The following is a 57463-nucleotide window of genomic DNA, read 5'->3' on the forward strand; positions in this document are numbered from 1 at the left end:
AGTTCGCCTCTCGGCCGGCGCGGGCTTCGTCGTGGCCATCTGCGGCGAGATCATGACCATGCCCGGCCTCCCCTCAAAGCCATCATCCGAGAACATCTATCTCAACGACAATGGCGATATCGAAGGGCTCAGCTGAGAGCGGAGAAGCAGGAAACGGCACGGAGGATTCGCCTGCCAGTAAAATAAATTGCATAAGAGTATTGCATCGTCAGAGCAATGTGGTTCAATGCTCGGAAGCGGCGGAGACCGCTGCCGAGGGACTGCCGGACAGTCGGGAAAACCCGCAACGGCATCAGAATGTGGAGGAATCGAATGACGGCATCTTGGCGCTTTTCTACTGTGGCCGACCGGCACCGGGCTCTCGGTTCACAGCTTGAGGACTGGAGCGGCATGGGCACCGCCTGGAGTTATGACGGCGACCCTGATGCGGAATATACGGCAATCCGCACCAAAGCCGGCATCATGGACGTTTCCGGCCTCAAGAAGGTGCATATCACCGGTGCCCACGCTGCTCATGTGATCGACCTCGCAACTACGCGAAACGTCGAGAAAATCCAGCCGGGCCGGTCCGTCTATGCCTGTATGCTCAACGATGCCGGCAAGTTCACCGACGACTGCGTGATCTACCGTCTGGCGCCGAATTCCTGGATGGTGGTGCATGGCGCGGGAACGGGCCATGAGGAGCTGACGCGCGCCTCCATCGGTCGTGACGTGTCCGTGCGCTTCGACGACAATCTGCACAATCTTTCATTGCAGGGGCCCATCGCGGTCGACTATCTGGCCAAGCACGTTCCGGGCATCCGCGACCTCAATTACTTCCACCATACGCAGACACAGCTGTTCGGTTTTCCGGTCATGATCTCGCGCACCGGCTATACCGGCGAGCGCGGTTATGAAATCTTCTGCCGCGGGCAGGATGCGCCCGCGATCTGGGATCGCATCGTGGAGGAAGGCAAGGAAATGGGGATCATCCCCTGCCGCTTCACCACGCTCGACATGCTGCGCGTGGAAAGCTATCTGCTCTTCTATCCCTACGACAATTCGCAGAAATATCCCTTCGAGAACGAAGGTCCCGGCGATACGCTGTGGGAGCTTGGCCTCGACTTCACCGTCAGCCCCGGCAAGACCGGCTTCCGCGGTGCGGAGGAGCACTACCGGCTGAAGGGCAAGGAGCGCTTCAAGATCTTCGGGCTTGAGGTCGCCAGCGACAAGGCGGCGGACGAAGGGGCGGAAATCTACCGCAACGGCAAGAAGGTCGGCGTTGTCACCTGCGCCATGTATTCGCCGCTGGTGAAGAAATCCATGGCGATCGCGCGCCTCGATGTGGACTGCGCCGTTGCCGGGACCGATCTTGAGGTTCACAATGCTTCCGGCACAGTGAAGGCGCAGGCTCAGCCCCTGCCGTTCGATGATCCGAAGAAGCTGAAGCGGACCGCGAAGGGATAGGACGTTGGACAGCGTACCGGTCATGACTCTTCTCAGTCGCCCGGTCTACGGAAAACTTTCAGCGCAGGCCGGAACACATCATCTCTTCATTGCGGACGCCGAAGGTGCGTCCGCGATCCTCGACATGGCGAAGCAGGCGAGCCCGGATTTTTTCGCCTCCGCCGAAATCATGTACATACCCGGCGCCGCCGGAGACAAATATGTGGCCGGCCTGGAAGCACTGGTTCCGGGCCGTCTCTATCGCGGGCCGTCTGTCGCGGCGGCCACGCAGCGCCTTCGGCACATCTTCGAGAACGCTCATATGGGCCTGCGGCTCTACCTGACCGGGACTGAAAGCCTGATCGGGCAGGTCAGCCGGATCGCAGCCGAGGCCGGGATCGAGCACAGCTCGATCCAGACGGAGTTGCGCGGCTCCATGGCGCGCCGCGTGCAATGCGTTCATTGCAAGGGCATCACCGAGAATGTGACCACCCAGCCGGTCAGATGTTCTCACTGTGACCTGCTCCTGCTCGTGCGCGATCATTATTCACGACGCCTCGCCGCCTTTCAGGGCGTGTGCATCAATGCGGAGGACCCGAGCGAGATCCCACCGGCAGAGGAGGTGTTCCGTTGAAAGCAGGTGCCAACAGAATAGAAGCCGTGGTGACGGACATCGTCACCGTCAACGAACTGGTGAAGCGCTTCCATTTCCGGCGGACCGATGGCGGCCTTCTGCCGACATTTTCCGGCGGAGCCCATATCGTCGTCGAAATGCGGGACGAGGAGCGTACCCGGCTGAACCCCTACTCGCTGATGAGTTCGCCGCTCGACACACGCGACTATACGATCAGCGTGCGGCGTGACGATGCCGGGCGCGGAGGTTCGCTGTTCATGCACAGCCGGGTCGAACCCGGCCAGCGCATGGTCATCAGCAGTCCTGTCAACCTGTTCTCGCTTGATCTGCGGGCGCGCAAGCATCTCATGATCGCCGGCGGCATCGGCATCACGCCGTTTCTGGCCCAGACGGCGCAGCTTGCGGCCGAAGGCGGGAATTTCGAGCTGCACTATTGCTTCCGCAACGAGGGGGTCGGCAGCTATGCCGATTTCCTGCGCCAACGCTATGACCGGAAGGTCAACCTCTACCGCAGCGATCTGCAGGAAACCTTCGAGCTGGAGCGGGTTCTGGCCACCCAGCCGCTGGGGACGCATCTTTATGTGTGCGGACCGGAAGGGATGATCGATTGGGTGCGAGCCACGGCAGCGGGGCTGGGATGGCCCGGGGAGACGGTGCATTACGAGCATTTCGCTGCACCCCAGCCCGGCAAGCCGTTCGATGTCACGCTGGCGCTCAGCGGCATCGACATTCGTGTCGGGGAACACGAAAGCCTGCTGGAAGCGATCGAGGCTGCCGGCATCGATCCACCTTATCTGTGCCGGGGCGGTGTCTGCGGCCAGTGCGAGACCAATGTGATTTCGCATGACGGCAAGTTCCTGCACAACGATCACTGGCTGAGCGAGGAAGACCGCCGCTCGGGCTGCAAGATCATGCCGTGCGTGTCACGTTTCGAAGGCAGGTCGCTCGTTCTCGAACGGTAGGCGACATACCCGCAGGAGGAGACCATGGGTATTAACTTCAGACAGGAAACCTTTCGCAACGATTTTTCTTTCAAGAACAGCCCTGAGCAGATCAGGCGTTTTCCGTTCCCCTTCCACGAGGACGGTTACATGTATTCGGTCAACATCGAGCCGCATGTGCCGGGGCCGAAAAACACGGTGTTCGAGCATCTCTTCGATGTCGACGAACACTATATTTCCGAGATGCGGGACCGTGCCATGGTGCTGGCGGAAGATCCGCTGCGCTGTCAGTCCCTGCCCCACATGACCCTCGCCGGATGGGATACGCTCGAACTTCTCATGACCGAGAAGGCAAAGAGCTATCCTGATCTCTTCACGCTGACCCGGGATGGCGACAAATGGCACTGGATCAACCGGCCCCTCGGCATCGATGACCGCTTCACCTTCGGCGATACCTCAACCCTGCCCTACGGTCCGCTGGAATACATAACGCGGCAGAGTCAGGGTGACTTTGCCGTGCTCGACCAGCGTGACGGCAATCTGTGGATGGATGCCGGCATGGTGACGACGCAGGCCGACTGGTCGCTCGATTTCGACATCGGCATGAATTTCTTCGAATGGCATGCGCCGGTTCCGCTTGCGCATGAGATGGGCGTCTTCAACCGGGCGCTGAAATTCCTGATGGCCATCCAGCAGGGCCAGCCCGCGCGCCGCTTCAACTGGACGATGACCATCAATCCGCGGCTCGATACCAGCCCGGAAAACTATCACAAATGGGGCACCGACCGCACCACTGTTACCCCGGGCAATGTCGGGCACAAGGTCCATCTGCGCGTCGAGGTGCAGATGTTCTTCCGCCTGCCGCGCTCCAATGCGCTCCTGTTCCCGATCCGCTGCTATCTCATCAAGATGGAGGAGCTGGTCAGCTCGCCGAAATGGGCGCGCCGTTTCCACCGCGTGCTGCGCGATCTGCCGGATGAGCTGGCTGAATACAAGGGCCTCGTCCGCTATCGCCCGACGACCGTGGAATGGCTGTCGCAATATGACGACGGGCAGCCGACCTCTCCGGGTTTCGGTCCCGACTGACGGCTACGGCGAGCGGAACACCGCTGGCGGGATCGCAACGCATTCCGGCACATGATCTGTGCCGGAGCGCCGTTCGATGCCCGCCTGCAGCACCGAAAGGAGTTGCATCGATGCACGACGCGACAGCGAAACTGCACACGCTCTACAGGGAGCTTGGCGAGGAAGAGGGTGTGCGGGCCCTCGTGGAAACCTTCTACGACATCATCGAGCAGGACAAGGACGCCCGGGAACTGCACCTTCTGCATCTGAGGGGACACGGGGTGTCCCACTCCCGCGAAGAGCAGTTCAACTATCTTTCCGGTTTCTTCGGCGGGCCGAGCCGCTATGTGCAGAAGCACGGGCATTCGCGCCTGAAGGAAATTCACGAGCATGTGCCGATCGGCCCGGACATGCGCGACCTGTGGCTGCGCTGCATGGAGCGGGCAATCGACAAGGTGGGGATCGGCAGCGGGCTGAAAGCCCGGCTCATGATCCACTTCGGACGCGCCGCAGAGACGTCGCGAAACATGGACTGATTGTTCCGCAGGCAGGCAGGCGGTTCGGGGCTTCCCCATAGCCGGACAATGCTTGTGGATACGGTCTCAGTCGAAGCCTGCCTCTGGGCCTGCCGCGATTTCGGAGATCAGGTTTCGCAGCCAGCGGTTCGCGGGGTCGGGATCGGCATTCTCATGCCAGTACAGATAGACCGCGACAGGCGGTACAGCGACCGGAAACGGCACGATGCGGGTCGGCAGGCCGCGATTGACGATCCGCGCATAGCGCTCTGGCATGGTCAGCAACAGGTCCGTTTCGGCGACCAGCATCGAAGCCGCGAAATATTGCTGGCAGCGCAGGGCTATCCGGCGCTGGTGACCGATGCGGGCGAGCTCGACATCCTCAAGGCTCATGCCCCGCCGCCGTGACGACACCACGATGTGCTCCTGCCCGAGATAGGCGGGCAGATCAGGCTCCGCCGCCAGAACGGGATGATCCTTCCGGCCCACCACGACCAGACTGTCATGGATGATGGCGGTGCGATGGACCCTGTCGGAAACGCGCGCCAGCATCTCGACTGCCAGATCCAGCTCGCCCTTGGCAAGGCTCGTCTCAAGATCGCTGCGATCCACCCGCACCGAGGAAATGCTGACACCCGGCGCTTCGCTGGCGATCCTGCGCATCAGTGGTTGCAACAGGTGCGCCTCCAGAACGTCGCGGCAGCCGATGGTGAAGGTGCGCTGCGTTGCCGCCGGATCGAAAGAGCGAGCCGCCTGCACGCTACCGCTCAGTGTCCGTACGGACTGACGGATGGGCGCGATGACGGATTGGGTCAGCGCTGTCGGCACCATTATGTTGCCCTGCCTGATGAAAAGCGGGTCATCGAAGGTCAGCCGGAGCCGGCGCAGGGCATGGCTGATCGCCGGCTGGGTGAGGTTCAGACGCGCGGCAGCCCTGGTGATGCTGCCCTCCGAATAGATGGCTTCGAGGATGACGAACAGGTTGAGATCGAGGCGGCTCATATGCACCACATTCATGAAAGCGGATAAAGAACAATCATTTGATTTATTGGCTCACGTTGACGCACAGTTTGCAAGGCTGGTTCTGGCCGAGCGGATCGTGGAGGGTGAGCGCGTCATGGATTTTGGTTTTTCCGACAGGGCGAAAGGCTATATCGAGCGCCTGACAGCGTTCATGGACAAGCATGTGCTGTCGTCCGAGGGCGAATATTATCGCACTCTGACGACCGGCGCGCAGCCATGGAACGTTCCGCCGGTCATGCAGGATCTGAAGAACCGCGCGAAGGCAGAGGGTCTGTGGAACCTGTTCATGCCGGAACCCGAATATGGACCGGGCCTTTCCAATGCCGAATATGCGCCGCTGGCTGAAATCACCGGCCGGGTCCCGTTCGCGCCGGAGATTTTCAATTGCAATGCGCCCGACACCGGCAATATGGAGGTGCTGGCCAAATACGGGTCGCCGATGCAGAAGGAACGTTGGCTGAAGCCGCTTCTCGACGGTTCGATCCGTTCCGCCTTCTGCATGACGGAGCCGGACGTTGCCTCTTCCGACGCCACCAATATGGAGGCGACGGCGGTCGTGAAGGGCGACCGCGTCGTGCTCAACGGCCGCAAGTGGTGGAGCACCGGCATCGGCCATCCGGACTGCCGCATTCTGATCTTCATGGGCCTGACCGATCCGGAAGCGCCGCGCCATGCGCGGCACTCGATGGTTCTGGTGCCGGTTGACACGCAAGGCGTCGAGATTGGCCGCATGCTGCCGGTTTTCGGTACGCTCGACGAGCCATATGGCCACGGCGAAGTCAGCTTCATCGATGTCGAGGTGCCGCTGGAAAACGTCATCGCCGGCCCCGGCAAGGGGTTCGAGATCGCGCAGGGCCGGCTTGGGCCGGGGCGCATCCACCATTGCATGCGCGCCATCGGGGCTGCCGAATATGCGCTTGAGCTGCTGTGCAGGCGGGCGCTGACACGCACCGCCTTCGGCAAGCCATTGTCGTCTCTGGGCGGCAATGTCGATGTCATCGCCAACGCCCGCATCGCCATCGAGCAGGCGCGCCTGCTTACCCTCAAGGCCGCCTGGCTCATGGATACGGTTGGCGTAAAAGGCGCGATGAGCGAGATCTCGCAGATCAAGGTCGTGGCCCCTGCCGTGGCGCAGTCCGTGGTCGATGCCGCGATCCAGATCCATGGCGCGGCCGGCGTATGCGACGATTACGGCCTGACCGGGCTGTTCGCCTATGCCCGTGCGCTGCGCATTGCCGATGGACCCGACGAGGTGCACCGCGCGTTGATCGCCAAGCTCGAACTCAGGGCACAGGCTGCTGCCGCCGGCATTGAAATCGGCAAAGGGCGGTGACGATGAGCGATGCTTCGCAAAAAGCCAGCGATGCGCTGCTCGACAAGGCAGGGCGTGTGCGTGAAGGCGAGGAACTGGACGTCGCGCGCATCGACGCCTTTCTCAAAGGCACTGCGGCTGGTGCAGCGCTGAGTGGCGAACCGCTGGTCAGACAGTTTGCCGGTGGTGCGTCCAACCTGACCTATCTGCTGAGCTATCCGGAGCGCGACCTGATCCTGCGTCGCCCCCCTTCCGGGCACAAGGCCAAGAGCGCGCATGACATGATGCGCGAGGCGCGCGTCATGCAGGCGCTGCGCCCGGTCTACCCTTATGTGCCGGAAGTGCTGGCGATCTGTGACGATCAAGAGGTGATGGGCTGCGATTTCTTCGTGATGGAGCGCATCCACGGCATCATTCCACGGCAGGATCTGCCTGCCGGCCTGTCGCTTTCCCCGGAGGAGACGCGCCGCCTTTGCCTTTCGGTGGTGGATCGCCTGATCGAGTTGCACAGCATCGATCCGTCAGCTTCCGGACTGGAAAGCCTCGGACGCGGCGAAGGTTATGTCCGGCGCCAGATCGAGGGCTGGAGCGATCGCTATCGCAAGGTGCGCACGCCGGATTCTGCGGATTTTGAAACGGTGATGCAGTGGCTGGCCGCCAACATGCCGGCGGGCGAGACGGCTATCCGTGTCGTGCACAATGATTTCCGTTTCGATAATGTCGTGCTCGATCAGAGAGACCCTCGAAAGTCATCGGCGTGCTGGACTGGGAGATGGCGACGCTCGGCGATCCGCTGATGGATCTCGGCAACAGCCTCGCCTACTGGGTGCAGGCGGATGACGATCCCACCTTTCTGGCGCTGCGCCGCCAGCCAACGCATCTGCCGGGCATGCTGACGCGCGCCGAGGTGATCGCTTATTATAGCGAGCGCACGGGACTTCGTGCGCAGGACATGCGTTTCTACCTCGTCTATGGCCTGTTCCGGCTCGCCGTGATCGTCCAGCAGATCTATTATCGCTATGCGCAGGGACAGACGAAGAACGAGCAGTTCGCCGGATTCGGCAAGGTTGCCCGCTATCTGGAAAAGCGCTGTCTCGCCGCTTTGGCGGCTGACGGGCATGCCGGATGAACGCTGGCCGCGTCATTCTCGTGCGGCACGGACAGGCGAGCTTCGGGTCGAAGAATTACGACCGGCTCTCCCCGGTCGGGGTTCGCCAGTCGCAGCTTCTGGGTCAATGGTGGGCGCGGTATGGGCAGCCACCGGGCACGGTGGTCTGCGGTACCCTCAAGCGTCACCGTGAAACGGCGCGTGCCTGTCTGGAGGCATGGGGGCTCGCCAGCCTGCCGTTGCAGGAGGGTGCAGCGCTCAATGAGTTCGATCATCATGACGTGCTCACCCGTTATGCGCCCAATCTCGCAGATCCGGAGGAACTGGCAAATCTGCTGGCCGGCAGGGTGGACGCGCACAGGGTTTTCCAGAGATTGTTCGCGGATGCCGTAACGGCATGGATCAATGACGAACAGGCAGGCCTCTACAAGGAAAGCTGGCAGGCTTTCAATGCGCGGTGCGCCGATGTTCTGACCCGGATCGCAAACCGTTGCGATGCGGATGGTTCGGTGATCGTGTTCACCTCCGGCGGGCCGATCGGCTCGGCTCTCCAGTCTGCGCTCTCCATACCAGACAGCCGAATCCTCGACATCTACTGGGCCATTCGCAATGCGAGCATCACCACACTGGAGAGCCGCCGCGGGCGTCTGACGGCGTCTGCCTTCAATGTCGTTTCACATCTGGAAGCGGTCAACGACGCTTCCCTCATCACCTATCGCTGAGCGCAAGCAGGGAGGACTGGCATGGCACAGAACAACACATTCGATCTCGACGGAAAAATTGCGCTGGTAACGGGCGCCAGCCGCGGCATCGGTGCTGCCGCTGCCGCCATCCTTGCGGCGCATGGCGCGCATGTCATCCTTTCAAGCCGCAAGAATGGGGCCTGCGAGGAAGTGGCCGAAGCGATCCGGGCCAAGGGTGGCAAGGCAAGCGCCCTCGCCTGCCACATCGGCGAGATGGACGACATCACGGCAGCCTTCGAGGCGATCGAAAAAGCGCATGGCCGCCTCGACATCCTCGTCAACAACGCCGCGACCAATCCCTATTTCGGGCCGATCGTCGACACCGATTTGGGGGCCTTCCAGAAGACGGTGGACGTCAATATTCGCGGCTATTTCTTCATGTGCGCGCTGGGCGCAAAGCTGATGGCGAAGAATGGCGGCGGCTCCATCATCAACGTCGCCTCGGTCAACGGGGCGATTCCGGCCGCCATGCAGGGCATCTACTCAATCACCAAGGCCGCGGTTTTGTCGATGACCAGGGCTTTCGCCAGGGAGTGCGCGCCGCAGGGCGTGCGCGTCAACGCCATATTGCCGGGAGCGACCGATACGAAGTTTGCCGCCGCTCTCGTCCAGAACCCGGCCATACTCCAGATGGCCCTTCAGCACATTCCGATGAACCGGGTTGCCCAGCCCGAAGAGATCGTCGGCGCGATCCTCTATCTGGCCTCTCCCGCTGCCAGCTACACCACTGGCGCGGAAATCAATGTCGACGGCGGCTATCTGACGGTTTGACGGCACTTTGGAATATAGCGGGTGACGGCCGGGGAGTTTGCGCCTGTCGTCACCTGCACAGCATGAGCTGATCTAAAAAAGACCGGCAGCGCATTCGGGAGTGAAACGCCGAATGCGCTGCCGGTCTTTTGCTGTTTGGCTCAGAAGAAAGCCTGAAGGCCGGTCTGCGCGCGCCCGAGGATGAGGGCGTGAACGTCATGCGCGCCCTCATAGGTGTTGACCGTCTCAAGGTTCTGCGCGTGGCGCATCACGTGGTAGCCGATCTGGATGCCGTTGCCGCCATGCATGTCGCGTGCGAGACGGGCGATGTCGAGGGCCTTACCGCAATTGTTGCGCTTGACGATGGAGATCATCTCCGGCGTGAAGCGGTGCTCGTCCATCAGCCGGCCAACCCGCAGCGAGGCCTGAAGGCCGAGCGCGATCTCGGTCTGCATGTCGGCGAGCTTCTTCTGATAGAGCTGCATGCCGGCCAGCGGCTTGCCGAACTGCTTGCGGTCGAGCCCGTACTGACGCGCCCGGTGCCAGCAATCTTCCGCCGCACCCATCGCGCCCCAGGAGATGCCGTAGCGCGCCCGGTTGAGGCAGCCGAACGGGCCCTTCAGGCCGGAGACGTTGGGCAGCAGCGCGTCGTCGCCGACTTCCACGCCTTCCATGACGATCTCGCCGGTGATCGAGGCGCGCAGCGAAAGCTTGCCGCCGATCTTCGGTGCCGAAAGGCCCTTCAGCCCCTTGTCCAGCACGAAGCCGCGGATGACGTCCTTGCCGTCGTCACCCTTCACCTTGGCCCACACCACGAACACATCGGCGATAGGCGCGTTCGAGATCCACATCTTGGAGCCGGAAATGCGCCAGCCGCCGTCGATCTTCTCGGCACGTGTTTTCATGCCGCCGGGATCGGAACCGGCATCCGGCTCGGTCAGGCCGAAGCAGCCGATCCATTCGCCCGAAGCCAGCTTCGGCAGGTATTTTTTGCGCTGCTCTTCGGAGCCATAGGCGTCGATCGGGAACATGACCAGCGACGACTGCACGCTCATCATCGAGCGGTAGCCGGAATCGATGCGCTCGACCTCGCGTGCGATCAGGCCGTAAGTGACGTAGTTGGCGCCGAGCCCGCCATATTCCTCCGGCACGGTGACGCCGAGCAGGCCCGCCTCGCCCATCTCGCGGAAGATCGCGGGATCGGTGGTTTCGTCCATATAGGCTGCCTCGATGCGTGGGGCGAGCTTGTCGGCGGCGAAGGCCGCCGCCCCGTCGCGCACCAGACGCTCCTCTTCCGTCAGCTGATCTTCAAGAAGAAACGGATCGTCCCAGACGAAGGCCGACTTGCTCATATGCACTCCCGATTTTTTCATGGATTCGATTGTGCCGGAGACATTCGCTTTGGAGGCGCAAGGATGCAAGCCATATTTACTCAAGCTCCTTTGAGTTCTATGCAAAGCAGATGAGCAATCTGCAGCGCCGCCTCATCCCCTCGACCGCTTCGCTGACGGCGTTCGATGCGGTGGCGCGGCTGGGCAGTTTTTCGGCCGCCGCCGAGGCGCTGAACCTGACGCCAGGCGCCATCAGCCGCCAGATCAGTGCGCTGGAAAGCCAGCTTGGCGCGGTGCTTTTCGTCCGCAACAACAAGGGCGTGTCGCTGACCTCTGGTGGTGAGCGCTACGCAAAGGGCGTTGCCGAAATCATCGAGCGCCTGCGTGTGCTCTCGCTGGAGGTGATGGCTCACACGCCGTCCAGCGCGCTCAGGCTGGCGATCCCGCCCACATTCGGCACAAGGTGGCTGCTGCCGCGGATACCGGACTACGTGAAAAGCCATCCGGAAATGACGCTCAGCTTCTCCACCCGCATCGGCCGCTTCGATTTCGACAAGGAACAACTCGACGCCGCCATTCATGTGGGCACAGGCGACTGGCCGGGATGCGATTGCCAGCTTCTGCTGAAGGAAGAAGTCGTTCCGGTCTGCAGTCCCGACTTCCTGAGGCGCAACCAGATCCGGGACCCGGCCAGCCTGTTGCAGGTGCCGCTTCTGGAAATGGCGTCGCGGCCGCATGCGTGGAAATTGTGGTTTTTACATTTTGGCATAGCCGACGATTACCGCGAAGGCATGCGGTTCGAGCAGTTCATGAATGTCTCGCAGGCCTGCCGGGCCGGGCTCGGCGTGGCACTGATGCCGGCCTTTCTTATCGCCAGCGAGCTTTCGGGCGGTCAGCTCGTCAAGGCGCTTGATCTTCCGGTCGAAAGCGCCAGCGCCTATTACTTCGTCTCGCCTCATGACAAGGCTGCCGAGCCCGGTGTGCAGGCGTTTCGTGCATGGCTTACGGGGCAGATTTCCCTCTTTCTGAAACAGGCAAGATAGACCTTCGTCGAAGTTCAGCACTCGTCCTGATGCTGGAAGAACAGATATCGACTGCCTGTTTTTGTTCTTCTCCCCCTTGGTCAACAGAAACGGCTGTCGTGGGGTATTGTCTTTACCAGTGATAACATGATTGAATTTGGAAAATCGTGTCCGATACATTCTGGCTGATGTCATTCTGTAGCGGCTTTTGAAGCAAAAGCGTGTCATGAAGGGGAAAATCATATGGCCATGGCAAGATTGAATATGCGCTTCCGCCCGCTGCTTGCAGGCGCGGCTCTCTCGCTGCTGCTCGTTTCCGGCGGTGCCGCTCCTGCGTTCGCGGCTACACCCGCCGATACGCTGGTCCAGGCATGGGCGTTCGATGACACCATCACGCTCGATCCGGCCGAATCTTTCGAGCTGAGCCCGGCCGAATTCATCGGCAACACCTATGACATGCTGGTGCGTCTCGATATCGACGACACCACCAAGGTGAAGCCCGGCATCGCCGAGAGCTGGGAAATTTCCGACGACGGCCTCACCTACACCTTCAAGCTGAAGCCGGGCATCAAGTTCGCCTCCGGCAATCCGATCACCGCCGAGGATGTGGCATGGTCGTTCGAGCGTGTGGTGAAGCTCGACAAGAGCCCGGCCTTCATCCTGACCCAGTTCGGTCTGACGGCTGACAATGTCGGTGAAACGGCCAAGGCCGTCGACGACACCACTTTCGTCTTCACCGTCGACAAGCCATACGCACCGAGCTTCGTGCTCAACTGCCTGACTGCGACGGTGGGAGCAGTGCTCGACAAGAAGCTGGTGATGGAGCACGCCGAGGCAAAGACGCCGAGCGACGATTACAAATACGACACCGATTTCGGCTATGGCTGGCTGAAGACCAATTATGCCGGTTCCGGTCCCTTCAAGATCCGCGACTGGCGCGCCAACGAGATCGTCGTTCTGGAGCGCAACGACAATTACTATGGCGAGAAGCCGGCGCTGAACCGCGTCATCTACCGCCATGTCAAGGAAAGCGCGACGCAGCGGCTCATGCTTGAAGCCGGCGACGTGGATGTCGCCCGCAATCTTGAGCCCGGCGATTACGATGCCGTTCAGAAAAACGCCGACCTGACCACGACGGACGCGCCGAAGGGCACCGTCTACTACATCAGCCTCAATCAGAAGAACGAGGCGCTGGCCAAGCCGGAAGTGCGCGAGGCGTTCAAGTATCTCGTCGACTACGACGCCATCGGCGCCACGCTGATCAAGGGCATCGGCGAGATCCACCAGACCTATCAGGTCAAGGGTGTGCTCGGCGCACTCGATTCCAACCCCTACAAGCTCGACGTCGCCAAGGCGAAGGAACTGCTGGAGAAAGCGGGTCTGAAGGACGGGCTCTCCGTCACCTTCGACGTGCGCAACACCCAGCCGGTGACCGGCATCGCCGAATCCTTCCAGCAGACGGCGGCGCAGGCGGGCGTGAAGATCGAGATCATTCCCGGCGACGGCAAGCAGACGCTGACCAAGTACCGTGCCCGCAACCATGATCTCTATATCGGTCAGTGGGGCATGGATTACTGGGATCCGAACACCAATGCCGATGCCTTCACCTCGAACCCCGACAACAGCGACGATGCAGCGGTGAAGTCGCTTGCGTGGCGCAATGCGTGGGACATTCCGGAACTGACCGAACAGGTCAAGGCGGCCCTTCTGGAGCGCGACAATGACAAGCGTGCCGAACTCTATCAGAAGTTGCAGCAGGAGGCGCTGGATTCGAGCCCGTTCGTCATGATCTACCAGCAGATCGAGGTCGCGGGCGTGCGCGGCAACGTGAAGGGCTACAGGCTCGGGCCGAGCTTCGATTCCAATCCGCTCGCCCCGGTCAGCAAGGACTGATCCGGCAGGACCGATCGGGTGAGCACAGCTGACACACCAGTGCCGGCAAGGCGCGCCAACCGGCGCGCCTGGGCCATATTCAGGGCGATCGCCAGTTTTCTGGTGATCGTTCTGACCACCTATCTCGGCCTGCTGGCGGTGACCTTCTTCATCGGCCGCGTGGTGCCGATCGATCCGGTCCTCGCCATCGTCGGCGACCGCGCCCCGGCGCATGTGATCGAGCGCGTGCGGCAGGAAATGGGCCTCAACCTGCCCTATTACCAGCAGTTCATCCTCTACGTGAAAGGCGTGCTGCATGGCGATTTCGGCACGTCGGTGCTGACCACCAATCCGGTGATGACCGACATACGCCGCGTCTTTCCGGCAACGATGGAGCTGGCCACGGTCGGCACCATCATCGGGGCCGCCTTCGGCATTCCGCTGGGCGTGCTGGCGGCCGTCAGGCGCGGCAGCCTTGCCGACCAGCTCGTGCGCATCGTCGGCCTGATCGGCTATTCCGTGCCGATCTTCTGGCTCGGGCTGCTGGCGCTGCTGGTGTTCTATGCAAAGCTCGGCTGGACGTCCGGCCCCGGCCGCATGGATGTGGTGTTTGAATATACGTTCACGCCGGTCACGGGCTTTTTCCTGATTGACGCAATCATCAATCGCGACTGGGCCGCTTTCCGCGACATTATTTCCCACCTGATCCTGCCAGCTTCGCTGCTCGGCTATTTCTCCATGGCCTATATCAGCCGCATGACGCGCTCCTTTATGCTGAACGAGCTGCAACAGGAATATATCGTTGCCGCGCGCGCCAAGGGCCTGTCGGAAACGCGCATCATCTGGGGTCATGCGCTGCGCAATGCGGCGGTGCCGCTGGTGACGGTGATCGCGCTTTCCTATGCCGGCCTGCTTGAGGGATCGGTGCTGACCGAGACGGTCTTTGCGTGGCCGGGACTTGGCCTCTACATCACCAATTCGCTTCAGAACGCCGACATGAACGCCGTGCTTGGCGGCACCATCGTCATCGGCTCGGTGTTCATCGCCATCAACCTTCTGTCCGACGTGCTCTACCGCATGCTCGATCCCCGCACGAGGAGCTGACGAGGATGAGCGAAACGACGATGACCCGCCGCCAGTGGCTGCTCACCGACAGGCCGCAGTCACGCCTGCAGGCAAGGCTCGGCCGCGCCTATGTGACATGGCGGCGTTTTACGGCCAACAAGCTTGCCGTGCTCGGCATGCTGATCATTCTGGCGCTGGTTCTGGTGGCGATCTTTGCCCCCGCGCTGGCACCCCATTCGCCCTATGTCGGCGATCTTGCCGGCAAGCGCCTGTTGCCGCCGGGGCCGGAACACTGGCTCGGCACCGACGATCAGGGGCGCGACATCCTCTCGCGGCTGATCTACGGGTCGCGCCTGACGCTGCAGGTCGTGCTGCTGGTGGCGATCATCGCAGCCCCCATCGGCCTTTTGGTCGGCACGGTCGCCGGCTATGCCGGCGGCTGGGTGGATGCGGTTCTGATGCGCATCACCGACATCTTCCTCGCCTTCCCGAAGCTGGTTCTGGCGCTGGCCTTCGTCGCCGCGCTCGGCCCCGGCATCGGCAACGCCATCATCGCAATCGCCATCACCTCATGGCCGCCCTATGCCCGTATCGCGCGGGCCGAAACGCTGACGGTGCGCAATTCCGACTACATCTCGGCGGTGCGGCTGATGGGCGCTTCGCCATGGCGCATCGTGCTGCGCCACATCATGCCGCTTTGCATCTCCTCGCTGATCGTGCGGGTGACGCTCGACATGGCGGGCATCATCCTCACCGCCGCCGGGCTCGGCTTCCTCGGCCTTGGCGCGCAGCCGCCGCTGCCCGAATGGGGCGCGATGATTGCGTCCGGCCGTCGCTTCATCCTCGATCAGTGGTGGGTGGCCGCCATGCCGGGTTTCGCCATCCTGATCGTCAGCCTCGGCTTCAACCTGCTGGGCGACGGATTGCGCGATGCGCTCGATCCGAAAGGAAGCGGCCAATGAGCGCGCTTCTTGAAGTCGAGGATCTGCGCGTTTCGTTCCCCACTCGCACGGGCGTGATCGAGGCGGTGCGAGGGGTATCGTTCACGCTAGGACGTGAGCGGCTGGGCATCGTGGGCGAATCCGGTTCCGGCAAATCGCAGACCGGACGCGCCATCATGGGCCTGACAGCCGAACACGGTCAGATCAATGCGAAGAAGCTGGAGTTCAGCGGCATCGATCTCATCAATATCCCAAAAGCTGAACGTCGGGCGCTGCGCGGCAACCGCATCGCCATGATCCTGCAAGACCCGAAATATTCGCTGAACCCGGTGATGACCATCGGCCGTCAGATCGTCGAGACGCTCAAGACGCATGAACGGATCGGCAGGAGCGAAGCGCGCAAGCGGGCGCTCGACATGCTGGCCGCCGTGCAGATCCGCGATCCTGAACGCGTCTTTGATCTCTATCCGCATGAAGTGTCGGGCGGCATGGGCCAGCGCGCCATGATCGCCATGATGCTGGTGGCCGGCCCCGAACTTCTGATCGCCGACGAGCCGACCTCGGCGCTCGATGTCACGGTACAGCTCGAAGTGCTGGGCATTCTCAATCGTCTGGTGGCCGATCGCGGCATGGGGCTGATCTTCATCTCGCATGACCTGAGGCTGGTGTCTTCCTTCTGCGACCGCGTGCTCGTCATGTATGCGGGGCGCATCGTGGAAGAGCTTGCCGCCGGACAACTGGCGCAGGCAAAACACCCCTACACGCAGGGCCTGCTCAACTGCATGCCGCGTATCGACAATGACCGCCATCCCCTGCCCGTTCTCGACCGCAGGCCGGAGTGGGCGCTATGACGGCACCGGCTCTCGAAATCGAACGGCTGAGCGTCACCTTCGAGGATTTCGTGGCGCTGAAGGAGGTGAGCCTGACGGTGGCGCCCGGCGAATCCTTCGGACTCGTCGGCGAATCCGGCTCCGGCAAGTCGACGCTGTTGCGCGCCGTGGCGGGCCTTTCTCCCATCAGCGGCGGCACTATTCAGGTCAACGGCAAGACGCTCGATGGCAGGCGCAGCAAGGAATTCTACCGTCAGGTGCAGATGGTGTTTCAGGATCCTTACGGTTCCCTGCATCCGCGCCAGACGGTGGACCGGCTGTTGCTGGAGCCGCTGGCGATTCACGGCTTTGCCGATACGGAGAAACGCATCGTTCGGGCGCTGGAAGAAGTGGGGCTGAGCTCCGGCTTCCGCTTCCGCTATTCGCACCAGCTTTCGGGCGGCCAGCGCCAGCGCGTGGCGATCGCGCGCGCCCTGATCCTCGAACCGTCGATCTTGCTTTTGGATGAGCCGACCTCGGCGCTCGATGCATCGGTGCAGGCCGAGGTGCTGAACCTTCTGGAAGAGGTGCGTGCGGCGCGCAACCTCACCTTCATCATGGTCAGCCATGATCTCGCCGTCGTCACCCATATGTGCGACCGGCTTATGGTGATGCAGCATGGACGCGAGGTGGAGCTTCTGGCCTCCGCCGATCTCGTCAGCCGCAATGTGAGCCAGGACTATACCCGCAATCTGCTTGTCGCCAGCGAGGGCTTCCAGCGCAGTGTCTGAGTACCTGTTGGCGAGGATTTCCCTGTGCATGAAGCCGATGCCGGACAATAAAAAAACCCGCCGGATTGCCGGCGGGTTTTCTGTATGGCCAAGTGTCTTACAGCCTTACTTCCTGAGCTTGTAGGCGATGACGTAGTCGCCGCGGTCGTCGGAGTTGCGGGCTCCGCCGGCGCTGATCAGGACAAACTGCTCACCGGTCGTCGGTGACTTGTAGCTGATCGGGGTTGCCTGCGAACCGACGGGAAGCCGGCCTTTCCACAGTTCCTTGCCGGTCGAGCTGTCGTAGGCGCGAAGATAGTAGTCGAGCGTCGAGGCAAAGAACAGAACGCCGCCCTGCGTGACCATCGAACCGCCAATGGTGGGAAGCCCGACGGGAATGCCCAGGCCCAGCTTGAAGCCGAGAACCGAGGCATCTTTCACCGTGCCTGCGGGTACGCTCCAGGCGATCTTCTGTGTCTTGAGATCGATTGCCGTCATCGTACCGAAGGGCGGTTCCTGGCACGGAATGCCGAGCGGTGAATAGAAGCGGGTCTTTTCTTTCACATAGTAAGGTGTTCCCGCCATTGGCAGGCTGGTGCCGGCCGGCAGCACCTCGTCCTCCGACGTGCGCTCCCCGAGTTGAAGGCGCAGGCCCAGACGCAGGTCGTTGACGAAGATGGTGTGACCCGTCGGATCGACCGAGATGCCGCCCCAGTTGAACCCGCCCAGCGAGCCGGGAAGCAACAGCTGCTTTTCAAGCCCGGGCGGAACGAACAGGCCATAATTGGTCATGCCCTTGAAGTCGATCCGGCACAGAAGCTGATCGAAGGGTGTTGCGCCCCACATATCCGCTTCAGTGAACAGTTCATTGCCGATTTGTGGCATGCCGACCGAGAAGGGCTGGGTGGGAGAATACTTCTCACCCTTGAGGTTGCCTGCGGGAACAGGGCGTTCCTCCACCTCGGTCAGTGGCTGGCCTGTCTTGCGATCAAGGACAAAGAACATGCCTTGTTTGGTGCCAAAGATGACAGCAGGCACGTCCTGACCGTCCTTGGGGAAGGTGGTCAGGGTCGGCTGCATGGGGATGTCGAAATCCCACAGATCGTTATGCACGGTCTGGTAGTGCCAGACAGGGCGGCCGTTGGAAGCATTGAGCGCCACGATCGATGCGGAATAGCGCTCGCGGTTCTCGTCGCGATTGCCGCCCCACAGGTCGGGCGAATTGTTGCCCATCGGCAGGAAGACGGTATCCGTCTGCGGGTCGTAGGACATTGGCGCCCACACATTGGGAGAACCGCGTGTGTAGGGCATGTCGGGTGTTGGCGCGCCGGTAATTGCCGGGTTGCCGGAATCCCATGCCCAGCGCAGTTCACCCGTTTTGACATCGAAGGCGCGGATGACGCCCGAGGGCACTTCCGTTGAAACGTTGTCGGAGACGAAGCCGCCGACGACAATGACATCACCGGCGAGTGTAGGCGCCGATGTCTGTTTGTAGTCGCCGGGACCCTCACCCATGCCGTCATACAGGTTGACGCGACCGTTGGTGCCGAAGTCGGAGCAGAACTCGCCCGTGTCAGCATTGATGGCGATCAGTTCCGTGTCGACCGTGTTGGTGAGGATGCGACGCGGGCAGACACCCGGATCGGTGTTTGCGACATAGCCGAAACGCTTCTCCACGCCCGCCTGCGCCCGGTTTGGCTCGGCGCCGGTGCCGTCATAATAGGCAATGCCACGGCAGCGCGCCCAGTTGCCAAGCTTGGAATCGATGATGGTCTTCCACTTTTCCTCGCCCGTGGTCGCATCCAGCGCGACGACGTTGTTCTTGGGCGTGCAGAAGAAAACGGTATTGCCGATCTGAAGCGGTGTGTTGAGATCTTCGCGGCCAAGACCGTTGGGGCTCTCGGGAATGTCGCCATGGCGATACGTCCAGGCCACTTCGAGATTCTGCACATTGTCACGGTTGATCTGGTCGAGCGCGACGAAACGCTCGCCTTCGGCATTGCCGCCGTAGTTGTCCCAGTTCCTGTGCTCGGTTTCAGGTGTTACAGCAGCAGCTGCGGTCGGGGCGGGCGCGTTGTAGATTCCGCGATCCTTGTACGTGCCGGCGAACATGACAATGGCAGCTGCCGCAAGCACGCCGCCAATCGCTGCGTGGAGCCCGGTTTTCCCTTCGGCACCTGCATTGCGGCGCAGCGAAGGGATTGCGAAGGCCAGAAGTGCACCAGCCACGAGGAAGATGAAAAGGCGGGTAAAGAGCGGCCAGAAATCGAGCCCCGCTTCCCAGAAGGACCATGCGAGCGTCGCCACGAAAATAATGGCGTAGAGCGGTCCGACATAGAGCTTGTTACGGAACAGGCCCCAGGCCAGCGCAAGAATCGCAAGTCCGCAGATCAGATAGTACCAGCTACCGCCGCGCGCGATGAGAATGCCTCCTCCAACAGCGAAGTAGAGGCCGGAAAGGGCAAACAGCACCCCCAGTATGATATGGGCCCATCGGCCCGTCGTCTCAGGTTTAGCATCGGAAGCCACGGTGTAGTCTCCTTGATCGCACGTGGAAGCGAGGTTGGCATTGTCCACACGGCCCCAGCGTGGGGCCGTCTACACAGAACTGGAGAGGGCTGATGCGCTTTAAGGCAAACGGTCGTCCAGTCAGTTTCGTCCTTACATAGGAACTGCTGGGTGTCTGATAAGCGCCAGGTCCACGACTGGCGCAGGCACAGAACCTTGCGCAAATGCGAAACTTGCATTGGGCTATATTCCGACTTAGAGCACCGTTCAAGCCAACGCGTCATCGGAAACCGACGCAGGCCGATACGCATGACGCAAATCGGCAAAGCCACATGGTCCGGGCATCCGGGAAAGGCTGGTGTTTATCATGATGGCGCGTTTTACTGCCGTTCTTTCTGAAGAACTGGGTGTCGCGAAAGATTTTCTGACCAGCATCGACAAAGCAAAAGTTCTTCTCATTTTGCTTTTTTGTCTTGTGTGCATTGTATGGTTCCTGCTGGGGGAAAAATATCCTGCAGCAACATTTGCATCTCCCTATGAGACCTTCGAAGCTCTTTACTGGATGCTGGCAGACAGACATAACGAATATATTGTGGGAATAGGCGAAACGCTCTCGGTTTTTTTCCGGGGCTTTCTTGGTGCCGTGGCGGCAGGGCTTTCGCTGACGCTGGTAATGGGACTATCCCCTCTTCTCGGGCGCGCGCTGAATCCCCTGCTCGATCTGCTCGGTTCGGTGCCCAACATCGCGTTCATGCCCATGGTCGTGGCACTCATGGGGCTGGACCAGCCCGCCAAGGTGACGATCGTGTTTCTGGGCGCCGTTCTGCCCGTGGCAATCAATGGCCACGCCGCGCTGAGGCAGATCGATGGCGATTACGAAGAGGCCGCGCTTGATCTTGGCGCCACGCGGCTGCGTGCACTGCTCGCAGTGGTGTGGCCTCTTGCGCTTCCACAGATGGTTGCGGGCATGCGCGTCGGTGCAGGCTATGCGCTGGCGGCCTGCGTGGTGGCTGAAATCTACACTGCAATGACCGGGCTTGGCGGGTTGCTGGTCGGTTATGGAAACTCCTTCAACATGCCGCGCTATTTCGTGATCGTCATCACGCTTGCCCTGATCGGCATCTTTACCACGGCTCTCCTGCGGTACGTCGAAACCTTTTTCGCGCGACGGGCAGGCCTCATCAGTGAAAGAGAGTGAAATGAAGACTGTGATTGCCTGCGCGCTGGCATGCGTGCTCATGACCGGTGTGGCAATGGCGGACCCGTTTCGCATCATCGTCACAAGCAAGGAGGCCCCGCTGGTTCCGAACTCGGTGCTGCATCTCGCACAAAGCGAGGGCTATTTCGAACGTGCAGGCGTAGATGTCGAACTGATCCCGGTTGAACAGACGCCGATGGCGGTAACTGCGTTGCGCACTGGTGGCGGAGAGATGGCCAACATCTCGGTGGACAGCCTGCTGGGGCTCTACACCGGTGGCGTCACGGATCTGAAAGCGGTTGGTTCGACCGACAAGGCCATTCCCTACATCATTGCCGGTCGGGCGGATTTGACCCTTGAAACCATGGCAGGCCGGAAATTCGGTGTCGGCCGTCCCAACAGCCTGGATCATACGTTGTCATGGACGGTTCTGCAGTATCTCGGCGCCAAGCCCGACAAGATCGAGTTCGTGCCGCTGGGCCAGCCGAATGTGCGCGGTCAGGCACTGGCGCAGGGCCGGATCGATGCCACGACCATGTCGATCGGCGTGTTCACTGCGATGCCTGATCGTAAGGACCTGAAGATACTGGTCGATGTTGATACATATTTCAGTGCGGCGCCTATCGTTTCCAAGGTGAATGTGGTGCCGCGGGGCGTCATCGCCGAACGCGCCGATGAGCTTGATGCGGTGCTTGAGGCGCTGACGATGGCGGCCCGTGACTACGCGGCGGACCCCGGGAAGTGGGTCGATGCCATGACGCGCGCCCGTCCGGATACAGGCCGCGATACGTTGGAGGAACTGGCGAAAATCTATGCCGGAAGCTGGACGGTGAATGGCGGGCTTCAGCGCAAGGAGATGGATTTCACTCAGGTCTGGCTCTACCGCACGGAAAAATACGACAACAGGGACCTAGTCCTGCCGGGAGCATGGGGCGATTTCGCGCCTGTCGACAGGGTGTTGAAGAAGATCGGGATTTCGGACAAGGGCGATCCCGTCAGCCGTTAGAGCATTTATGCGACGCTGGATGGGAACATCTGACGTCGCATAAATGCAGCTAAAACAAAGAGATATGGCATTTTTTCGATTCAGGGAAAAGCAGAAATGCTTTAAGGCGCAGGAAGCACTTTAACGCCATTGAACTGTGGCTTTGATCGTCATGCGCGAAAGGGGAGCCGGGCATGTATCATACGGCGTCCTTTTGATGTGCCGATCTCCGTCACCACTCCAGAACGATCTTCCCGGCTTCCCCGGCGGCGGCATTGGCGAAGGCCTGTTCATAGTCTTCGGCCTTCATGCGGCTGGTGATCACCTTGCGCACGTCGAGGCCGCTTTCCAGCATGGCGAGCATCTTGTGCCATGTCTCGAACATTTCACGCCCATAGATGCCCTTCAGCGTGATCATCTTGAATACGACCTTGCCGAGATCGAACGAAAAGGGCTTGGCCGGCACCCCAAGCAGCGCGATGCGCCCGCCCATCAGCGTGTGGTCGATAAGTTGCTCGAAGGCGGCCGGCGCACCGCTCATCTCGAAGCCGATGTCAAAGCCCTCGCGCATGCCAAGCCTTGCCATGGCGTCGCGCAGTTCCTCTTTCGCGACATTGACGGGTGTCACGTCGGCGACCTCGCTGGCGAGTTCCAGCCGTGCCGGATTGACGTCGGTGATGACGACATGGCGCGCGCCGCAGTGACGCGCGACGGCGGCGCCCATGATGCCGATCGGTCCCGCGCCGGTGATCAGCACGTCCTCGCCGGCCACGTCGAAGGAGAGCGCCGTATGCACGGCGTTGCCGAGCGGATCGAGGATGGCGCCGAGCTCGTCGTCTATCGTGTCGGGCAGCGGCACGACATTGAAGGCCGGCACGCGCACGTAATCGGCGAACGCGCCGGGCAGGTTGACGCCGATGCCGCGCGTTTCGGGATCGAGGTGATAGCGGCCGGCCCGGCTGGCGCGGCTGCGCATGCCGATGACATGGCCCTCGCCGGACACCCGCTGGCCGACCCTGAAGTCGCGGACGTGGGAACCGACCTCGACGATCTCGCCGGCATATTCATGGCCGGTCACCATGGGCACGGGCACGGTTCTGGAAGCCCATTCGTCCCAGTTGTAGATGTGGATGTCGGTGCCGCAGATGCCGGTTTTGTTCACCTTGATGAGAACGTCGTCGGGGCCGATTTCCGGTATCGGGCGCTCTTCCATCCAGATGCCGGGTTCCGCCTTGGCTTTGACCAGTGCGCGCATGGGGTGCTCCTGCGGGTCAGATGATGCCGAGCGCGCGCCCGGCATCCTTGAAAGCGTCGATGGCGAAAGTGACGTCCTCATCCGTCAGCGCGGCCGACATCTGGGTGCGGATGCGCGCTTTGCCCTGCGGCACGACGGGATAGAAGAAGCCGGCGACGTAGACGCCGCGTTCGTCAAGGGCTCCGGCCATGCGCTGCGCCAGCACGGCATCCCCAAGCATGACGGGAATGATCGGCGTTTCGCCGGGAAGAAGCGTGAAGCCGGCTTCGGTGAGGCCTTCGCGGAAGCGCGCGGTGTGGCGGGCGAGGCGGGCGCGAAGGTCGTCGGCCTGGCGGGCGATTTCTATCGCTTTCAGCGACCCTGCGGCGACGGCTGGTGCAAGGCTGTTGGAAAACAGATAGGGCCGCGCCCGTTGGCGCAGAAGATCGATGATCGGCTGCGAAGCGGCGATAAAGCCGCCCATGGCGCCGCCCAGCGTCTTGCCGAAGGTGCCGGTGACGATGTCGACGCGGTTGCCGGCGCCCGTCAGGGAGGGCGTGCCGCGCCCCTGTTCGCCCAGATGGCCGGTGGCATGACAGTCATCCACGGCCACGATCGCGCCGAAGCGATCAGCCAGATCGCAGATTTCGGGCAAGCGGGCGATGTGGCCGTCCATCGAGAACACGCCGTCGGTGACGATGAGCCTGAAGCGGGCGCCTTCCGCATCCGCCTGCCTGAGTTGCGCCTCCAGATCGTTCATGTCGCCCGGCGCATAGCGGAAGCGCTTTGCCTTGCTCAGGCGCACCCCGTCGATGATGGAGGCGTGGTTCAGGCTGTCGGAGATGAGGGCGTCCTCGGGACCGAGCAGCGGCTCGAACAGGGCGCCGTTGGCATCGAAGCAGGCGGCGAACAGAATGGCGTCGTCCTTGCCGAGATAGGCAGCGACGGCATGTTCGAGCTCGCGGTGCAACGTCTGCGTTCCGCAGATGAAGCGCACGGAGGCCATGCCGAACCCGTAATCATCGAGCGCCTGCCGGGCGGCCGCCTTGATCTCGGCATTGTCGGCGAGGCCCAGATAGTTGTTGGCGCACAGATTGACCATCTGCCGCTCGCCATCCGGTCCCTTGACGCTGATGCGGCCGGATTGCGGACCTGCGATCAGGCGCTCGCGCTTGTAAAGCCCGTCCGCCTCGATGCCGGCGAGCACGCCTTCGATGTGGGAAAGGAAATCCGGTGTCATGGGCTTCTCATCCGTTAAATTGGAATTTCCAATATAGTGGATTTGATGTTAAATCCAGAGGAGTTTTTATGCCGGCCTCTTGGGTGGGCTACCATGCAGCCGGTATCCGGTGCGATGAATGAGGCCATCCAGTGTTTCAGATGCACAAAAGCGGCCCCTTGCATCTTGATCAGGCAACGGATTGAGCGGAAGAACGGTTCCGATTTTGCAGTCTGGCGGCCGACAGCTCTCTCTTCTGGCCTGCTGCTTTGGAAAAGATGAAATGGACAGTGTGAACGAAGCGCCGAAGATCGGGCCCGTCATTCAGGCAGAGCGCAAGAAGCGGCATCTGACGCTCGACCGTCTGGCCGCGCTTTCGGGCGTGTCGCGCTCGATGCTGTCGCAGATCGAGCGCAGCGAAGCCAATCCCACTTTCGCGGTCCTGTGGTCGCTGACCCAGGCTCTCGGTATCGATTTCTCGCAGTTGCTGGCCGGCGGCACCTCGCAGCAGCGCAAGCCTGACGGCATCGATCTGGTGACACTGGCGCTGACGCCGGAGATCAAGAGCCCCGAAGGCGCGTGGCGGCTGCGGATTCTCAGCCCGCCCATGCTGGCCGGTCAGGTCGAATGGTATGAGGTGGAGATTGCGCCCGGCTGCATGCTGCAGAGCGCGCCCCATGCTCCGGGCACGTTCGAGCATCTCACGGCTTACAGCGAGGGCCTGCTGGTCGAAACGGAGCATGGGTCGCAAAAGCTGGCGACGGGCGAAACTGCGCGCTACCGCGCCGATGTCGCCCATGAGATCAGGAACACCGGCAGGCAGACCGCCCGCGCCCTGATGGTGGTGCTGCACGAACTCAAGGCCTGAACCGCGTTCGCTAAAGCATGCCGCCCGAAAGTGGGAACCTGTTTCGGGATGACGACACGCGTAAAAACAGCAACTTAAAGCGTAAGGAGCGAGTCTGAAAGATCGCGAGACGCTTTAAGCGGTTCAGGCTGCCGGGGCCACCTTGCCCAGCCGGCGCGAGACGGTCATGCCGATCCATGCGCCCAATGCGCAGAAGATCAGGAACACCCAGCCCGAAACGGCGCCGGCATGGATGCCAGAGAGAAGAACGCCGACCGTGCAGCCAAGGCCGGTCATGGCACCCCAGCCCATCAGGATGCCGCCGGCCAGCCCCTTGCCGACATCGCGGCTCGTCGGGCGGCGTGGCTGGAACTGTCCGCCCGCCAGTGCCGCGGCGAAGCTGGCGATGACCAGACCCAGAACGAAAACGCCGTTCGCGGACAGCAATGTCTGCTTGACCACGGTGGCGCAGCCGCGCAGCAGGTCGAGACCGTGGAGCGTGTCGGGCAGCAGGCCGGATGCCGAACCGGCGGTGCGCACGATGCTGCCGAGTTCCGCCGTCACGCCGAGCGGCGCCACCCGCAGATAGGCGATGGCCGAAATGATGGCGACCAGAAGCCCGGTGGTGACGGGCGGCCAGCGGTCCACGAACAGTTTTCCGGCCGTGCCGCGCAAATCGTAACGGCTCGGGGCAGCCGCTTCGGGATTGCCGGAGAAGCGCAGCAGCAACAGGCCGATGACAGCGATAAGCACAAGGCTGACGAGCAGGGTGCCGGTGTAGCCCAGACGCTGCGGCAGCCAGATGGCCGGACTTGCATAGATTGCGAGCGTGAACAGCGGGTTCCATGTGAGAAAGCCGACGAAGAACCCGATGCCGGCGCCGATGAGCGCGAAGGGCGAGCTTGGCGAGCCTTCTCCCAGCCGGTAGAGATGCGCCGACAGGCAGGAGCCCGATATGGCCATGCCGATGCCGAAGGCGAGCGCTGCGAAAGCCAGCACCGGCCCGACCGGTCCGATATGCGCGTTGGGCGGCAGGCGTCCGGGCTGCGGCACCGGCACCCACGCCATCATCACCGCGTGATAGAAGGCGACGCCGGCCGCCAGCGCCACGACGATGGCAAGCAGTCCGCGCGGGTCGCGCTTTTCCACGAAATCGCGAAAATTGCACAGAAAGCAGAAGCGTCCGCGCTGAAGCACTATGCCGAAGGCAGCACCGGCAAGCAGGGAAAAGGAGAGATCGCGCCCGCCGGGCTGGCCGTGAAGAAACCATGCCAGAACGGCTATGCCAGACAGCAGCACGACCGGCGCCAGCGTTCTTGTTGCCCCGGATTTCATTGCATCCTCCCCTGCAGGTATGAAACGGACAAGGAGGCGGGCACTCGAACGCCCGCCTCCGGTCTTCATGGGTATGTTGCGACGCTTTACGCCGGAACGGTCATTTTCCGGTCCAGACGGTGCCGGCCACGTTGACGACCGGCACGCCGACGGCGTTGCCATATTCGGTCCACGAGCCGTCATAGTTCTTCACGTCGTAGCCGAGGATGCGCTTGAGGGCGAACCAGGTGTGCGAGGAACGCTCGCCGATGCGGCAATAGGTGACGATGGGCTTCGAGCCGTCGATGCCCTTGGCCGCATAGATGGCCTTGATTTCCTCGGCCGGCTTGAAGGTGCCGTCTTCCTGCACGATGGAGCCCCACGGCACGTTTTCCGCGCCGGGAATGTGCCCGGCCCGCACGGCCAGTTCCTTCACGCCTTCAGGCGCGAAAACCTTGCCGGTATATTCGTCGTTGGAGCGGATATCGACGAGGCTCGCCTGCTTGCGGCCCTCGGCGATGTCGAGCACTTCGGTGAAGCGCGCGCGCAGATCATCATTGCGCTCGGAAAGCACGATCTCCGAGGCCGCATATTGGGGCGCTGCGGTGTCGAGCGGCAACCCCTTCGCTTCCCACAGCTTGCGGCCGCCGTCGAGCAGGCTGGCCTCGATGCCGTAGACGTTGAATACCCATGCGCCCCATGCGGCGAACCAGTTGTTGTTGTCGCCATAGAGCACGACATGCGTATCGGCCGTTACGCCCGCTTCGCGCAGTTTCTTCTCGAAATCCTCCCGCGAGGCAATGTCGCGCCGGGTCGGATCGACCAGTTCGGTGTGCCAGTCGAGGTGAACGGCGCCGGGAATATGGCCGCGTTCGTAAACGCCGGTATCGACGCTGACCTCGAAGACGCGAACGTCTTTATTTTCCAGATTATCCTGCAGCCAGTCTGCCGTTACCAGAGGTTCGGCCGCATGTGCCGCGCCAACCATGAAGAAGGCGCCCACCAACACCCCCGCTCTTCTCAGGAAGTTCATAACGTTGCACTCCTTATAGTGTCATTACGAAGTGCGCAGTTTCGCCCGCTATGGGCGCGCAGGAAAGAAAACCGATCCCAATAATCGGAAGGGAGACAGGTCGGATTGCGCGCATTTACCGGTTTTGAACAAATTCAATCCGTATCTGTTGTTTCCGGGAAAGAAACACCTATGGCCGGGAAGCGGCGATGGACTTCCCGGTCAGGTTTATCGGCAATATTCCTGCAAGTAATCGGAGGTCAGGAAACCCGGCGTTTCTCAAGTTTTCTGGCAAGCGTGCGGCGATGCATGCCGAGACGCCGCGCGGCTTCCGAAATATTGAACTCGGCTTCCACCAGCGTCTCGTGGATCCGTTCCCACTCCAGCGTCTTGAGCGAGGTCTTGCGGCGGGTCAGAGCCACGTCAGCATCCCCTTCCATCTTGCCGAATGCGGCTTCGATCTCATCGGTGTTGGCGGGCTTGGCGAGATAGTGACAGGCGCCGAGCTTGATCGCCTCTACCGCCGTGGCAAGGCTTGCATAGCCGGTCAGCACCACGATGCGCATTTCCGGGGCTCGGTCATGCAGCATCTTGACGGCCTTCAGGCCCGAGCCGACGCTGAGCTTGAGGTCGACCACCGCGTAATCGGGCAGTGTGCCCTCCAGCGCATCGGGCAGGGCTTCCAGCCCTTCGCAGACATCCACCTCATAGCCGCGCCGCTGGAAGGAGCGCCGCAGGGCGCGCGCGAAAGCCGCATCGTCCTCCACGATCAGCAGGGATCTGGCACTATCCATGGCGATCCGTTCCGGAAAGAGCTGCCAGAGGCAGGGTTACGGTCACAAACGCGCCCCTGCGTGAATTGTTGCATGCCGAGACCATACCGCCGAGTTTGCGCACGGCGTTGACGACGAGAAACAACCCCAGCCCGCTGCCCGGCCGGTTCTTGCTCGACTGATAGGGCTTGCCGAATGATTCGAGCATTTCCGGCCTGAAGCCGGGTCCTGCGTCCCTGACGACGACTACCAGTTTGTCCTCCTGTCGGCTGACGGAAAAGCCCACCCATGCGGGCGAGGCTTCCAGAGCGTTATCGAACAGATTGAACAACACCTGCCTGAGAGCCGCATCGGAAACGATGGCGGTGTCCGGTTCGAAGGCGTTGTCATAATCCAACTTCGCTGGCGACCGGCTGGCGCGCCATTGTAGCACGGCGTCGTCGAAGAAGTCACGCACGGTGGTGCGGATCGTGCCCTCGCCCCTCGCCTCACCCGACGAGACGAGAATGCCGGAGACTATCTGTTTGCAGCGATCTAGCTGCGCCTGCATTTCGGCCATTTCTTCGGCCAGTTCCTCATTCTTGCGGAAAACAGGCATGCGCCGCCAGTCGCCGAGAATGACAGACAGGGTGGCAAGCGGCGTGCCCAGCTCATGCGCGGCGCCGGAAGCGAGCAGGCCGATTCGCACGATATGGTCCTCCTCGGCCGCCTGCCGGCGCAGGTCGGCCAGATGGGCATCGCGCTCCTGAAGGTTGCGGGTGATGCGCGTGATGTAGAGCACCAGCAGGCAGGCGGTCAGGGCGAAGCTGATGAAGCTGCCCTGCACATGCAGGTTGAAGAACTCGTCGGCATCGCCGCCGGGCAGCAGCAGTGGCCTGTTGAACACCATCAGCAGCAGGAAGGCGATGCTGGCAAGCACCACCAGCGCCCATGTCGAGCGTGTATCGAGCAGCGTGGCGCCGAGCGATATTTGCAGCACATAGAGCAGCACGAACGGATTGGCCGCGCCACCGCTGAGATAAAGCTGGGCGGTGAGCGCGGCGACGTCGAGCAGCAGTTCCATGAACAGCCCGACATTGGAAATCGCCTTCTCGTTGCGCAGCCGGGCGAGCGTTGCGCCATTGAGAAGGATCAGCAGCAGAACGATTGCCGCCATCGGCTCCAGCGGCAGGGTGATGCCGATGCCGTAATGCACGATGAGGATGGTCGCCACCTGGCCGATCACCGCCAGCCAGCGAAGCTGCACCAGCAGCATGAGATTCTTGCGATTGGTCATTTCCATGGCCGGCATCCGTCAGGTTCCTCCTCCCCAAGATCCGCATTCGGCTGAGTGTCCTCTCACTCGTCGCCTTGTGTTCCGCCATCGGGCGGGCGGGGTGCCTTAAGCTCCCTGCGCCGCCATTCATGCAGCACATACCAGGTCGCCGCCAGCGCCATTCCCATCAGCGCGAACCATGTCAGCGCATAGACCAGATGGCTGTTGGAGAAGGTAATGCGGGTGAGGCCGCCCCGCGGCCAGCCGCCTGCGTTGGGTGTCGCATCCGCATCGACGAAATAGGGAGCGGTGTCCTGCAATCCGCGCGCGGTGGCAATCGCGGCAACATCGCGGGAAAACCAGCGGTCGTTCTGCGGATCGTTGTGGCGCAGGAACCCGCCGCCCGGCTCGCTCATGCGCAACAGGCCGGTGACGGTGGCTTCCCCTTCCGGCGCGCCCTCAGCGCGCGTTGCGGGATCGCGGAACTGCGGCGTGACGAAGCCGCGGTTGACCAGAACGGTAAAGCCGTCATCGGTCACGAGCGGAGTGATCACCCAATATCCGCCATCCAGATCGGTCACGGCCTGAACGAGCGCTTCCTTATCGTGCAGGAAGCGGCCATGCAGGCGCACCCGCAGATATTCGTGGGAGGCCGGGGAGATCGCGTTCCAGCCGGAGGGGCCGGGTGCTGCGACGGGCTCGGCATTCACGCGCGCCTCGACGCGGGCGATGAGGTCGAGCTTCCATTGCAGGCGCTGCACCTGCCAGATGCCGAGCGCGGCGAGAAGGGCCGCGCAGACAAGCGCGGCGCCGGCCAGAAATATAACTCTGGCCGGAGGACGGTTCCCGGACCGCCCGTTCACCGCATCTGCTGCATGTCGTGGAACGGCATGGTGTTGGCGTTGAGGTGGTACATGACCCATAGCGAACCGGACAACGCGATGACGACGACGATGATGGTGAAGATCAGCGCCATCATGGTCCAGCCCTGTTCCGAACGCGTGTCCATGTGCAGGAAGAAGATCATGTGCACGACGATCTGCACCGCCGCGAAGCCGACGATGATGAAACCGGTCAACTGCCTGCTGTCCAGAACGTCGCCCATGACCAGCCAGAACGGAATGGCGGTCAGGACCACGGAGAGCAGGAAGCCGATCAGATAGCTTTTCAGCGAACCGTGGGCATGCCCCCCCCCCGCATGGTGGTGGGCATCCTCATGATGGGCACCCTCGTGATGGGTAATGGGCGCGCTCATCGCAGAACTCCCAGCAGGTAGACGAAGGTGAAGACGCCGATCCAGATGACGTCAAGGAAATGCCAGAACATCGAAAGGCACATGAGCCTTCGCCTGTTGGCCTCGATCAGCCCGAACCTGCCGACCTGCACCATCAGCGTGACCAGCCAGATGATGCCGAAGGTCACGTGCAGGCCGTGCGTGCCGACCAGCGTGAAGAAGGAGGACAGGAACGCGCTGCGCTGCGGCGTCGCCCCGATATGGATCAGGTGATGGAACTCGTAGAGCTCGATGCCGAGGAAGGCGAGTCCGAACACGCCGGTGATGCCGAGCCAGACGAGTGTGGTGCGCACATTGCCCTTCACCATCTCCAGCATGGCAAAGCCGTAGGTGATGGAGGAGAACAGCAGCATCGCCGTGTTGACGGCGACCAGCGGCAGGTCGAACAGGTCCTTCGGCGCGGGTCCGGCGGCATAGCTGGTGCCAAGCACGCCATAGATCGCGAACAGGCAGGCAAAGATGAGGCAGTCGCTCATCAGGTAGAGCCAGAAGCCGAGCAGCGTGCCGCTGCCCTCTTCGTGGTGGTGGTCTTCCGTCAGGTAGAAGACGGGCGCTTCGGCGCCGTCCATGGTCCGGGTCGTGGCGCTCATCGGATCAGGCCTCCCCTGCCATCAGCTTCGTGCGCGCATCTTCGCTGCGCGTCACGTCCTCGACGGGAATGGTGAAGCCATTGTCGTAGTTGAACGTGTGATAGATCGACACCGCGATGATGGCCATGAAACCGAGTGCCGCCAGCCACCACATGTACCAGATGAGACCGAACGACATGACGATGCTCAGGGCGGCAAGAATGATGCCCGTGCCCGTGTTGTTCGGCATATGGATGGGCTTGAAGCCTTCCAGCGGACGGACATAGCCGCGCCTCTTCATGTCCCACCATGCGTCGTTGTCGTAGACGACCGGCGTGAAGGGGAAATTGTAGTCCGGCGGCGGCGAGGAGGTCGCCCACTCCAGCGTGCGTCCGTCCCACGGGTCGCCGGTGGTGTCGCGCAGTTCCTCACGCTTCCAGATGCTGACGGCGATCTGGATGATGAAGGCGACGATGCCGACCAGCACGAGGAAGGCGCCGAAAGCCGCGATCTGGAACCAGATCTGGATCGAGGCGTCGTCGAACACGCGCAGGCGCCGGGTCACGCCCATCAGGCCGAGCACATACAGCGGCATGAAGGCGAAGAAGAAGCCCAGCACCCAGCCCCAGAACGAAATCTTGCCCCAGAACGGATCGAGCTTGAATCCGAACGCCTTCGGGAACCAGAACACCATGCCGGCGAACAGGCCGTAGACCACGCCGCCGATGATGGTGTTGTGGAAATGCGCGACGAGGAACAGCGAGTTGTGCAGCACGAAGTCGGCCGGCGGCACGGCCAGCAGCACGCCCGTCATGCCGCCGATGACGAAGACGAACATGAAGGCGAGCGTCCACATCATCGGCAGTTCGAAGCGGATGCGCCCGCGATACATCGTGAACAGCCAGTTGAAGAGCTTGGCGCCGGTCGGGATCGAGATGATCATCGTGGTGATGCCGAAGAACGAGTTGACGCTCGCGCCCGACCCCATGGTGAAGAAGTGATGCAGCCACACCAGATAGGACAGGATGGTGATGCACACCGTGGCGTAGACCATCGAGGTATAGCCGAACAGGCGCTTGCCCGAGAAGGTCGAGACGATCTCGGAGAAGATGCCGAAGGCGGGCAGCACGAGGATGTAGACCTCGGGGTGGCCCCAGATCCAGATGAGGTTGACGTACATCATCGGATTGCCACCGAGATCGCTGGTGAAGAAGTTCGTTCCCACATAGCGGTCGAGGGTCAGCAGCGTCAGCGTCGCGGTCAGGATCGGGAAGGTGGCGACGATCAGCACGTTGGTGCACAGCGACGTCCAGGTGAAGACCGGCATCTTCATCATCGTCATGCCGGGACAGCGCATCTTGACGATGGTGACGATGAGATTGATGCCGGACAGCGTCGTGCCGACACCCGCCACCTGCAACGACCACAGGTAATAATCCATGCCGACGCCGGGGCTGTGCTCGGCCCCCGACAGCGGCGGATAGGCCAGCCAGCCGGTGCGCGCGAACTCGCCGACGAACAGCGACATCATCAAGAGGATCGCGCCAGCGGTGGTCATCCAGAAGCTGAAATTGTTGAGGAACGGGAACGAAACGTCGCGCGCGCCGATCTGCAGCGGCACGAGATAGTTCATCAGGCCCGTCACCAGCGGCATGGCCACGAAGAAGATCATGATCACGCCGTGGGCGGTGAAGATCTGGTCGTAGTGGTGGGCGTTGAGGTAGCCTTCCGAGCCGTTGAAGGCCATCGCCTGCTGAAGGCGCATCATCACCGCGTCGGCGAAGCCGCGCAGCAGCATGATGATGCCGAGGATCATGTACATGATGCCGATGCGCTTGTGGTCGACGGTGGTGAACCATTCGCGCCACAGATAGCCCCAGAGGCGGAAATATGTGATGGCGCCCAGCAGCGCTATGCCGCCCAGCGCTACCACCGCGAAGGTGGCGACGAGGATCGGCTCATGCAGGGGCAGCGATTCCCATGTGAGCCTGCCGAAAATCAGCTTGGTAAGGTCGGTACTGTTGAACATGTGCTCTGTAACGCTCAGATGCCGAAGGGCTGGCGCACGGACATGGCCGGCGCGGCGGAAGATATGGGAGCAGGACGCGGCAGCCCGGCACCAACGAGCGGTGCGGGATCAACCTGAGGAACAAGCGATGCCGACCAGGAGACGGCTTCCGAAGCGGCCGCTTCCTCAGGCGTGCAGATGCTCGCCACATCGACGGAACGGCGTCCGAACAGCGCGGTGAGCGCCGACGGGCGACCCTCTTCAAGCGGTTGCAGCAGGCGCAGGCCCGCCAGACCGAGGCCGCCCTCGGCGTCGATCGCCATCATCTCGTCCATGCACATGCGGCCGGGCTCTGCGCAGCGGTCGCGGATCAGCCGGAAAAGCTGTTCGTCGACGGAGGCGTAGTGGCGGGGCTTTTCGTTCTCGCTGGGCCTGGCGAGCTGCAGATAGGCGAAGCGGTCGAGGCTGCCGCCTGCCTCTTTTACCCTGGCGACCCACTGGTCGAAGCCTTCATGGTCGACACCGTGGAAGGTGAAGCGCATGCCGGAGAAGCCGTCGCCGCTGTAGTTGGCAGAGAAGCCGTCATATTCGCCCGGACGGTTGATGACGCCGTGCAGCGTCGTTTCCATGCCGGGCATGGCATAGATCTGGCCCGCCAGCGCCGGCACGTAGAAGGAATTCATCACCGAGGTCGACGTCAGGCGGAAGCGGATCGGGCGATCGACGGGGGCTGCCATCTCGTTGACGGTGGCAATGCCGTATTCCGGATAGATGAAGAGCCACTTCCAGTCGAGCGCGGCGACCTGCACCTCCAGCGGTTCGACCTCCGCCGCGACCGGCTGGCCGCGGGCGATGCGGTCGAGCGGCCGGTAGGGGTCGAGCAGATGGGTGTACATCCACGTCACCGCGCCGAGGCAGATGATGATGAGCAGCGGAGCCGCCCAGATCACCAGTTCCAGATGGGTGGAGTGATCCCAGTCGGGCGTATAGGTCGCTTTCGTATTGCCGGCCCGGTAGCGCCAGGCAAACAGGGCAATCAGCACCATCACCGGAATGATGATGAGCAGCATCAGCACTGTTGCGATGATGACGAGGTCGCGCTGCTGCCAGGCTACGTCTCCGGCGGGACTGAGCACCACGAGATCGCAGGCGCTCAGCAGGAACGGCAACAGGGTCAAAGCCAGAAGTCTTGTCAGTTTCAAGGCGAAGATCCATCAATGGGCCCGATCGATGGGCGGTTCGGGGGCACGGCTAACCCCTTGAGCGGGAGCGGCACATTGGACAATTTGCCCAATGCCGCAATGCAGCATGAAGAGGCTAAGCACCGTGCGAAGGCCCGGCAGGCCGTTGCCGGCCATTATTCCAGAGACAGAAAATCCGTGTGATCATGGCGCATTCGCAGGCAGCAATGACAGGAGACGGGTCGCTCGGCCCGGAAGCGAGGCATGGGCATGTCGCGCCCGGCGAGATCGCCGTCGGCGTGTTCATCGGCCGCACGTCCGAGTTTTTTGACTTCTTCGTCTATGCCATCGCTTCGGTGATCGTCTTCCCGAAGCTTCTGTTCCCGCATCTCGATGCGCTGACGGCGACGCTCTGGTCCTTCGCCATCTTCCCGCTGGCCTTTGTCGCGCGCCCGGTTGGCACCGCGATCTTCATGGCAGTGGACCGTGGCTGGGGCAAGGGCGTGAAGATGACGATCGCGCTGTTCATGCTTGGCACGGCGACCGTCGCCATCGCCTTCCTGCCCGGCTATGAGAGCATCGGCGTCGCCGCGATCTGGCTGCTGGCGCTTGCCCGCATCTGTCAGGGCATTGCGCTTGGCGGCACGTGGGACGGCCTGTCCTCGCTGCTCGCCATGAATGCGCCTGAAGGCCGCCGTGGCTGGTATGCGATGATCCCGCAGCTGGGCGCGCCTGCCGGGCTGATCGTGGCCAGCCTGCTGTTCGCCTTCTTCGTCGGCAATCTTTCCGCGCAGGACTTCTTCGCCTGGGGCTGGCGCTATCCGTTCTTCGTCGCCTTCGCGCTCAACGTGGTGGCCCTGTTCGCGCGCCTGCGCATCGTCTCGACGCCCGAATATCGCGAGCTGTTCCACAACCGCGAGCTTCAGCCGGCGCGCATCTTCGAGACGATTCGCGCCGAAGGCCGCAATGTCGTGGTCGGCGCCTTCGCGCCGCTGGCAAGCTTCGCGCTGTTCCACATGGTCACGGTGTTCCCGCTGTCGTGGGTGTTCCTGTTCACCGCCGAGGGCATCGCCCGCTTCCTCATCATCGAGGCCGTTGCCGCCGTCTTCGGTCTTGTCGCCATCATGGTCTCCGGCATCGTGGCCGACCGTGTCGGCCGCCGCTCGCTGCTGCTCGGCTCGGCCATCGCCATCGCCGCCTTCTCGGGCTTTGCCCCGCAGTTGCTCGATGCCGGTCCGGTTGGCGAAGCGATCTTCATGATCCTCGGCTTCATCCTGCTCGGCCTGTCCTTCGGCCAGTCTTCCGGCGCGGTGGCATCCTCCTTCGCCAAGGCTTACCGCTATACGGGATCGGCCATCACCAATGATTTCGCCTGGTTGTTCGGTGCGGGTTTCGCGCCGCTGGCGGCACTGCTGCTGTCGACGCATTTCGGGTTGATCTCGGCCGGCGCCTACCTGCTTTCCGGCGCGATCTGCACCATTCTGGCACTCTGGCTGAACAGCCGCTTCGCTGCGAAAAAAGAGTAGCTGGCACAGGCAAAGCCGCTTTACATCGTCGGGCAGACGTCTGATCGTGAATGGGCGCGTCTCCATGCAGGAGATGCGCTCGTTTCGGATCAGAGCGTTCCCGATGAGAGAAGAATGTCCGACACAGTCCGGCCAGATCTGATCGTCCCGGATGTGATTGTCATCGGAGCGGGTGTTGTCGGTTTGTCGGCCGCACTTGCCTTGCAGCAACGCGGCAAGCGCGTTGTGGTCGTCGATCGTGAGGGACCCGCGGCGGGAGCATCCGCCGGCAATGCAGGCGCCTTCGCCTTCACCGACATATTGCCGCTGGCCTCGCCCGGCATTTTGCGCAAGGCGCCGAAATGGCTGCTCGACCCGCTGGGGCCTCTGTCGGTGCCGCCTGCCTATGCGCTGCGGATCGCGCCATGGATGTTCCGCTTCTGGCGGGCCTGCGCGCCGCGCCGGGTGGCGCAGTCGACGGCGGCGCAGACCGCGCTCATGGACCTGTCGAAGGCAGAGCTGGAGCCGTTCCTGCATCGTGCCGGCGCATCTTCCATGCTGCGAAATGACGGCAATCTTCAGGTCTATGAGGGTGAGGCCGAATTTCGCGCCTCGCTGCCGGGATGGCAGGCGCGCGCCGACCATGGCATCGCTTTCCGCCACATGGACGCGGAGGAGATGGCGCAGATCCAGCCGGGCCTCGCGCTGCGCTTCACGCATGGCACCTTCACGCCCGGCTGGTATTCGATCGCCGATCCGAAGGTCTATACCCTGGAACTGGCCAGACGTTTTGCAGCCGATGGCGGGGTGATCGAGCGTGCCGGGGTAACGGCCCTGCGCCCCGCGGAAAACAGCGTCGAGGTGGTTTGTGCCGGCACCACCTTTCGGGCTGCCCATGTGGTGGTTGCCGCCGGCGCCTTCTCGCACCGTATCGCCCGCACGGTCGGCGAGCGCATTCCGCTGGAAACCGAGCGCGGCTACAACACCACGCTTCCGGTCGGCGCCTTCGACCTGCGCACGCAGATCACCTTCGGCGGCCACGGCTTTGTCGTCACGCGCCTTTCGACAGGCATTCGCGTCGGCGGCGCGGTGGAGCTGGGCGGGCTCGACCTGCCGCCGAATTTCGGCCGTTCCCGCGCCATGCTGAAGAAGGCGGTTTCGTTCCTGCCCGGACTCGATCCGCAAGGCGGCAGCGAATGGATGGGCTTCCGCCCCTCCCTGCCCGACAGCCTGCCGGTCATCGACACGGCGCGCGCCACGCAGCGCATCGTCTATGCTTTCGGCCACGGCCATCTGGGCCTGACCCAGTCGGCCGGCACGGCGCGTCTTGTTGCCGATCTCGTCGAGGGCCGCACACCCGCCATCGACCTTTCCCCCTTCTCCGCGCAGAGGTTCTGAAGCCATGGCCACGCATACCTTTTCCTGCATCGACGGACATACATGCGGCAATCCCGTGCGGCTGGTCGCCGGTGGTGGTCCACGTCTGGAAGGTGCCAACATGCTGGAGAAACGCGCCCACTTCCTGCGCGAATTCGACTGGATCCGCACCGGGCTGATGTTCGAGCCACGCGGCCACGACATGATGTCGGGTTCCATCCTCTACCCGCCGACGCGTCCCGATTGCGACGTCGCGGTGCTGTTCATCGAAACCTCCGGCTGTCTGCCCATGTGCGGGCATGGCACCATCGGCACCATCACCATGGGCATCGAGAACGGGCTGATCACGCCGCGCGCGGCGGGAAGCCTTTCCATCGACGCGCCTGCCGGCCGGGTGGACATCACCTACCGGCAGGAAGGCCGCTTTGTGGAAGAAGTGCGGCTGACCAACGTGCCGGGTTTCCTCTATGCCGAAGGGCTGACCGCCGAAGTGGAGGGCCTTGGCGAGATCGTCGTAGATGTCGCCTATGGCGGCAATTTCTACGCCATCGTCGAGCCGCAGAAGAATTTCCGCGACATGGCCGATCACTCAGCCGGTGAACTGGTAGGCTGGTCGCCGAAGCTGCGGGCGGCGCTGAATGCAAAATACGAGTTCGTGCATCCCGAGCATCCGGAAATTCGCGGTCTGTCCCATATCCAGTGGACGGGAAAGCCGACGGTGGCGGGCGCGCATGCCCGTAATGCCGTTTTCTACGGGGAAAAGGCCATCGACCGTTCGCCCTGCGGCACCGGCACCTCGGCGCGCATGGCGCAGCTTGCCGCAAAGGGGCAACTGAAGGCCGGCGACGAGTTCGTTCATGAATCGATCATCGGATCGCTTTTCAAAGGCCGGGTCGAGGCGGTGACGCGTGTGGCGGACCGCTCCGCCATCATCCCCTCGATCGCCGGCTGGGCGCGCATGACCGGCTACAACACCATCTTCATCGATGACCGCGACCCCTTCGCCCACGGTTTCGTGGTGAAATGATGTGGCCCGTCAGGCCGGCCGGATGGCGCTGAGGATGAAACGCCGGTAGACGCGGGTGCGCAGCCGATTGCGCAACGTGGCGGTTTCGCGCTGGGCTTTGGCGATGCTGTCGTGCGACATGTAGCGGATGTCCGCGAACCCCGCGTCTTTGAGCATCGGGGCCAGCCGCTCATAGGTGAGGCCCTCGCGGAACGGGATCGCGCGCATGATCTTCTCATGCTTGTCGCTCATCGCCCCGTCATAGTAGGGATCGGCTCCCTGCATGCGGTCGATGAGGGAAACCAGCCATGCGAACAGGCGCCCGGTCGGGCTCGGCGCTGCCCAGTCACCATCATAGACCAGCAGCCTGCCGCCGGGCTTCAACAGCCGCAGCCATTCGCGGAAGGTTTCCTGCGGCGCGGTCAGCGTCCACACCAGATGGCGGCAGATGATGGCGTCATAGGCGGCATCGGGCTCCATGGTGTTTTCGGCGTCGGCGAGAATGAAGCGCAGCCGCTCCTTGCCCTCGTGCTTGGCGCGCGCCACTTCCAGCATCGTCTCCGAGAAGTCGAGCGCGGTGACGTCGTGGCCGAGATCATGGATGAGCCGCGTCACCTCGCCCGTGCCGCAGGCAAGCTCCAGCACGCGCAGCGGCTTCTCGCCCAGCGTGTCGCGTATCGGCTTTTGCCACGCACGCGCCTCCGGTCCCGGCGCGATGAAATGACCGAAGGCGAGATCGAAGGTCTGCGCGCGCTTCGACCAGTAGGAGCGGATTTCTTCCTTCAGGTCGAAATTGCCGGCGTGGGGCGACGGCGCGGTCATTTTCCGTATCCGTTGCGTTCCAGGATTTCGACAAAACGCTTCTTCGCGCGCTCAGGCACGTCGGCGGCCGGGAACGAGGCCGGCAGATCGGAATCGCCGACGCGGATGACCATCACCATGCCCATGCCGTAATGCGGCGAGCATTTGATGCCGTAGAAGCCCTTCTCGTCCAGCGTGACCTCGATCTCCTCGTTGATCTTGCCGAGAAAGCCCTCATGGCCTTCCGGCACCATGCCCTCGACCGTCGCGGCATTGTGGCCGCTGGTGGTCTTTATGAATTTCACCGTGTCGCCGGGTGCAATCCGGAGAAAATCCGGCTCATAGACCATCGGGCCGGATGCGTTGCGGTTGAGCATCTTCACCTCGTGCATTTCGGCGAAAGCCGGTGCGGAGATGACGAGCGAAGCCAGCATCAGGGCGGAAGCGATGCGCATATGGAATACCTTTCAGCGGAGGTGATCGAGGCGGAAAATGCGGGCGCCGTCGGCGGGATCGACGACGATGCTGGCGCGCACGCCGAATACCTCGGCGATGCGCTCGACGCTCAGCACCTCCTGTGGTGATCCCACCGCCACCAGCCGGCCGCCGGCCATGACGCCGACGCGGTCGCAGGCAAGCGCCTGATTGAGATCGTGCAGCGCGATGATCGATGTCACCGGCAGGGCGGCCACAAGGTCCAGCATGGAAAGCTGGTGGCGCACGTCGAGATGATTGGTGGGCTCGTCGAGCAGCAGGATGCGCGGGCGCTGGGCAAGGGCGCGCGCCAGATGCACGCGCTGCTTCTCGCCACCGGAAAGGGTTGCCCAGAAGCGCTTTTCGAAACCGTGCAGGTCGGCGTCGGCCAGTGCTCCGGCAACGATGCTGTCGTCCTCGTCCGACCAGGGTTGCAGGGGCGTCAGCCAGGGGGTGCGGCCAAGCTCCACCGCATCGCGCACGGTGATCGCCTCGCCGGTATCCGCCTGCTGTTCGAGATAGGCGATCTTTTGGGCCGCCAGCCGGCGCGGCAGGCCGGAAAGCGGCTGCCCTTCCACGGCGACTTTGCCCGTTGTCGGCTTTAGAATTCCGGCAAGCAGGCGCAGCAGGGTCGATTTGCCCGAACCGTTGGGACCGACCAGTCCAAACGTCTCACCCTCGCGCACGGCAAGGTCCACGCCCTGCACGATCCGGAGACGGCGCACGCTCCAGCCGAGATTGCTTGCTTCAAGGATCATGGCCGGCGGCGTCCCCTGAGCAGGATCAGGGCGAAGGCCGGCGCGCCGACCAAAGCCGTGATGACGCCGATCGGCAGCACCTGACCGGGGATCATGGTGCGCGAAAGCACGTCAGCCGCGATGAGGAAGGCAGCGCCCGTCAGCGCCGTCGCCGGCACCAGACGCCCATGGCGTACGCCGACCACGAAACGCGCCGCATGCGGGATGACCAGCCCGACGAAGCCGATGGAGCCGACGATGGAAACCATGACGGCAGTGACCAGCGCGGTCAACCCGATCAGCACGACCTGCACCCTGCGCACGGCAATACCCAGCGAGGCTGCGGAGTCGGCGCCGAAGGCGAAGGCATCGAGCGCGCGCGCATGCCAGACGCAGGCAATCAGCCCGGTCAGGGCGATGGGTACGGCCAGCGTCACATCCGGCCAGCGCACGCCGCTCAGATTGCCGAGCAGCCAGAACATGATGCCGCGCGCCTGCTCGGCATTGGCCGACTTGGTGATGATGAAGGAGGTCAACGCGTTGAAGAGTTGCGAGCCGGCGATGCCCGCCAGAATGATCTGTCCTGTGCCGCGCGTGGAAACGCCGCCGCCCGCCGCCCGTGCCAGAAGGGCAACCAGCAGGAAGGCGGTGACCGCGCCGGCGAAGGCGCCGAGCGACATGGAGACCGCTCCGCCGCCGATACCGGCAATCGTCACCGTCACCGCACCCGTCGAGGCACCGGCGGAGATGCCGAGCAGATAGGGGTCGGCCAGCGCATTGCGCAGCAGCGATTGCAGCACGAGGCCGGACAGCGCCAGCCCCGCGCCGCAGGATGCGGCCACCAGCGCGCGCGGCAGGCGATAGTTCCAGATGATGCCCATATCGATCGGATCGAGCGGATAGGCAGCACCCAGAACCTTGTTGGCCAGCGTCTGCACCACGATGGAGAGCGGAATGGGCGTCTCACCGATGCAGGTGCCGGCAAAGACCGTCCCCGCCATGGCGACGAGCCCCGCAGGCCAGCGCCACCACAGGCGCGCTACGGAATGCCGGCCTGCGGTGGCAATGGTCACCTGGCGATGCCCTGTTCGACCAGCGCGTCCGCCAGCACCTCGATGCCGGAAACCGTGCGCATGGTGGCGTCCATGGCATGGGCATCCATCACCACGATGCGGTTGTTCTTCACCGCGTCCATCTGGCTGGCGACCGGATCGCTCTTCAGAAATTCGAGCTTCTTCTCGAAGTCGTCGGCAGGGAAGCGGCGGCGATCCATTTTGGCGATCACGATCAGCGTCGGGTTGGCCCTGGCGATGGTTTCCCAGCCTACGACCGGCCATTCCTCATCCGATTCCACGATGTTGCGGATGCCGAGCTTGTCGAGCATGTAAGCCGGCCCGCCCTTGCGACCGGCGACATAGGGATCGATGTTCATGTCGGCGCTGGAGAACCAGAACACGGCCGACACGTCCTTGAGATCGAGCGCTTTTGCGCGCTCGACCGCATCCTGCTCGCGCTTGACCAGATCGGCGACGACTTCCTCGCCCTTGTCCTGCACGTCAAAGATTTCGGCAAGTTCGCGCACGCCCTGATGGATGGTTTCGGTCGAGAAGGCGGCGCTGCGGGTGCCGTCGACGCCGACCGAGTTGTCCTTGGCCACGCAATCGGCAGGCATAACATAGGTCGGGATGCCGACCTCGTGGAACTGCTCGCGGGTGGCGACGATGCCTTCCGGCCCGACATGCCAGATGAACTGGATGGCAACGAGGCCGGGCTTCTTCGCCACGACGCTTTCGAAGCTCGGATCGTTGTCGGCGAGGCGCTCCACCTTGTCGTTGATCGTCTTGTACTCCGGCAGAACGTCGGTGAACCAGACGGAGGTGCCGGTCACCTTGTCGCCAAGGCCAAGCGCATAGAGCGCCTCGGTGGCGGCCTGTCCGACGGTTACGCTCGTGGCAGGAGCCTTGTCGAAAGTGATCGTCTCACCGCAGTTTTCCAGCGTGAGCGGGTATCTGGTGGGTTCAGCGGACGCATAGGCGGTGAGCAGCGCAAGGCTGGCGGCGGCAAGTGCCAGACGCGGGAAGGTCATGACGCGAAGTTCTCCGATCGGTTTGCGGCAGGGACCGAAGGCTTCGGGTCGGGACGACAATGGAAAGCCGCGCACCCCGAAGGATACGCAATAGAGCCCGTACAGGCAGGGACGGCTTCATCGACAACCTCTCCCGGGCACCCCGCCCGGCACATTCAGTTCCAGTTGTCGGCAGGTCTCCTGACTGACGGGTCACCGTCCTTTCCCCACCTTCCCGGGCCCGGGGCCCAGTGGCATTTCGGGGAGAGGACTCTACCGCCTACAGTTGCGGGGGCAGTTTCGTTTCACAGGCCTTTTTGAAGCCTGCGGCGAATTCCCTCTTCGTTCCTTGCGGAAACCGACACCTGCTCGTATCTCATGTGCGTCAGGCTTTTCAAGCAATTCGTCGCGCCTTCCCAGAGCCTTTCACGGCCCCTGTTGGGGTAAAATCACAGCTTGCAAGCCCGATCCTGCCTTGACCGATGATGGTGCTGAAAGAGCTGCCGGATGCAGTTGTGGCAGGGAACGAGGCTCTGATGCTCGCGGCCTGTGCGAGCGCCCTGCTGATCTTGCCGCGGGTGGCACGTCCGGCACGGAGACGCCCGATTTGGGCGCCTCCCGCTGCGGTGAAGCCTTCAGGTGTTGTCTCGTGATCTGCTGATCTCAGAACCGGTAGTTCAGACCGACCTTGATCATGTGGAAATCGAGGGCGTTTGAGGCATTGCGGCCGTTCACGGTACTTGAACTGCCCGGATGGTTGGTCGTCGTCGTCTCATAGATGGGCTTTTCATAGGGCGTGCAGAAGCTAGGATCCATGTCGCACAACCACGCCATGCTGGGGTCCTGCGAAGGGTCGACCGTTTCATAGCCGACGACGGTGGTTGTCGAGGTCGTATAATCCTTGCCTGTGCCCGCGCGGGCATTTCTGAACCTGAAATCCTTCTTGCCGAAGCGGCTGTAGGTATAGTCGGCCTTGATCGACCAGTTGTCGTTCAGCGCATATTCGAGGCCGCCACCAATGGTGAAGCCGGCGCGGGTGGCGGCGGCCTTCTCGACGGAGAAAACGGCCGTTTGCGTACCGTTGGGGAGGGTTTCATCGGCCTGGTCGGAAATGTACTGATCGCGCCATTGTGTTTCGCGCGCGAGCGCCAATCCACCCGTGGCATAGGCCATGAAGCGATTGCTGAAAGCGTAGCCGATCTTCGGGCGCAGGCTGGCCATCCAGTCGACGTCGTAGCTCGTATAAGCATCGGCATGCCCCTTGGCCGCCAGCACGGGGTCGGTGGACAGAACCTTCTTCGAGCCGGTGATGTTGTAGGTCTTGCTCCAGTCTCCCTCCAGACCGAGCACCACGCCATTGTCGAGCTGCCAGTTGTAGCCGGCCTGTACGCCGAACATGGCGCCGTTGAGCTTGAGGTCCGCCGATTCACGCGCGGCGATGGTGCTGTCGGAACCGTCGAGCGTCGTCGTGGAGCCCCATGTGCGCCCAAACGCGCCACCGGCATGTACACCGGCATAGAGGCCGCTCCAGTTGATGGCGGCAGCTTCGCCACCGCGCGCCGCGCCGTGGCCGCCCGCCAGCCCGGCAAGCGGATTGCTGAATGGCTGGAAACTCTGCTCGCCACCGAACGATCCCGTCAGGCTCGCATAGAAAGTCCGTCCCGGTCCCGGCTGCGTGACAAGACCGAGCGGATCGACATAGAAGCGGTCGAACAGGTTCTCCACGCGCACCGCGGCGGTCAGGTCCTCGGTGATCTTGTATTCGGCGAAGACATCGACAAGCGTGTAAGGCTTCCAGTCGACAAGGGAGATGAACTCGCTGGCGCCCTGCGCGGTCACGTCGCCATGGCCAATGGCGCGCGGCCCGACATGGGAAATGCGCCCGCCGACCGTGAGCTGGTCCTCCAGCAGCTTCTGCGACAGCGTCAGGTCGACGGTGTATTCGGGCTGCACATGGTTTGTCGCATAGTCGCCATAGAGCGACTTGTTCTCGCAGGTGCCGGCCGTGCGGCAATATTCGACGTTGAGGAAATAGTTGGCCGAGAGATCGGCCGTGAAGCCGCCGATCTCGTAGCGGCCGGAAAGCTCGATGCCGGAGAACTTCGCCCGGTCGATGTTCTCGATGTTCAGGGTCAGCGGCCCCGAGCCGTTGCGGACCGACCGTGCGATATAGTCCTTCACATCCCAGTTGAAGTAGCCGAGCTTGAGCATGCCCCGGTCTTCGCCGGTCAGCAGACCGTCGCGCGTCAGGTTGGTGCCGACTTCCCAGTTGCTGGAGCGCTCCGGCTTCACATCGGCGTTGGCGACCACACTGTTGAAGGCCGAGACGGATTCGATGACGCTGGGTGCGCGCATCGTGTTGGAATAGTTGACGTAGAACTGCGAACCGTCGAAGGGCTCCAGCGTCACGCCGACGGAGGGGCTGAACCCGCCATCATTGGTGCGGAAGCCGAGAACCCTGCTCTCGATGTCCTCGCGCTCATAGGGATCGTAGCGATCCTTCGACCAGAAATGCGAATAGCGGAGCCCGGCGTTCAGCGTTGCCCAGTCGACCGGCTTCCATGCCGCCTTCGCATAGATTGCGGCCTCATGGCGAATGGCGTCACGCGCGGTGTTCCACGCTTCCAGCGCTGCCGTGTGGCGGCTGCCCCGCGTATCCTCGCCGCGATAGGACAGGCCGTAGCTGAGATCGACATCGCCATAGCCGGTCGAGAATTTCGACAGGTTGGAGAGGTCGGCACCCCACATGTCGGAATCGGAACCGACCCGGAACCCGGCAGGCAGGCCGATCTGTTCAGGCGTTACGCCGCGACCGCCGCGGATCGGGTTGCGCAGTTCCAGATGCGTCCAGTAGAGATTGCCCTTCAGGTCGAAAAGCTCGTTATCTTCCGGATTCCAGCGATAGCGCGCGGTTACGGTGTCGAGGCTGGTGCCGGACGTCTGCGCCTGCTGCTCGGACTGTCCGTGCTTGCCGATCAGCCGCGAGGCGAGCCGGTCGCCGGCTTCGCTGCGATAGCCGGTATAGCCGAGCTGGAGGGTGTGGTCATCGGCAAAGCGTGCGGTCAGCTTGGCCAGCCAGGATTCCGTCTCAAGCTGGGTGTTCAGCACCTCCTCGCCGGCGCGATAGTTCACGACCCCGTCATTTTCATAGTAATTTTCCCAGTAGGTCGTGCCGTTGGGATTGCAGACGCCGTTGGGACACCATTGCTGCCGGCCCTTGTTGACCGGATTGGCGGAAGGCCCGTGCTTGCCTGCGTGATAGTTGCCCTGCTTGCGGCGCGCATAGCCGGCAAGGAAATCGAAATCCTCGCCCTTGTAGGCGCCGATAACGCTGCCGGCGCCGCGTGTCGGCGAAAGCAGGGAAGGCTTGTCCATCCCGGTTTCCGAGGCTTTCGGAACTTCGCCGGCAGGGTCCCACGGTGCAAAGGGCCACTGATAGCCTGCCTTGTCACCGGCATGGGGCTTCGACGTGTTGGTGCCGATCTCGCCCTTGACCCTGACGCCCCAGGTGTTGCCCGGCTTGACGATGTCGTCGGCGTTCACGGTGCGCATGGCGACAGACCCGGCATTGCCCCATGAGGCGGTGTCCGCGCCCTTGGTGACGTCGATGCCGGCGATGAAGTCTGGATCGACATAGGTCCGGTTGGAGACGCCCTGATAGCCCTGATAGACGGTGACGGCGTTTTCCGCGCCGTCGATGGTCGTCGTCACGCGGCCCATGCCCTGCATGCCGCGAATGTTGACGTCGACGGCACCGGCGCCGTTGCGCGCCTCGCCCGACATGACACCTGCCGTGCCACGGAACATGTCCGCCGGGCTGGAGCCGCGAAAACGCTCGATGTTCTCGCCCTCGATATGGCTGGTCGCGGCCGCCGTCTCATAGGGGCTGTAGGGTGAGCCCTCTGCATTGCCCTTGACGTCGATGGTGGCAAGAACCATCGAGCCATCGGAGGGCTGCGGCTCGAAAGCCTCTGAAACACGATCCACAAGCGTTGCGGTCGCCGGCCCGGTAAGGCTCACCCGGATGCCGGTTCCGGCAAGCATGGTCTGCAACGCCTGCGCGGGCGACATCGCGCCCGAGATTGCCACCGAGGTTTTGCCGCGCACGATTTCCGACGTGTAGCCGACCTGCCAGCCGGAGGCGCGGCTGAACGCGCTGAGCGCCCCGGAAAGCGGCTGGGCGGGAATGGAAAATCGCACCGTCTGCGCCGCGGTGGTCGAGGTCGATTGGGCGAAAGAAACGCCCTGCAGCAGGATCAGCGAGGATACCAGCACAGTGCTTGCCAGCAGGAGCCGCACCGGCGCTTTGCCCACGGCTGCCGTTTTGGCGCGAGCCATTGCTGCGTGCGGTGCCGGACCAGTGCGATGCCCCATGAGGAGAGTTCCTTGCGTCAGAGTAGATGCGGCGATTTTTCTCTGCGGAAGAGCGCCTCGAACATCTGACGAACGAGCTGGTCCGATCTCACAAAAAAACTTGAGTAATCAGCGAAGAATTATGATTCCGCCGGGCAAACGCGTGACTTTCGCTCCGGCCGCTTCCGCCAGAGAACGGATGACGCCTTCAGGGTCGTCCAGCCTGTAGTTGCCGCTGACCCTGATGTGGCCAAGGCCGCCGTCGACGGTTATCACGCGGCCGGTGTAATAGCGGCCGAGATCGGTCAGCACATCTGCGAGCGGCTTTTCCTGAAAGATGATCCATCCGGTGCGCCAGGCAAGCTCGTTTTCCGTGTCGACCCCGGCGACAGGAGAAAGACCTGCCGGCGATACCTCCACCATCTGGCCGGGCGACAGGCTGGCATGGTGTGCCTCATGCGCGCGTTGAGCAACCTCGACACGCCCGCGCTCAAGGATGACCGTGTCTTCACCGCCGGTGCGTACCGAAAAGGCGGTGCCTTTCACTTCGACGTCGCCGAAAGCACCCGCAACCCTGAACGGTCGGGCCGGATCGGAAACGACATCGAAGAAGGCTTCTCCGCGCAGCAAAGTGACGGATCGCTTCTGTCCCCCGAAATCGAGCGCCACCGCCGAAGCGGTGTTGAGCAGAATGCGCGAGCCATCCGGCAACACGAAGGCGCTTTGCTCGCCGGTGGCCGTCAGATGGTCCGCATTCCAGCGCAGCAGCATCTCGGGATAATACCGGATACCGGCCGCGACCATGACTACGGCCGCGAGGGCAGCAATCCGTATCGTCCAGCTGCCGGAGCGGTGCACCGGCACCCGGGCCAGCGGCGTCCTTTGTTCCCGCCTTGCATCAAGCCGGCTGGCATGGCGGGCGCTGGCGATACCCAGTTCGGGAAGCTCCCACATGTTCTGAAGCTTTGCGAAAGCTGCTGCGTGGCGCGAATCGCTGTCCAGCCAGTCTTCAAGCCGGCCCTGCAGGTCAAGGTCGTCCGGCGCTTCCTGAAGGCGCACAAACCAGTCAAGCGCCGCATCCGTCACCGGATCGGGATGCTGCAAGGTCTGGTCTGGCTGCGGGTCATCGGCCCTGTCACTCACCACGCGGTCCACCTGCCTTGTTGCAGAAACGCAAGCTCATACAGATGAGACGAATGACCGGCTGCAATCTCACAAAAAACCTCCGGGCTCCCGCTCAGGCTGCGCGATAAAATGTTCTCTTAATATCGGATTCAACCGCGGTCGAGACGATCGAGCGCCTGCTGGCAATGGGCCAGCGCCAGCTTCACATCGTTGAAAACTGTGTTGGGGGAAATTCCGAGGTGGGCGGCGATCTTCGGGTAGGGCCATTTTTCGACCCGGTTGAGCCGCCAGACCTGCTGCGCACGGGCGGGCAGTTGCGAAAGGGCATCCTCAAATGCCCTCAGCCGCTCGCGATGGATGACCACCGCTTCCTGCGTAGGCTGATCGGCCGCGATGTTGGCCATCTCGGCCTCTGTCGCGCCGAAATGCTCGACACCGCCGCGCATCCGGCTGCGGCGTTGATGATCAAGCGCCAGATTGCGGGCCGTCTGATAGAGAAACGCCTCGATGTGCTCCACTGGTCCCGACACCATGGCCTGACTGGCCCGGACATAGGTTTCCTGCGTCAGATCTTCGGCGATCTGCGGATCGCGCACGATCCGCATCAGGCTCCACATCAGGGAGCGGCGGTTGTTGAGAAACGCTGCCGTCAGACCACTCGCCACGGCTGCCCACTCCGATCGGAAAGCTGCGCAATGTGGAGCCCCACCATCGGAGCGATTTGCCACTCTGGCTTCATCAGTGCATCGACACGCATATTCATCCTGCCGTCGTTCCCGCGAGGCGCAGCGCGGCAGAACTCTCTAATCAGATCGCTGAAACCTCTTCAATGGTGTTGAATTGCGCCGGAATCGGCGCGATTGCGCCCATTCGGGGATAAACATGTATGAAATTATCATGTTTTCTGCGGGGTGCGGCGCATATGCTGCCGTTCCCTGCCCCGGATGGTGTTCTGTGATGATTGTTGGCGGGCGGATGAATATCGGCAACTGTCACATCACGGCAACAGTAGCGGCTCGCCACCTCCGCAATCGGCGATACCATGCTTTTCCCCGGACACCGAATGGGAGAAGCGCAGGCTGTATCTACGGCTGGTTCGCCGGCGCGCTGACATGCAGAAATATCAGCGGCGGCAGCACGGCTCATAATCATTAGCCGGTCAATCAATTGGCAATTGTGCCGACGGTAGTGGAACGCCGGAGCGACTGTAGTCGCGGGCGATGCCGGAAAGGCACCCTGCGCTTCTTGAAATGTTTCTCCGATTCGGTATTGCCTTGCCTTTCTTCGCTTCCTCGCTGTTTCAGAGGAATCATCTCCCCATCAGGAATGACGATCATGAGCATGCCCCAACCCATCCGTGTTGCCATCGCCGGCCATGGTAATCTCGGAAGAGGCGTTGAAGCGGCGATGCCGCACAACCCCGACATGAGCCTTGTGGGCATCTTCACGCGGCGCGCACCTGAACAGCTCAGCCCGAAGTGCCCCGCAACGCCCGTATTCTCCATGGCGGAGATATCGGGCCATGCCGATCACATTGACGTGCTGATCCTGTGCGGGGGATCCAAAGAGGATCTGCCGCAACAAGGGCCAGAACTGGCTGCCCTTTTCAACACCGTCGACAGCTTCGACACGCATGCGCGTATCCCGGAATACTTCGCCGCTGTGGATGCATCGGCACGGTCTGGCGGCAGAACTGCGCTGATTTCCGCCGGATGGGATCCGGGAATGTTCTCCATCAACCGCATTGTCGGCGAAGCCCTGTTGCCCGATGGCGACACCTACACGTTCTGGGGTGACGGCCTGAGCCAGGGGCATTCCGATGCGGTGCGCCGCATTCCCGGTGTGGCCGGCGCGGTGCAATATACGCGTCCGGTTCCGGCCGCGGTTGAACAGGCCCGAAGCGGCACGAGGCGGGTTCTGCCCACGCGGGAAAAACATCATCGCGAATGTTTCGTGGTGCTTGACGAGGGCGCGGATGCGGCTCAGGTGCGCGATACGATCATCAAGATGCCGCACTATTTTGCCGACTATGACACAACGGTGAATTTCATCAGCGCGGCAGAACTGGCCAGGGATCATTCGGCGATGTCGCATGGCGGCTTCGTCATCCGCAGCGGCAACACAGCGGCCGGCACAACACAAACGATAGAATACAGCCTGAAACTGGAGAGCAATCCAGAATTCACGGCCAGTGTTCTGGTGGCTTATGCGCGTGCCGTACATCGCCTTCACCAGATGGGGCAATATGGTGCCAAGACGGTGTTCGATGTGGCTCCGGGCCTGCTTTCACCCAAAAGCGCCGAACAACTGCGCGCCGAACAGCTGTAGGATATGATCCGCAGCTACGAAATCGGGGACCGCGCAGCAGGCTGCCAGCGGCATGAAATCCGCCTGCCCCTTGCGGGGCAGGCTACGATCTGCCAGCGGCATATTTTCCCGGCTATCCGCCCGGCCCGGCAAATCAGCGCAGATAGTTTCGGAAGCGTCGCAGCGAGAGCATGAAAAGCACCGAGCCGATCACGAACAGCGCCAGTATCTGAGGCCAGACCACATCCAGACCCGCACCGCGGAAGAGCACGCCCTGCGCCAGAATGACGAAATGTGTGTTGGGAACGGCCAGCATGATGTCCTGAACGATCTGCGGCATGCTTTCGCGCGGCGTAAGACCGCCCGAGAGCACCTGCAAGGGGAGCAGGATGAGCATCAGCAGCAGGCCGAACTGCGGCATCGAGCCCGCCATGGTGGCAAGGAAAATGCCCATCGAGGTCGTGGCGAAGAGATGAACGGCGGCTCCGAACAGAAACAGCGCCACCGAACCCTGAATGGGCACATGCAGCAGCCCCTGCACCACGAAGACGATGGAAGCGGCTGAGGCGACCAGCACCACCAGCCCCATCGACAGCACCTTGCTGATCATGATTTCGGCCGGCGTCACAGGCATGACCAGAAGGTGCTCGATGGTGCCATGTTCGCGCTCGCGGATAAGCGCGGCGCCGGTCAGCACGATGGAGAGCATGGTGATGGAGAACACCACGTTCGACAGCGCACCGAACCAGCCTTTGTTGAGTTGCGGATTGAAACGCATGCGCATTGCCAGATCGACGGGAAGCTCCGTGGCGCCGCGATGGCGGGCGAGGAACTCGTTTACCTCGCTGGAGACGATCGCCTGCACATAGGTGCCACCGGTGAAGGCCTGGCTGACGCGGGTGGCGTCGATGTTGAGCTGGATCGAAGGCGATCGGCCGGCCAGCAGGTCACGCTGAAAATTCGGTGGAATGTCGAGCGCGAAGGTATCACTTCCGGCGTCCATGCGCGCGTCCATCTCGGACTGGTCGATCAGCTTCGGCACCACGAAATAGGGAGGATAGAACGCCGTGGTGATGCGCGACGACACCGGCGACTGGTCTTCGTCGACGATGGCGATAGCGGCGCGGTTAAGCGATTCCGGCATCGCCGTCACGGCCGTGTAGATCGCTATGGTGAAGGCATAGACGATCAGGAACAACAGCATCTTGTCGCGGCCGAGGCCACGCAGTTCTTTCACGCCCAGATTGTAGATGTTGGCAACACGCATGGATCAGGACGCCTGTTTTTTCAGGAGCACGATGCCGAGGATGAAGAGCACCGGCACGGCAATCAGCAGCGGGATGAATTGCGGGGCGAGGTCGGCGAATTCCAGCGCCTTCGAGAAGGCGCCGCGCGAGATGTTGACGAAATAGGTCGTCGGGTAAATGTTGCCGATAACGGCACCGAAACCCTGCAATGACGAGACCGGGTCAATGAGGCCGGAATACTGCACAGCCGGAATGAGCGTGAGCAGTGCGGTGGCGAAGATCGCCGCGATCTGGCTTTCAATGAAGGTGGAGACCACCAGCCCCATGCCGGTCGTGAAGATCACATAAAGCAGGGCCGCCGCCGTGTAGGCCGCGAAGCTGCCGGTGAACGGCACGCCGAATATGTAGACGGCGAAGAAGGACAGCATCACGAAGTTCAGCATGGCCAGCGCCACATAGGGCAGTTGCTTGCCAAGCAGGAACTCCGTGCGGGTCACCGGCGTAACATAGAAGTTGACGATGGAGCCCAGCTCCTTTTCACGCACCACGCTCAGCACCGCCAGCATGGCCGGTATCATCAGAAGCAGGATTGGAATGATCGCGGGAACGATCGCCACAAGGCTCTGAACGTCAGGATTGTAGCGGTAACGCACCTCAAGCTGGAATTTCCCGACGGTAGCGGCATCGCCATAAATCTCGCGCGCCTTCTGGATGAGCCATGTTTGGTGAACACCCTGAACATAGCCGCGCACCGTTTCGGCGCGCATCGGCATGGCGCCATCCACCCAGGCGCCGATCTGCACATTAGTGCCGCGCGAAACATCCCGGCCGAAACCGGGCGGGATCTCGATGGCGAGACTGAGCTTGCCGCTTGCCATGCGCCGGTCGAGATCTTCATAGTCCCTGATCGGCTCCTTTTCGATGAAGTAGCGTGAGCCGGCGAGCTGAAGTGCGTAGTCGCGGCTAATGGTGGTGTCATCGCGGTCGAGCACCGCGAAGGACAGGTCCTCTACATCCATGCTGATGCCGAAGCTGACGACGAACATCAGAAGCACCGATCCGATGATCGCAAGGCTGGCGCGGATAGGGTCGCGGCGCAGTTCCAGCGCCTCGCGCTGGGTATAGGCGAACATGCGGCGGAAACTGAAAAAACGCTGATCGGAAGTTTTCCCGGATTCAGGTTCCGGCTCAACGGGCGTGATTTCCGCGGCCTGCGGCTGGCCGGCATCGCCGATTGCCTCTTCCAGATAGGCGACGAAGGCTTCCTCAAGCGTTTCCGCGCCCTTACGCTTGATGATACCGTCCGGCGTGTCGGAGACCAGAACCTTGCCGGCATGCATGAGCGAAATGCGGTCACAGAGCGCCGCCTCGTTCATGAAATGGGTCGAGACGAAAATGGTGACGCCATCCTTGCGCGACAGTTCGGCAAGGGTTTCCCAGAACGCGTCACGCGCTACCGGATCGACACCGGATGTCGGCTCATCGAGGATCAGGATTTCGGGTGAGTGGATCAGCGCCACGGCCAGCGACAGGCGCTGGCGGATGCCGAGGGGCAGCGCTTCGGGCAGCGCTTCCATAACGGCGCCGAGATCGAAACGGCGCACCATTTCCTCGATGCGGCCGGGAATGGTTTCAGGCGCCATGGCGAACAGGCGCGCATGAAGCTCAAGATTCTGGCGGACGGTAAGCTCGGAATAGAGCGAGAAAGCTTGGCTCATATAGCCGACGCGCCGGCGTATCTCCATGTCGCGCGTGTCGACTTCCTTGCCGAACAGCATGGCGGTGCCTTCACTGGCCGGCAACAGCCCGGTCAGCACCTTCATGGTGGTGCTCTTGCCGCAGCCATTGGAGCCGAGGAAACCAAAAATCTCGCCGCGCGGGATCTCGAAGCTCACATTGTCGACGGCCGTAAAGTTGCCGAAGCGAACGGTGACGTTCTTCGCGCCGATGGCAATGTCGCTGGCGGCATCGGCCGGCCGTGGCGTGATCACGACCTGCTTGTGGCCTCTGCGCTTTTCTTCCGGCAGCAGCGCCACGAAAGCCGCATCCAGATTGTCGGTGCCGGTCCTTGCCAGCAGTTCCGCCGGTGTGCCGGTGGCGAGGATCTTGCCGTCGTCCATGGCGACCAGCCAGTCGAAGCGCTCGGCCTCTTCCATGTAGGCGGTGGCAACGATGACGCTCATGCCTTCGCGCTCGCCGCGAATATCGTCGATCAGCTCCCAGAACTGTCCGCGCGACAGCGGATCGACGCCCGTGGTCGGTTCGTCGAGAATGAGGAGGTCAGGGTCATGGATCAGCGAACAGCACAGGCTGGTTTTCTGCTTCATGCCGCCGGAAAGCTTGCCGGCCGGCCGCGTCGCGAAAGGCGACATGCCGGTGCGTGCCAGAAGCGTGTCGATGCGGTGCTGGCGCTCTTCCTTCGAGTGGCCGAACAGGCGGCCGAAAAAGTCGATGTTCTCGAACACCGACAAGGTCGGGTAGAGATTGCGGCCGAGGCCCTGCGGCATGTAGGCGATGCTGGAATAGGCCTCGCGCCGGTGCCGCCGGTCGGCGATATCGCCGCCCAGCACCTCGACCTGTCCCTCCTGAACCACGCGGGCACCCGCGATCAGCGACAGCAGGCTCGATTTGCCCACGCCGTCGGGACCGATCAGGCCGACCATGCACCCGGCCGGAATCTGGATGTTGATCCCGTCCAGTGCCCGTGTCTCGCCATAGCTCTGGCCGACATTCTGCAACCGCGCGACGAATTTGCCATCTGGCTTTTCGTCTGGCGGCGCCACGGCTTCGGCAGCATCCATGGTCACGGCTTGACGACCTCGCGCAGCTGTGCCGGCCATTCGGTCTCAGGGTCCAGCTTGACATAGGCGACACCCGGCAGCCCGGTTTTCACATACTGGATATATTCGCGCAGAAGTTCAGGCGAAATCTGTGCCTTGACACGGAACATCAGTTTCTGGCGCTCTTCTTCCGTTTCCACGGTCTTCGGCGTGAACTGGGCGACGTCGGCGACGAAGCTGACCTTGGCGGGGATGACATACTGTGGAACCGCATCCAGCACGATGCGCACTTCGGTGCCCATTGCCACGCGCCCGGCCTGTGCCGTCGGCAGGAAGAAGGTCATGTAAACATCGCCGACATTGACCAGATTGAGCACACGGCCGCCGCTGGCGATAACTTCTCCGGGCTGCGCCACGCGATACTGGACGCGGCCATCGCGCGGCGAGCGCAGGACGGCATCATTGATGTCGGCGGTAATGCTCTCGATCGCTGCCCTGGCTGCATCCACGGCAGCCTCAGCATCGACGACCTGCGCCTGCGCGGCGCTGATGCCGGCCTCCGTTGCCGCAAGCTGGGCACGGGCCGCGTTGACGGCTGCTGCCGCCTCCAGCGCAGCTGCGCGGTCATTGTCCAGAAGCTGCTGCGAAAGGTTTCCGCTGCGGGCAAGCTGCTCGGAGCGCACCAGTTTCTTGTCGATGACATCCTGCTGCGCCTCGCGCTGAGCGACCACGGCCTGCGCGGCGGCGTTCTCGGCATTGCGCTGCTTGACCAGTGCGCCCGCCGTTTCGATGCCGATCGAAGCCCGCTTGAGCTGGGCTTCGAGCTGGCGCCGCTGCGCTTCCATCTGCTCGGTATCCATGCGGGCCAGAACCTGTCCGGCCTCCACGAACATGCCTTCGTCGGCAAGAATTTCCTTGATGCGGCCCGGCGTGCGGGCGGAGATGTCTATCTCCACAGCCTCTATGCGCCCGTTGCCCGCGACAATGCCGTCAGGCAGTCCGGAACCATCGTAGAACCGCCAGAAATAGTAGCCTCCGGCAACCACTGCGGCGACCACTATGGCCACAATCCAGTTCTTGGCAGATTTCATGATGCTTTAACCTCTGCATTTGCCGCGGCGATGAGCCCGCACTCGAAAGAGGGCGCGAACGGAGAAACCCGCGCCGGACCGGATATATTTCACTTGATCCCCTCGCTGCCTGATCCGCCGCGAACCGGCGGTCATGATACTTAAATTCGGTGTCCCTCGGAGTAAAACGGATGTTTCGATTTACTTCGAGTCGTCAGGTTGCGGATGACGGTATCTTCATACCCGGAGAGTGCAACCTGTTGTTTGCTCTTTCCTTACCTGAATGTTTAACACGCCCCGGATCAGCCGACCTGCCGTGAAGCGGCAATCAGCGCGACATTCCTGTCGAACACCTGCCGCCCTTCAGCGGCGACGCTGCTGACGACCTTCTGCACGAATTCCCTGCTGCTCGTAACCGCATCGGACGGCTGCTCGGCTTCCGAAAGCTTTTTCAGATAATCGGCCTGATACTGGAGCTGTTTGGCCGTGGTGCTCAGCACGCCACCCCAGAGGCCGACGCCGAACCGCACCTGTGCGGCTGTGGCCACAGCAAGCCAGTCGGGTCGAAACAGGGATGGGAAGCGGGCGTAATGCGTCTGCGCTTCAGTCGGTTTCCCCTCGGCCATGATCGTCCACTCCTCGCAATGATGAGAACCTTCGACCCCAGGATTCACCGAAGCGGATGAATCGTCATTGATCTATGTCAACAATGTTGACCTCCATTGCCGATAGAAGCAAGCTGTATTGCGAAGCATGAGGCCACGAAAAAATCCAAGATGACCGTTCCCCAGACAGCGCCAGTCAAAACATCAGCCGCCAACTCTGGCGGAAACACCCGCGAGCGTATTCTCAGGGCTGCCATGGCGCGTTTCGCAACGCAGTCTTACAGCACCACCTCGCTGCGCGATCTGGCTTCAGATGTCGGTGTGGACGTGGCCTATGTCCACCGCTGCTTCGGTTCCAAGGAAAATCTGTTCCGGGCGTCCATCCGTGCGGCGATGCGGCCGGACTGGATGTTTGCCGGCAACATTCAGGAGCTCGCCGCCACCCTTGCACGGCAGACGCTGGGCGACGAGCCGCAAAATGAAGTCCGCATGCTGGACATTGTTTTCCGATCCTTCTCCAGCCCTGATGCCTCGCAGGTGCTTCGCGAGGTGCTGATGGAAGATTTCATTGGTCCTCTGATCACCGCTCATCCGCATGTGTCGAAGCGCCAGGCCGCCCTGGTGGCCGCCTTCTTTGCCGGTGTCAGCATTCTGCACGACGTCATCGGCAGCGAACCGCTTCTCGAAGGTGATGACGGCGAGGCCGAACGTCTCTTCGTGCTGGCACTTGGTCAGCTGTTGGGCAACGGCCCATGTGCCACCCCTTCTTCTTCTCCTTTATGGAAAGGTGAATCCAGTGAGTGCTCAAACATCTCCGCGGAACAAGGCGTCTGCCAGGAGCCAGACGCAGCTTCGGAAGACCAGCAAAAATGCCGTTATGCCGCGGGCGATTGACGAGAGCGTCTCGTCCGAAGCCTACCGTGCCATCGACCAGATGCGCGAGGCGCTGAGTGCGCATCTCACCGGGGGGCTGTCGCCGGCCTCGCTCGCTCTGGCGCTCATCGACTGGAACATCCATCTTGCCGCCGCGCCCGGCAAACGGCTTGAACTCATTGATAAGGCCGTCCGCAAATCTGCCCGGCTTTCCACCTATCTGGCCGCCGCCGCCGTCGATCCCGAAACGCCGCCCTGCATAGAGCCGCTGCCCGGGGATTATCGTTTCAAGGCGCAAGGCTGGTCGCAGCAACCGTTCTCATCCTTCGCCCAGTCATTCCTGCTGGCGCAGCAATGGTGGCACAATGCCACGCATGAGGTGCCGGGCGTTACTCCGCATCATGAGGATGTGGTG

General features: G+C 62.3%; 51 protein-coding genes, 1 pseudogene and 1 riboswitch (1 of these 53 cut by a window edge). Of the genes and pseudogenes, 25 read left to right on the forward strand and 27 right to left on the reverse strand.

Annotated elements, in window-relative coordinates; genetic code table 11:
- The 6 genes from AC5XE7_RS18620 to AC5XE7_RS18645 all read left to right on the forward strand — a co-directional run.
- On the forward strand, positions 1–136 hold a 136-nt coding region (locus AC5XE7_RS18620; protein WP_495367209.1), incomplete at its 5' end, for a formate--tetrahydrofolate ligase.
- A gap of 176 nt (positions 137–312) precedes the next feature.
- Positions 313–1446, forward strand: coding sequence for an aminomethyl transferase family protein (locus AC5XE7_RS18625; protein ID WP_280196500.1), 1134 nt, complete (start codon positions 313–315; stop codon positions 1444–1446).
- Positions 1447–1468: 22 nt separating this feature from the next.
- A complete protein-coding gene (locus tag AC5XE7_RS18630) occupies positions 1469–2059 on the forward strand; it encodes a dimethylamine monooxygenase subunit DmmA family protein (protein WP_495367202.1) in 591 nt (196 codons plus the stop codon).
- Positions 2056–3021 carry a PDR/VanB family oxidoreductase gene (locus tag AC5XE7_RS18635; RefSeq protein WP_495367201.1) on the forward strand — a complete coding sequence of 322 codons (966 nt, stop codon included), beginning with the start codon at positions 2056–2058 and terminating at the stop codon, positions 3019–3021. Before AC5XE7_RS18630 ends, AC5XE7_RS18635 begins: the two co-directional genes overlap by 4 nt.
- Positions 3022–3045: 24 nt before the next feature.
- Complete coding sequence (locus AC5XE7_RS18640) at positions 3046–4086, forward strand: heme-dependent oxidative N-demethylase family protein (protein WP_495367200.1); 1041 nt, start codon at positions 3046–3048, stop codon at positions 4084–4086.
- A gap of 110 nt (positions 4087–4196) precedes the next feature.
- On the forward strand, positions 4197–4601 hold the full coding sequence (locus AC5XE7_RS18645) for a group II truncated hemoglobin (protein WP_495367199.1): 405 nt from the start codon (positions 4197–4199) through the stop codon (positions 4599–4601).
- 66 nt (positions 4602–4667) lie between these two features.
- Here the strand turns inward: AC5XE7_RS18645 and AC5XE7_RS18650 are convergent, their stop codons facing one another.
- Positions 4668–5582: a LysR family transcriptional regulator gene (locus AC5XE7_RS18650; protein ID WP_495367198.1), complete on the reverse strand. Its 915-nt coding sequence runs from the start codon at positions 5580–5582 to the stop codon at positions 4668–4670.
- A 115-nt stretch (positions 5583–5697) separates the two neighbouring features.
- Here AC5XE7_RS18650 and AC5XE7_RS18655 point away from each other — a divergent pair, with 115 nt between their 5' ends.
- The 4 genes and pseudogenes from AC5XE7_RS18655 (at position 5698) to AC5XE7_RS18670 (ending at position 9537) form a co-directional block, all read left to right on the forward strand.
- Positions 5698–6936 (forward strand): acyl-CoA dehydrogenase family protein, encoded by a 1239-nt coding sequence (locus tag AC5XE7_RS18655; protein WP_495367208.1) that lies wholly within the window; start codon positions 5698–5700, stop codon positions 6934–6936.
- Positions 6937–6938: 2 nt separating this feature from the next.
- Positions 6939–8044 (forward strand): annotated as a pseudogene (locus AC5XE7_RS18660) (phosphotransferase family protein).
- On the forward strand, positions 8041–8745 hold the full coding sequence (locus AC5XE7_RS18665; protein WP_495367197.1) for a histidine phosphatase family protein: 705 nt from the start codon (positions 8041–8043) through the stop codon (positions 8743–8745). The pseudogene AC5XE7_RS18660 and the gene AC5XE7_RS18665 overlap by 4 nt, the downstream one beginning before the upstream one ends.
- A 21-nt stretch (positions 8746–8766) precedes the next feature.
- On the forward strand, positions 8767–9537 hold the full coding sequence (locus AC5XE7_RS18670; RefSeq protein WP_495367196.1) for an SDR family oxidoreductase: 771 nt from the start codon (positions 8767–8769) through the stop codon (positions 9535–9537).
- A gap of 140 nt (positions 9538–9677) precedes the next feature.
- Here the strand turns inward: AC5XE7_RS18670 and AC5XE7_RS18675 are convergent, their stop codons facing one another.
- Complete coding sequence (locus AC5XE7_RS18675) at positions 9678–10868, reverse strand: acyl-CoA dehydrogenase (RefSeq protein WP_287943115.1); 1191 nt, start codon at positions 10866–10868, stop codon at positions 9678–9680.
- 110 nt (positions 10869–10978) lie between these two features.
- Between AC5XE7_RS18675 and AC5XE7_RS18680 the strand changes: the two genes are divergently transcribed.
- From AC5XE7_RS18680 to AC5XE7_RS18705, 6 genes are all read left to right on the forward strand, one after another.
- Positions 10979–11890, forward strand: coding sequence for a LysR family transcriptional regulator (locus tag AC5XE7_RS18680; RefSeq protein ID WP_495367195.1), 912 nt, complete (start codon positions 10979–10981; stop codon positions 11888–11890).
- A gap of 228 nt (positions 11891–12118) precedes the next feature.
- Positions 12119–13762, forward strand: a complete 1644-nt coding sequence (locus tag AC5XE7_RS18685; RefSeq protein ID WP_495367194.1) for an ABC transporter substrate-binding protein — start codon at positions 12119–12121, stop codon at positions 13760–13762.
- An 18-nt stretch (positions 13763–13780) separates the two neighbouring features.
- Positions 13781–14845, forward strand: a complete 1065-nt coding sequence (locus AC5XE7_RS18690; RefSeq protein ID WP_495367193.1) for an ABC transporter permease — start codon at positions 13781–13783, stop codon at positions 14843–14845.
- A gap of 5 nt (positions 14846–14850) precedes the next feature.
- A complete protein-coding gene (nikC, locus tag AC5XE7_RS18695) occupies positions 14851–15768 on the forward strand; it encodes a nickel transporter permease (protein ID WP_425291416.1) in 918 nt (305 codons plus the stop codon).
- On the forward strand, positions 15765–16598 hold the full coding sequence (locus tag AC5XE7_RS18700) for an ABC transporter ATP-binding protein (RefSeq protein WP_495367192.1): 834 nt from the start codon (positions 15765–15767) through the stop codon (positions 16596–16598). The genes nikC and AC5XE7_RS18700 overlap by 4 nt, the downstream gene beginning before the upstream one ends.
- On the forward strand, positions 16595–17347 hold the full coding sequence (locus AC5XE7_RS18705; protein WP_495367191.1) for an ABC transporter ATP-binding protein: 753 nt from the start codon (positions 16595–16597) through the stop codon (positions 17345–17347). Before AC5XE7_RS18700 ends, AC5XE7_RS18705 begins: the two co-directional genes overlap by 4 nt.
- Before the next feature lie 105 nt (positions 17348–17452).
- On the opposite strand, the gene AC5XE7_RS18710 is transcribed toward AC5XE7_RS18705, so the two are convergent.
- Entirely contained in the window at positions 17453–19855 is a 2403-nt protein-coding gene (locus tag AC5XE7_RS18710; RefSeq protein ID WP_495367190.1) for a membrane-bound PQQ-dependent dehydrogenase, glucose/quinate/shikimate family, read from the reverse strand.
- 346 nt (positions 19856–20201) lie between these two features.
- Between AC5XE7_RS18710 and AC5XE7_RS18715 the strand changes: the two genes are divergently transcribed.
- Together AC5XE7_RS18715 and AC5XE7_RS18720 are read left to right on the forward strand one after the other, a co-directional pair.
- A complete protein-coding gene (locus AC5XE7_RS18715; protein ID WP_495367207.1) occupies positions 20202–21032 on the forward strand; it encodes an ABC transporter permease in 831 nt (276 codons plus the stop codon).
- Between the two features lies 1 nt (position 21033).
- Positions 21034–22038 (forward strand): ABC transporter substrate-binding protein, encoded by a 1005-nt coding sequence (locus tag AC5XE7_RS18720; RefSeq protein ID WP_495367189.1) that lies wholly within the window; start codon positions 21034–21036, stop codon positions 22036–22038.
- A gap of 211 nt (positions 22039–22249) precedes the next feature.
- Here the strand turns inward: AC5XE7_RS18720 and tdh are convergent, their stop codons facing one another.
- The gene (gene tdh / locus AC5XE7_RS18725; RefSeq protein ID WP_495367188.1) at positions 22250–23272 is read right to left on the reverse strand and encodes an L-threonine 3-dehydrogenase; all 1023 of its coding nucleotides are present in this window, start codon (positions 23270–23272) and stop codon (positions 22250–22252) included.
- Between the two features lie 16 nt (positions 23273–23288).
- The gene (locus AC5XE7_RS18730; RefSeq protein ID WP_495367187.1) at positions 23289–24491 is read right to left on the reverse strand and encodes a glycine C-acetyltransferase; all 1203 of its coding nucleotides are present in this window, start codon (positions 24489–24491) and stop codon (positions 23289–23291) included.
- Positions 24492–24753: 262 nt separating this feature from the next.
- On the opposite strand from AC5XE7_RS18730, the gene AC5XE7_RS18735 reads away from it, so the two are divergent.
- A complete protein-coding gene (locus AC5XE7_RS18735; RefSeq protein WP_239801370.1) occupies positions 24754–25338 on the forward strand; it encodes a helix-turn-helix domain-containing protein in 585 nt (194 codons plus the stop codon).
- Between the two features lie 123 nt (positions 25339–25461).
- On the opposite strand, the gene AC5XE7_RS18740 is transcribed toward AC5XE7_RS18735, so the two are convergent.
- From AC5XE7_RS18740 to cyoA, 9 genes are all read right to left on the reverse strand, one after another.
- Complete coding sequence (locus tag AC5XE7_RS18740; RefSeq protein ID WP_495367186.1) at positions 25462–26652, reverse strand: YeeE/YedE family protein; 1191 nt, start codon at positions 26650–26652, stop codon at positions 25462–25464.
- A 100-nt stretch (positions 26653–26752) separates the two neighbouring features.
- Positions 26753–27664, reverse strand: coding sequence for a sulfurtransferase (locus AC5XE7_RS18745; protein WP_495367185.1), 912 nt, complete (start codon positions 27662–27664; stop codon positions 26753–26755).
- 239 nt (positions 27665–27903) lie between these two features.
- Positions 27904–28437, reverse strand: a complete 534-nt coding sequence (locus AC5XE7_RS18750; RefSeq protein WP_495367184.1) for a response regulator transcription factor — start codon at positions 28435–28437, stop codon at positions 27904–27906.
- Positions 28430–29698, reverse strand: a complete 1269-nt coding sequence (locus tag AC5XE7_RS18755) for an ATP-binding protein (RefSeq protein ID WP_495367183.1) — start codon at positions 29696–29698, stop codon at positions 28430–28432. Before AC5XE7_RS18755 ends, AC5XE7_RS18750 begins: the two co-directional genes overlap by 8 nt.
- 56 nt (positions 29699–29754) lie before the next feature.
- The gene (locus tag AC5XE7_RS18760) at positions 29755–30534 is read right to left on the reverse strand and encodes an SURF1 family protein (RefSeq protein ID WP_495367182.1); all 780 of its coding nucleotides are present in this window, start codon (positions 30532–30534) and stop codon (positions 29755–29757) included.
- On the reverse strand, positions 30531–30926 hold the full coding sequence (cyoD, locus tag AC5XE7_RS18765) for a cytochrome o ubiquinol oxidase subunit IV (RefSeq protein ID WP_495367181.1): 396 nt from the start codon (positions 30924–30926) through the stop codon (positions 30531–30533). The genes AC5XE7_RS18760 and cyoD overlap by 4 nt, the downstream gene beginning before the upstream one ends.
- A complete protein-coding gene (gene cyoC / locus AC5XE7_RS18770; protein ID WP_495367180.1) occupies positions 30923–31555 on the reverse strand; it encodes a cytochrome o ubiquinol oxidase subunit III in 633 nt (210 codons plus the stop codon). Before cyoC ends, cyoD begins: the two co-directional genes overlap by 4 nt.
- 4 nt (positions 31556–31559) lie before the next feature.
- Positions 31560–33563 carry a cytochrome o ubiquinol oxidase subunit I gene (cyoB, locus tag AC5XE7_RS18775; RefSeq protein WP_287942880.1) on the reverse strand — a complete coding sequence of 668 codons (2004 nt, stop codon included), beginning with the start codon at positions 33561–33563 and terminating at the stop codon, positions 31560–31562.
- Positions 33564–33577: 14 nt separating this feature from the next.
- Positions 33578–34738, reverse strand: a complete 1161-nt coding sequence (gene cyoA / locus AC5XE7_RS18780; protein ID WP_495367206.1) for a ubiquinol oxidase subunit II — start codon at positions 34736–34738, stop codon at positions 33578–33580.
- Between the two features lie 212 nt (positions 34739–34950).
- Between cyoA and AC5XE7_RS18785 the strand changes: the two genes are divergently transcribed.
- The 3 genes from AC5XE7_RS18785 (at position 34951) to AC5XE7_RS18795 (ending at position 38632) form a co-directional block, all read left to right on the forward strand.
- Positions 34951–36249: an MFS transporter gene (locus AC5XE7_RS18785; protein WP_239801477.1), complete on the forward strand. Its 1299-nt coding sequence runs from the start codon at positions 34951–34953 to the stop codon at positions 36247–36249.
- Positions 36250–36387: 138 nt separating this feature from the next.
- The gene (locus tag AC5XE7_RS18790) at positions 36388–37626 is read left to right on the forward strand and encodes an NAD(P)/FAD-dependent oxidoreductase (protein ID WP_495367205.1); all 1239 of its coding nucleotides are present in this window, start codon (positions 36388–36390) and stop codon (positions 37624–37626) included.
- Between the two features lie 4 nt (positions 37627–37630).
- Entirely contained in the window at positions 37631–38632 is a 1002-nt protein-coding gene (locus AC5XE7_RS18795) for a 4-hydroxyproline epimerase (protein WP_495367179.1), read from the forward strand.
- Between the two features lie 9 nt (positions 38633–38641).
- On the opposite strand, the gene AC5XE7_RS18800 is transcribed toward AC5XE7_RS18795, so the two are convergent.
- From AC5XE7_RS18800 to AC5XE7_RS18840, 9 genes are all read right to left on the reverse strand, one after another.
- Positions 38642–39433, reverse strand: coding sequence for a class I SAM-dependent methyltransferase (locus tag AC5XE7_RS18800; RefSeq protein ID WP_495367178.1), 792 nt, complete (start codon positions 39431–39433; stop codon positions 38642–38644).
- Positions 39430–39867: a pseudoazurin gene (locus AC5XE7_RS18805; protein WP_495367177.1), complete on the reverse strand. Its 438-nt coding sequence runs from the start codon at positions 39865–39867 to the stop codon at positions 39430–39432. Before AC5XE7_RS18805 ends, AC5XE7_RS18800 begins: the two co-directional genes overlap by 4 nt.
- A 12-nt stretch (positions 39868–39879) precedes the next feature.
- Positions 39880–40644, reverse strand: a complete 765-nt coding sequence (locus AC5XE7_RS18810; protein WP_495367176.1) for an ABC transporter ATP-binding protein — start codon at positions 40642–40644, stop codon at positions 39880–39882.
- Entirely contained in the window at positions 40641–41696 is a 1056-nt protein-coding gene (locus AC5XE7_RS18815; protein WP_495367175.1) for a FecCD family ABC transporter permease, read from the reverse strand. Before AC5XE7_RS18815 ends, AC5XE7_RS18810 begins: the two co-directional genes overlap by 4 nt.
- Positions 41693–42709: an ABC transporter substrate-binding protein gene (locus AC5XE7_RS18820; protein WP_495367174.1), complete on the reverse strand. Its 1017-nt coding sequence runs from the start codon at positions 42707–42709 to the stop codon at positions 41693–41695. Before AC5XE7_RS18820 ends, AC5XE7_RS18815 begins: the two co-directional genes overlap by 4 nt.
- A gap of 153 nt (positions 42710–42862) precedes the next feature.
- A riboswitch (cobalamin riboswitch) is annotated at positions 42863–43066 on the reverse strand.
- A 285-nt stretch (positions 43067–43351) separates the two neighbouring features.
- Positions 43352–47026: a TonB-dependent receptor domain-containing protein gene (locus AC5XE7_RS18825; RefSeq protein WP_495367173.1), complete on the reverse strand. Its 3675-nt coding sequence runs from the start codon at positions 47024–47026 to the stop codon at positions 43352–43354.
- A gap of 144 nt (positions 47027–47170) precedes the next feature.
- Complete coding sequence (locus tag AC5XE7_RS18830) at positions 47171–48184, reverse strand: FecR family protein (RefSeq protein ID WP_495367172.1); 1014 nt, start codon at positions 48182–48184, stop codon at positions 47171–47173.
- Positions 48185–48315: 131 nt separating this feature from the next.
- Positions 48316–48831: an RNA polymerase sigma factor gene (locus AC5XE7_RS18835; RefSeq protein WP_495367171.1), complete on the reverse strand. Its 516-nt coding sequence runs from the start codon at positions 48829–48831 to the stop codon at positions 48316–48318.
- Between the two features lie 142 nt (positions 48832–48973).
- Positions 48974–49210, reverse strand: a complete 237-nt coding sequence (locus tag AC5XE7_RS18840) for a hypothetical protein (protein ID WP_495367170.1) — start codon at positions 49208–49210, stop codon at positions 48974–48976.
- Positions 49211–49342: 132 nt separating this feature from the next.
- On the opposite strand from AC5XE7_RS18840, the gene AC5XE7_RS18845 reads away from it, so the two are divergent.
- Positions 49343–50494, forward strand: coding sequence for a diaminopimelate dehydrogenase (locus AC5XE7_RS18845; RefSeq protein WP_495367204.1), 1152 nt, complete (start codon positions 49343–49345; stop codon positions 50492–50494).
- A 133-nt stretch (positions 50495–50627) separates the two neighbouring features.
- Here AC5XE7_RS18845 and AC5XE7_RS18850 read toward each other — a convergent pair whose 3' ends face one another.
- From AC5XE7_RS18850 to AC5XE7_RS18865, 4 genes are all read right to left on the reverse strand, one after another.
- Positions 50628–51740 carry an ABC transporter permease gene (locus AC5XE7_RS18850; RefSeq protein ID WP_495367169.1) on the reverse strand — a complete coding sequence of 371 codons (1113 nt, stop codon included), beginning with the start codon at positions 51738–51740 and terminating at the stop codon, positions 50628–50630.
- A 3-nt stretch (positions 51741–51743) separates the two neighbouring features.
- Positions 51744–54521, reverse strand: a complete 2778-nt coding sequence (rbbA, locus tag AC5XE7_RS18855) for a ribosome-associated ATPase/putative transporter RbbA (protein WP_495367203.1) — start codon at positions 54519–54521, stop codon at positions 51744–51746.
- A gap of 2 nt (positions 54522–54523) precedes the next feature.
- Positions 54524–55591, reverse strand: a complete 1068-nt coding sequence (locus AC5XE7_RS18860) for an HlyD family secretion protein (RefSeq protein ID WP_280196541.1) — start codon at positions 55589–55591, stop codon at positions 54524–54526.
- A 281-nt stretch (positions 55592–55872) separates the two neighbouring features.
- A complete protein-coding gene (locus AC5XE7_RS18865) occupies positions 55873–56196 on the reverse strand; it encodes a hypothetical protein (protein WP_280196542.1) in 324 nt (107 codons plus the stop codon).
- A 150-nt stretch (positions 56197–56346) separates the two neighbouring features.
- On the opposite strand from AC5XE7_RS18865, the gene AC5XE7_RS18870 reads away from it, so the two are divergent.
- The gene (locus AC5XE7_RS18870) at positions 56347–57069 is read left to right on the forward strand and encodes a TetR/AcrR family transcriptional regulator (protein ID WP_495367168.1); all 723 of its coding nucleotides are present in this window, start codon (positions 56347–56349) and stop codon (positions 57067–57069) included.
- A protein-coding gene (locus AC5XE7_RS18875) for a PHA/PHB synthase family protein (protein ID WP_495367167.1) crosses the window boundary here: on the forward strand, positions 57053–57463 show its 5' portion. The gene runs 1341 nt beyond the window's last position; the window shows 411 of its 1752 coding nt (coding positions 1–411); it begins with the start codon at positions 57053–57055; its stop codon lies beyond the right edge, outside the window. Before AC5XE7_RS18870 ends, AC5XE7_RS18875 begins: the two co-directional genes overlap by 17 nt.

The sequence above is a fragment of the Aquamicrobium sp. YD-1-mutant5 genome (assembly GCF_059509755.1).

Excerpts from the sequence above, each read along its gene's own strand:
- AC5XE7_RS18625 (WP_280196500.1), top strand. The coding sequence starts at position 313 with ATGACGGCATCTTGGCGCTTTTCTACTGTGGCCGACCGGCACCGGGCT.
- AC5XE7_RS18630 (WP_495367202.1), top strand. The coding sequence starts at position 1,469 with ATGACTCTTCTCAGTCGCCCGGTCTACGGAAAACTTTCAGCGCAGGCC.
- AC5XE7_RS18640 (WP_495367200.1), top strand. The coding sequence starts at position 3,046 with ATGGGTATTAACTTCAGACAGGAAACCTTTCGCAACGATTTTTCTTTC.
- AC5XE7_RS18645 (WP_495367199.1), top strand. The coding sequence starts at position 4,197 with ATGCACGACGCGACAGCGAAACTGCACACGCTCTACAGGGAGCTTGGC.
- AC5XE7_RS18650 (WP_495367198.1), bottom strand. The coding sequence starts at position 5,582 with ATGAGCCGCCTCGATCTCAACCTGTTCGTCATCCTCGAAGCCATCTAT.
- AC5XE7_RS18655 (WP_495367208.1), top strand. The coding sequence starts at position 5,698 with ATGGATTTTGGTTTTTCCGACAGGGCGAAAGGCTATATCGAGCGCCTG.
- AC5XE7_RS18665 (WP_495367197.1), top strand. The coding sequence starts at position 8,041 with ATGAACGCTGGCCGCGTCATTCTCGTGCGGCACGGACAGGCGAGCTTC.
- AC5XE7_RS18670 (WP_495367196.1), top strand. The coding sequence starts at position 8,767 with ATGGCACAGAACAACACATTCGATCTCGACGGAAAAATTGCGCTGGTA.
- AC5XE7_RS18675 (WP_287943115.1), bottom strand. The coding sequence starts at position 10,868 with ATGAGCAAGTCGGCCTTCGTCTGGGACGATCCGTTTCTTCTTGAAGAT.
- AC5XE7_RS18680 (WP_495367195.1), top strand. The coding sequence starts at position 10,979 with ATGAGCAATCTGCAGCGCCGCCTCATCCCCTCGACCGCTTCGCTGACG.
- AC5XE7_RS18685 (WP_495367194.1), top strand. The coding sequence starts at position 12,119 with ATGGCAAGATTGAATATGCGCTTCCGCCCGCTGCTTGCAGGCGCGGCT.
- nikC (WP_425291416.1), top strand. The coding sequence starts at position 14,851 with ATGAGCGAAACGACGATGACCCGCCGCCAGTGGCTGCTCACCGACAGG.
- AC5XE7_RS18700 (WP_495367192.1), top strand. The coding sequence starts at position 15,765 with ATGAGCGCGCTTCTTGAAGTCGAGGATCTGCGCGTTTCGTTCCCCACT.
- AC5XE7_RS18705 (WP_495367191.1), top strand. The coding sequence starts at position 16,595 with ATGACGGCACCGGCTCTCGAAATCGAACGGCTGAGCGTCACCTTCGAG.
- AC5XE7_RS18715 (WP_495367207.1), top strand. The coding sequence starts at position 20,202 with ATGATGGCGCGTTTTACTGCCGTTCTTTCTGAAGAACTGGGTGTCGCG.
- AC5XE7_RS18720 (WP_495367189.1), top strand. The coding sequence starts at position 21,034 with ATGAAGACTGTGATTGCCTGCGCGCTGGCATGCGTGCTCATGACCGGT.
- tdh (WP_495367188.1), bottom strand. The coding sequence starts at position 23,272 with ATGCGCGCACTGGTCAAAGCCAAGGCGGAACCCGGCATCTGGATGGAA.
- AC5XE7_RS18730 (WP_495367187.1), bottom strand. The coding sequence starts at position 24,491 with ATGACACCGGATTTCCTTTCCCACATCGAAGGCGTGCTCGCCGGCATC.
- AC5XE7_RS18735 (WP_239801370.1), top strand. The coding sequence starts at position 24,754 with ATGGACAGTGTGAACGAAGCGCCGAAGATCGGGCCCGTCATTCAGGCA.
- AC5XE7_RS18740 (WP_495367186.1), bottom strand. The coding sequence starts at position 26,652 with ATGAAATCCGGGGCAACAAGAACGCTGGCGCCGGTCGTGCTGCTGTCT.
- AC5XE7_RS18745 (WP_495367185.1), bottom strand. The coding sequence starts at position 27,664 with ATGAACTTCCTGAGAAGAGCGGGGGTGTTGGTGGGCGCCTTCTTCATG.
- AC5XE7_RS18750 (WP_495367184.1), bottom strand. The coding sequence starts at position 28,437 with ATGGATAGTGCCAGATCCCTGCTGATCGTGGAGGACGATGCGGCTTTC.
- AC5XE7_RS18755 (WP_495367183.1), bottom strand. The coding sequence starts at position 29,698 with ATGGAAATGACCAATCGCAAGAATCTCATGCTGCTGGTGCAGCTTCGC.
- cyoD (WP_495367181.1), bottom strand. The coding sequence starts at position 30,926 with ATGAGCGCGCCCATTACCCATCACGAGGGTGCCCATCATGAGGATGCC.
- cyoC (WP_495367180.1), bottom strand. The coding sequence starts at position 31,555 with ATGAGCGCCACGACCCGGACCATGGACGGCGCCGAAGCGCCCGTCTTC.
- cyoB (WP_287942880.1), bottom strand. The coding sequence starts at position 33,563 with ATGTTCAACAGTACCGACCTTACCAAGCTGATTTTCGGCAGGCTCACA.
- AC5XE7_RS18785 (WP_239801477.1), top strand. The coding sequence starts at position 34,951 with ATGACAGGAGACGGGTCGCTCGGCCCGGAAGCGAGGCATGGGCATGTC.
- AC5XE7_RS18795 (WP_495367179.1), top strand. The coding sequence starts at position 37,631 with ATGGCCACGCATACCTTTTCCTGCATCGACGGACATACATGCGGCAAT.
- AC5XE7_RS18800 (WP_495367178.1), bottom strand. The coding sequence starts at position 39,433 with ATGACCGCGCCGTCGCCCCACGCCGGCAATTTCGACCTGAAGGAAGAA.
- AC5XE7_RS18805 (WP_495367177.1), bottom strand. The coding sequence starts at position 39,867 with ATGCGCATCGCTTCCGCCCTGATGCTGGCTTCGCTCGTCATCTCCGCA.
- AC5XE7_RS18810 (WP_495367176.1), bottom strand. The coding sequence starts at position 40,644 with ATGATCCTTGAAGCAAGCAATCTCGGCTGGAGCGTGCGCCGTCTCCGG.
- AC5XE7_RS18820 (WP_495367174.1), bottom strand. The coding sequence starts at position 42,709 with ATGACCTTCCCGCGTCTGGCACTTGCCGCCGCCAGCCTTGCGCTGCTC.
- AC5XE7_RS18825 (WP_495367173.1), bottom strand. The coding sequence starts at position 47,026 with ATGGCTCGCGCCAAAACGGCAGCCGTGGGCAAAGCGCCGGTGCGGCTC.
- AC5XE7_RS18840 (WP_495367170.1), bottom strand. The coding sequence starts at position 49,210 with ATGGTATCGCCGATTGCGGAGGTGGCGAGCCGCTACTGTTGCCGTGAT.
- AC5XE7_RS18850 (WP_495367169.1), bottom strand. The coding sequence starts at position 51,740 with ATGCGTGTTGCCAACATCTACAATCTGGGCGTGAAAGAACTGCGTGGC.
- rbbA (WP_495367203.1), bottom strand. The coding sequence starts at position 54,521 with ATGGATGCTGCCGAAGCCGTGGCGCCGCCAGACGAAAAGCCAGATGGC.
- AC5XE7_RS18860 (WP_280196541.1), bottom strand. The coding sequence starts at position 55,591 with ATGAAATCTGCCAAGAACTGGATTGTGGCCATAGTGGTCGCCGCAGTG.
- AC5XE7_RS18865 (WP_280196542.1), bottom strand. The coding sequence starts at position 56,196 with ATGGCCGAGGGGAAACCGACTGAAGCGCAGACGCATTACGCCCGCTTC.
- AC5XE7_RS18870 (WP_495367168.1), top strand. The coding sequence starts at position 56,347 with ATGACCGTTCCCCAGACAGCGCCAGTCAAAACATCAGCCGCCAACTCT.